Origin of the sequence: Streptomyces sp. NPDC005811 (assembly GCF_040630405.1) — a bacterium.
GTDB lineage: Bacteria > Actinomycetota > Actinomycetes > Streptomycetales > Streptomycetaceae > Streptomyces.
The window spans coordinates 1-54,995 of record NZ_JBEXXK010000060.1 but is presented as its reverse complement, the minus strand read 5'-3'; the positions used below and the strand labels follow the sequence as shown (position 1 = coordinate 54,995).

Annotated in this window: 53 protein-coding genes, 4 tRNA genes, 1 other RNA gene and 2 pseudogenes (1 of these 60 running past the window's edge); 29 read left to right on the top strand and 31 right to left on the bottom strand. The window is 72.2% G+C overall.

Annotated features, from left to right (window positions below; translation table 11 throughout):
* Together ABZ490_RS42925 and ABZ490_RS42920 are read right to left on the bottom strand one after the other, a co-directional pair.
* Positions 1–2,695, bottom strand: the 5' portion of a protein-coding gene (locus ABZ490_RS42925; RefSeq protein ID WP_359003207.1) for a PAS domain-containing protein. The gene continues 1,691 nt to the left of window position 1, outside the view; only the first 2,695 of its 4,386 coding nucleotides appear in the window; the start codon lies at positions 2,693–2,695; the stop codon falls past the left edge of the window.
* Between the two features lie 314 nt (positions 2,696–3,009).
* The gene (locus ABZ490_RS42920; RefSeq protein ID WP_359003205.1) at positions 3,010–3,528 is read right to left on the bottom strand and encodes an SSI family serine proteinase inhibitor; all 519 of its coding nucleotides are present in this window, start codon (positions 3,526–3,528) and stop codon (positions 3,010–3,012) included.
* A 157-nt stretch (positions 3,529–3,685) separates the two neighbouring features.
* Between ABZ490_RS42920 and ABZ490_RS42915 the strand changes: the two genes are divergently transcribed.
* Positions 3,686–3,779 (top strand) — tRNA-Ser (locus ABZ490_RS42915).
* Positions 3,780–3,985: 206 nt separating this feature from the next.
* Positions 3,986–4,058: transfer RNA gene (locus ABZ490_RS42910), tRNA-Arg, on the top strand.
* 76 nt (positions 4,059–4,134) lie between these two features.
* Here the strand turns inward: ABZ490_RS42910 and ABZ490_RS42905 are convergent.
* Positions 4,135–5,355, bottom strand: coding sequence for a helix-turn-helix transcriptional regulator (locus tag ABZ490_RS42905; protein ID WP_359003202.1), 1,221 nt, complete (start codon positions 5,353–5,355; stop codon positions 4,135–4,137).
* A 308-nt stretch (positions 5,356–5,663) separates the two neighbouring features.
* Between ABZ490_RS42905 and ABZ490_RS42900 the strand changes: the two genes are divergently transcribed.
* On the top strand, positions 5,664–6,188 hold the full coding sequence (locus ABZ490_RS42900; RefSeq protein ID WP_359003200.1) for a hypothetical protein: 525 nt from the start codon (positions 5,664–5,666) through the stop codon (positions 6,186–6,188).
* 36 nt (positions 6,189–6,224) lie between these two features.
* On the opposite strand, the gene ABZ490_RS42895 is transcribed toward ABZ490_RS42900, so the two are convergent.
* From ABZ490_RS42895 to ABZ490_RS42880, 4 genes are all read right to left on the bottom strand, one after another.
* On the bottom strand, positions 6,225–6,761 hold the full coding sequence (locus tag ABZ490_RS42895) for a hypothetical protein (protein WP_359003198.1): 537 nt from the start codon (positions 6,759–6,761) through the stop codon (positions 6,225–6,227).
* 153 nt (positions 6,762–6,914) lie between these two features.
* Positions 6,915–7,712 (bottom strand): hypothetical protein, encoded by a 798-nt coding sequence (locus tag ABZ490_RS42890; protein ID WP_359003196.1) that lies wholly within the window; start codon positions 7,710–7,712, stop codon positions 6,915–6,917.
* A 126-nt stretch (positions 7,713–7,838) separates the two neighbouring features.
* Entirely contained in the window at positions 7,839–8,129 is a 291-nt protein-coding gene (locus ABZ490_RS42885) for a hypothetical protein (protein ID WP_359003194.1), read from the bottom strand.
* A gap of 24 nt (positions 8,130–8,153) precedes the next feature.
* Positions 8,154–8,648 carry an N-acetyltransferase gene (locus ABZ490_RS42880; protein WP_359003192.1) on the bottom strand — a complete coding sequence of 165 codons (495 nt, stop codon included), beginning with the start codon at positions 8,646–8,648 and terminating at the stop codon, positions 8,154–8,156.
* A 169-nt stretch (positions 8,649–8,817) separates the two neighbouring features.
* Here ABZ490_RS42880 and ABZ490_RS42875 point away from each other — a divergent pair, with 169 nt between their 5' ends.
* The gene (locus ABZ490_RS42875) at positions 8,818–9,930 is read left to right on the top strand and encodes a hypothetical protein (RefSeq protein WP_359003190.1); all 1,113 of its coding nucleotides are present in this window, start codon (positions 8,818–8,820) and stop codon (positions 9,928–9,930) included.
* On the opposite strand, the gene ABZ490_RS42870 is transcribed toward ABZ490_RS42875, so the two are convergent.
* Complete coding sequence (locus tag ABZ490_RS42870) at positions 9,920–10,426, bottom strand: MarR family transcriptional regulator (RefSeq protein WP_359003188.1); 507 nt, start codon at positions 10,424–10,426, stop codon at positions 9,920–9,922. The two genes, ABZ490_RS42875 and ABZ490_RS42870, sit on opposite strands and share 11 nt — an antisense overlap.
* Positions 10,427–10,540: 114 nt before the next feature.
* On the opposite strand from ABZ490_RS42870, the gene ABZ490_RS42865 reads away from it, so the two are divergent.
* The 10 genes from ABZ490_RS42865 (at position 10,541) to ABZ490_RS42820 (ending at position 22,806) form a co-directional block, all read left to right on the top strand.
* Complete coding sequence (locus ABZ490_RS42865; protein ID WP_359003186.1) at positions 10,541–10,975, top strand: HGxxPAAW family protein; 435 nt, start codon at positions 10,541–10,543, stop codon at positions 10,973–10,975.
* Positions 10,932–11,813, top strand: coding sequence for a DUF2797 domain-containing protein (locus ABZ490_RS42860; RefSeq protein WP_359003184.1), 882 nt, complete (start codon positions 10,932–10,934; stop codon positions 11,811–11,813). The genes ABZ490_RS42865 and ABZ490_RS42860 overlap by 44 nt, the downstream gene beginning before the upstream one ends.
* 242 nt (positions 11,814–12,055) lie before the next feature.
* Complete coding sequence (locus tag ABZ490_RS42855) at positions 12,056–12,796, top strand: response regulator transcription factor (protein ID WP_062701118.1); 741 nt, start codon at positions 12,056–12,058, stop codon at positions 12,794–12,796.
* Positions 12,793–14,406, top strand: coding sequence for a HAMP domain-containing sensor histidine kinase (locus ABZ490_RS42850; RefSeq protein ID WP_359003181.1), 1,614 nt, complete (start codon positions 12,793–12,795; stop codon positions 14,404–14,406). Before ABZ490_RS42855 ends, ABZ490_RS42850 begins: the two co-directional genes overlap by 4 nt.
* 14 nt (positions 14,407–14,420) lie before the next feature.
* Positions 14,421–15,947 (top strand): bifunctional glycosyltransferase family 2/GtrA family protein, encoded by a 1,527-nt coding sequence (locus tag ABZ490_RS42845; protein WP_359003179.1) that lies wholly within the window; start codon positions 14,421–14,423, stop codon positions 15,945–15,947.
* A complete protein-coding gene (locus ABZ490_RS42840) occupies positions 15,944–18,196 on the top strand; it encodes a glycosyltransferase family 39 protein (protein WP_359003177.1) in 2,253 nt (750 codons plus the stop codon). Before ABZ490_RS42845 ends, ABZ490_RS42840 begins: the two co-directional genes overlap by 4 nt.
* 96 nt (positions 18,197–18,292) lie before the next feature.
* Positions 18,293–19,714, top strand: coding sequence for an MFS transporter (locus tag ABZ490_RS42835; RefSeq protein WP_359003175.1), 1,422 nt, complete (start codon positions 18,293–18,295; stop codon positions 19,712–19,714).
* Positions 19,715–19,790: 76 nt separating this feature from the next.
* Positions 19,791–21,023: an FAD-dependent oxidoreductase gene (locus ABZ490_RS42830; RefSeq protein WP_359003173.1), complete on the top strand. Its 1,233-nt coding sequence runs from the start codon at positions 19,791–19,793 to the stop codon at positions 21,021–21,023.
* Between the two features lie 29 nt (positions 21,024–21,052).
* The gene (locus ABZ490_RS42825; RefSeq protein WP_359003171.1) at positions 21,053–21,949 is read left to right on the top strand and encodes an RNA polymerase sigma-70 factor; all 897 of its coding nucleotides are present in this window, start codon (positions 21,053–21,055) and stop codon (positions 21,947–21,949) included.
* 86 nt (positions 21,950–22,035) lie between these two features.
* The gene (locus ABZ490_RS42820; protein ID WP_359003169.1) at positions 22,036–22,806 is read left to right on the top strand and encodes a TetR/AcrR family transcriptional regulator; all 771 of its coding nucleotides are present in this window, start codon (positions 22,036–22,038) and stop codon (positions 22,804–22,806) included.
* A gap of 18 nt (positions 22,807–22,824) precedes the next feature.
* Here the strand turns inward: ABZ490_RS42820 and ABZ490_RS42815 are convergent, their stop codons facing one another.
* The 4 genes from ABZ490_RS42815 to ABZ490_RS42800 all read right to left on the bottom strand — a co-directional run bounded on the left by ABZ490_RS42815 (position 22,825) and on the right by ABZ490_RS42800 (position 27,239).
* Positions 22,825–23,295, bottom strand: a complete 471-nt coding sequence (locus ABZ490_RS42815; RefSeq protein WP_359003167.1) for a PPOX class F420-dependent oxidoreductase — start codon at positions 23,293–23,295, stop codon at positions 22,825–22,827.
* A gap of 49 nt (positions 23,296–23,344) precedes the next feature.
* Positions 23,345–24,166 (bottom strand): YceI family protein, encoded by an 822-nt coding sequence (locus tag ABZ490_RS42810; protein ID WP_359003165.1) that lies wholly within the window; start codon positions 24,164–24,166, stop codon positions 23,345–23,347.
* 75 nt (positions 24,167–24,241) lie between these two features.
* Positions 24,242–26,716, bottom strand: a complete 2,475-nt coding sequence (locus tag ABZ490_RS42805; protein WP_359003163.1) for an MFS transporter — start codon at positions 26,714–26,716, stop codon at positions 24,242–24,244.
* Positions 26,717–26,729: 13 nt separating this feature from the next.
* A complete protein-coding gene (locus ABZ490_RS42800; RefSeq protein WP_359003161.1) occupies positions 26,730–27,239 on the bottom strand; it encodes a MarR family transcriptional regulator in 510 nt (169 codons plus the stop codon).
* A gap of 173 nt (positions 27,240–27,412) precedes the next feature.
* On the opposite strand from ABZ490_RS42800, the gene ABZ490_RS42795 reads away from it, so the two are divergent.
* Together ABZ490_RS42795 and ABZ490_RS42790 are read left to right on the top strand one after the other, a co-directional pair.
* Complete coding sequence (locus ABZ490_RS42795; protein ID WP_359003159.1) at positions 27,413–28,051, top strand: hypothetical protein; 639 nt, start codon at positions 27,413–27,415, stop codon at positions 28,049–28,051.
* Positions 28,052–28,169: 118 nt separating this feature from the next.
* Positions 28,170–28,370, top strand: coding sequence for a hypothetical protein (locus ABZ490_RS42790; protein WP_055637087.1), 201 nt, complete (start codon positions 28,170–28,172; stop codon positions 28,368–28,370).
* A gap of 27 nt (positions 28,371–28,397) precedes the next feature.
* On the opposite strand, the gene ABZ490_RS42785 is transcribed toward ABZ490_RS42790, so the two are convergent.
* The 5 genes from ABZ490_RS42785 to ABZ490_RS42765 form a co-directional block, all read right to left on the bottom strand.
* Positions 28,398–29,132: a hypothetical protein gene (locus tag ABZ490_RS42785; RefSeq protein WP_359003157.1), complete on the bottom strand. Its 735-nt coding sequence runs from the start codon at positions 29,130–29,132 to the stop codon at positions 28,398–28,400.
* 66 nt (positions 29,133–29,198) lie between these two features.
* On the bottom strand, positions 29,199–30,104 hold the full coding sequence (locus ABZ490_RS42780; protein WP_359003155.1) for an RNA polymerase sigma factor SigF: 906 nt from the start codon (positions 30,102–30,104) through the stop codon (positions 29,199–29,201).
* A 370-nt stretch (positions 30,105–30,474) separates the two neighbouring features.
* Positions 30,475–31,308, bottom strand: coding sequence for an RNA polymerase sigma factor SigF (locus tag ABZ490_RS42775; protein ID WP_055637089.1), 834 nt, complete (start codon positions 31,306–31,308; stop codon positions 30,475–30,477).
* A 181-nt stretch (positions 31,309–31,489) separates the two neighbouring features.
* A complete protein-coding gene (locus ABZ490_RS42770; RefSeq protein WP_359003153.1) occupies positions 31,490–31,783 on the bottom strand; it encodes a Dabb family protein in 294 nt (97 codons plus the stop codon).
* A gap of 35 nt (positions 31,784–31,818) precedes the next feature.
* Positions 31,819–31,995 carry a hypothetical protein gene (locus ABZ490_RS42765; RefSeq protein ID WP_099054080.1) on the bottom strand — a complete coding sequence of 59 codons (177 nt, stop codon included), beginning with the start codon at positions 31,993–31,995 and terminating at the stop codon, positions 31,819–31,821.
* A gap of 199 nt (positions 31,996–32,194) precedes the next feature.
* Between ABZ490_RS42765 and ABZ490_RS42760 the strand changes: the two genes are divergently transcribed.
* The gene (locus ABZ490_RS42760) at positions 32,195–32,413 is read left to right on the top strand and encodes a PLDc N-terminal domain-containing protein (RefSeq protein ID WP_359003151.1); all 219 of its coding nucleotides are present in this window, start codon (positions 32,195–32,197) and stop codon (positions 32,411–32,413) included.
* 161 nt (positions 32,414–32,574) lie between these two features.
* On the opposite strand, the gene ABZ490_RS42755 is transcribed toward ABZ490_RS42760, so the two are convergent.
* The 5 genes from ABZ490_RS42755 to ABZ490_RS42735 form a co-directional block, all read right to left on the bottom strand.
* Positions 32,575–33,144 (bottom strand): DUF4232 domain-containing protein, encoded by a 570-nt coding sequence (locus tag ABZ490_RS42755; protein ID WP_359003149.1) that lies wholly within the window; start codon positions 33,142–33,144, stop codon positions 32,575–32,577.
* A gap of 291 nt (positions 33,145–33,435) precedes the next feature.
* Positions 33,436–33,520, bottom strand: a tRNA-Ser gene (locus tag ABZ490_RS42750).
* Positions 33,521–33,588: 68 nt separating this feature from the next.
* Positions 33,589–34,020, bottom strand: a complete 432-nt coding sequence (gene tadA / locus ABZ490_RS42745; protein ID WP_359003240.1) for a tRNA adenosine(34) deaminase TadA — start codon at positions 34,018–34,020, stop codon at positions 33,589–33,591.
* Positions 34,021–34,070: 50 nt separating this feature from the next.
* Complete coding sequence (locus tag ABZ490_RS42740) at positions 34,071–34,604, bottom strand: hypothetical protein (protein ID WP_359003238.1); 534 nt, start codon at positions 34,602–34,604, stop codon at positions 34,071–34,073.
* Between the two features lie 333 nt (positions 34,605–34,937).
* Positions 34,938–35,144: a hypothetical protein gene (locus ABZ490_RS42735; RefSeq protein ID WP_359003147.1), complete on the bottom strand. Its 207-nt coding sequence runs from the start codon at positions 35,142–35,144 to the stop codon at positions 34,938–34,940.
* 130 nt (positions 35,145–35,274) lie between these two features.
* Here ABZ490_RS42735 and upp point away from each other — a divergent pair, with 130 nt between their 5' ends.
* Entirely contained in the window at positions 35,275–35,910 is a 636-nt protein-coding gene (gene upp, locus ABZ490_RS42730; RefSeq protein WP_359003145.1) for a uracil phosphoribosyltransferase, read from the top strand.
* A 144-nt stretch (positions 35,911–36,054) separates the two neighbouring features.
* Here upp and ABZ490_RS42725 read toward each other — a convergent pair whose 3' ends face one another.
* Together ABZ490_RS42725 and ABZ490_RS42720 are read right to left on the bottom strand one after the other, a co-directional pair.
* Entirely contained in the window at positions 36,055–36,705 is a 651-nt protein-coding gene (locus ABZ490_RS42725; protein WP_359003143.1) for a LytR C-terminal domain-containing protein, read from the bottom strand.
* A 122-nt stretch (positions 36,706–36,827) separates the two neighbouring features.
* Positions 36,828–37,124 (bottom strand): type II toxin-antitoxin system VapB family antitoxin, encoded by a 297-nt coding sequence (locus ABZ490_RS42720; RefSeq protein ID WP_004943146.1) that lies wholly within the window; start codon positions 37,122–37,124, stop codon positions 36,828–36,830.
* A gap of 71 nt (positions 37,125–37,195) precedes the next feature.
* Here ABZ490_RS42720 and ABZ490_RS42715 point away from each other — a divergent pair.
* Positions 37,196–38,772, top strand: a pseudogene (locus tag ABZ490_RS42715) (helicase HerA-like domain-containing protein).
* 45 nt (positions 38,773–38,817) lie between these two features.
* Here the strand turns inward: ABZ490_RS42715 and ABZ490_RS42710 are convergent.
* The 4 genes from ABZ490_RS42710 to ABZ490_RS42695 all read right to left on the bottom strand — a co-directional run bounded on the left by ABZ490_RS42710 (position 38,818) and on the right by ABZ490_RS42695 (position 41,034).
* Entirely contained in the window at positions 38,818–38,943 is a 126-nt protein-coding gene (locus tag ABZ490_RS42710; protein ID WP_359003141.1) for a hypothetical protein, read from the bottom strand.
* Positions 38,944–38,989: 46 nt separating this feature from the next.
* Positions 38,990–39,310, bottom strand: coding sequence for a hypothetical protein (locus tag ABZ490_RS42705; RefSeq protein WP_359003139.1), 321 nt, complete (start codon positions 39,308–39,310; stop codon positions 38,990–38,992).
* A gap of 109 nt (positions 39,311–39,419) precedes the next feature.
* Entirely contained in the window at positions 39,420–40,004 is a 585-nt protein-coding gene (locus ABZ490_RS42700) for an HhH-GPD-type base excision DNA repair protein (RefSeq protein ID WP_359003137.1), read from the bottom strand.
* A 310-nt stretch (positions 40,005–40,314) separates the two neighbouring features.
* Positions 40,315–41,034, bottom strand: coding sequence for a siderophore-interacting protein (locus ABZ490_RS42695; RefSeq protein WP_359003135.1), 720 nt, complete (start codon positions 41,032–41,034; stop codon positions 40,315–40,317).
* A gap of 106 nt (positions 41,035–41,140) precedes the next feature.
* Between ABZ490_RS42695 and ABZ490_RS42690 the strand changes: the two genes are divergently transcribed.
* From ABZ490_RS42690 to ABZ490_RS42660, 7 genes are all read left to right on the top strand, one after another.
* Positions 41,141–43,276 carry a penicillin acylase family protein gene (locus tag ABZ490_RS42690; RefSeq protein WP_359003133.1) on the top strand — a complete coding sequence of 712 codons (2,136 nt, stop codon included), beginning with the start codon at positions 41,141–41,143 and terminating at the stop codon, positions 43,274–43,276.
* A complete protein-coding gene (locus ABZ490_RS42685) occupies positions 43,269–43,865 on the top strand; it encodes a GNAT family N-acetyltransferase (protein WP_359003130.1) in 597 nt (198 codons plus the stop codon). The genes ABZ490_RS42690 and ABZ490_RS42685 overlap by 8 nt, the downstream gene beginning before the upstream one ends.
* Positions 43,866–43,904: 39 nt before the next feature.
* Entirely contained in the window at positions 43,905–44,372 is a 468-nt protein-coding gene (locus ABZ490_RS42680) for a cupin domain-containing protein (RefSeq protein WP_359003236.1), read from the top strand.
* Complete coding sequence (locus ABZ490_RS42675) at positions 44,369–45,133, top strand: SDR family NAD(P)-dependent oxidoreductase (protein ID WP_359003128.1); 765 nt, start codon at positions 44,369–44,371, stop codon at positions 45,131–45,133. The genes ABZ490_RS42680 and ABZ490_RS42675 overlap by 4 nt, the downstream gene beginning before the upstream one ends.
* A 160-nt stretch (positions 45,134–45,293) precedes the next feature.
* Positions 45,294–47,237 (top strand): copper resistance protein CopC, encoded by a 1,944-nt coding sequence (locus ABZ490_RS42670; protein WP_359003126.1) that lies wholly within the window; start codon positions 45,294–45,296, stop codon positions 47,235–47,237.
* A 245-nt stretch (positions 47,238–47,482) separates the two neighbouring features.
* Positions 47,483–48,457 (top strand): EamA family transporter, encoded by a 975-nt coding sequence (locus ABZ490_RS42665; RefSeq protein WP_359003124.1) that lies wholly within the window; start codon positions 47,483–47,485, stop codon positions 48,455–48,457.
* 177 nt (positions 48,458–48,634) lie between these two features.
* The gene (locus ABZ490_RS42660) at positions 48,635–49,414 is read left to right on the top strand and encodes a calcium-binding protein (RefSeq protein ID WP_359003122.1); all 780 of its coding nucleotides are present in this window, start codon (positions 48,635–48,637) and stop codon (positions 49,412–49,414) included.
* A 70-nt stretch (positions 49,415–49,484) separates the two neighbouring features.
* Here the strand turns inward: ABZ490_RS42660 and ABZ490_RS42655 are convergent, their stop codons facing one another.
* Entirely contained in the window at positions 49,485–50,906 is a 1,422-nt protein-coding gene (locus tag ABZ490_RS42655; protein ID WP_359003120.1) for a DUF234 domain-containing protein, read from the bottom strand.
* A 387-nt stretch (positions 50,907–51,293) separates the two neighbouring features.
* Here ABZ490_RS42655 and ABZ490_RS42650 point away from each other — a divergent pair.
* Positions 51,294–51,674 (top strand): annotated as a pseudogene (locus ABZ490_RS42650) (tyrosine-type recombinase/integrase); the annotation flags it as partial.
* 101 nt (positions 51,675–51,775) lie between these two features.
* Here the strand turns inward: ABZ490_RS42650 and ABZ490_RS42645 are convergent.
* Together ABZ490_RS42645 and ABZ490_RS42640 are read right to left on the bottom strand one after the other, a co-directional pair.
* Positions 51,776–51,955, bottom strand: a complete 180-nt coding sequence (locus tag ABZ490_RS42645) for a hypothetical protein (RefSeq protein ID WP_359003118.1) — start codon at positions 51,953–51,955, stop codon at positions 51,776–51,778.
* Between the two features lie 464 nt (positions 51,956–52,419).
* Positions 52,420–52,507, bottom strand: a tRNA-Ser gene (locus ABZ490_RS42640).
* Positions 52,508–52,579: 72 nt separating this feature from the next.
* On the opposite strand from ABZ490_RS42640, the gene ffs reads away from it, so the two are divergent.
* Both ffs and ABZ490_RS42630 read left to right on the top strand, forming a co-directional pair.
* An RNA gene (ffs, locus tag ABZ490_RS42635) (signal recognition particle sRNA small type) lies at positions 52,580–52,678 on the top strand.
* 54 nt (positions 52,679–52,732) lie between these two features.
* Positions 52,733–54,995 (top strand): DNA polymerase III subunit gamma and tau (locus ABZ490_RS42630; RefSeq protein WP_359003116.1); only part of this gene is annotated, 2,263 nt, incomplete at its 3' end.

The window sequence follows — 54,995 nt, the reverse complement described above, 5'->3', positions numbered from 1 at the left end:
GGGGCGGGACGGGGGCGGCCCCCAGCTCCGCGGGCTGGCCCACCGCGCGACGGCGGCGGCCGGTGGGCGCGTTCGTGGGGTGCGGCTGGGGCGGGGTGTGGTCGTCGACCTGGTCCTGCGCCACGGCGTCATGGCGACCGTGGTCGATCAGGGCGTCCTCGGACGAGCCCTGGGCGGGAATCTGGGCCACCGGAGCCTGACCGGGCACGGGAACCGGGACCGGCACCGGCACGGGAACCGGCCTGGCGTCCTGCGTCTGGCCGGGCACCTGACCAGGCATTTGGCCGGGCACCTGGCCAGGCACCTGGCTGGGCGGCTGACCGGGCACGCCCGGGCCGTCGTCCGTCCGGTCCGCCTCGGCGGGCGGCAGGGCGAACACCGTGCGCGGACCCGCCTCCTGCGCGGCGGCACGCTCGGACGCGGCGGCGAGGGCACGCCGCCGACGCCCGGTCGGCTCGCCGTCCTCGCCGGACCCGGCCGGTACGGCGGGCACAGCGGGCACGGGGGCACCGGCGACCGCGGGCAGGGCGGGAGGCAGGGCGTTCTGCGGTCCTTCGTCGGCGCGCCGGGCCCGTCGTCCGCCGGGCGGCGCGGGTACGCCCTGCGGCGGAACGGTGCCACCAAGGCCCGTACCCGCCGCGGCCGTACCGGCCGCGCTCTCGGCGGCGGTCACGACCGCGCCCTCGGCCACGCCCGCACCGGCGGGCTCGATCGCCGTGCCGTTCTCGGCGGGACGGGCGCGCCGCCGCCCGGAACCGCCGGAGGCCTCCTCGGCCCCCTCGGGCAGCTCGCCGGGCGTCTCGTCGGCGGCCGGGCCGCGGCGGCGCCGGCGCCCGGTGGGCGGAGCGTTCTCCGCCTCGGCGCCCTCGGCCGGGGCCGGAACCTCGCTCTCCAGGAAGGCGTCCACGGAGGACCGGCGGGCCCGGCGGCGGCCGGGAACCTGCTCGGCGGGCGGCTCGCCGTCGCCCGGGGCACTCTGCGCCGGGGGCAGGGCGGCGGGCAGCGCCGCGGGCGCCGGAGGGGCGACCGCGCCCGCTCCACCCCCGAGGGGGACTTCGAGGACGTACGCGCTGCCGCTCATGCCCGGCACCTCGTGCGTCTGGAGCACGCCCCCGTGGGCGCGCACGATCCCGCGCACGATCGGCTCGTGCACCGGGTCGCCCCCGCTGTACGGTCCGCGCACCTCGATCCGGACGACCTCGCCGCGCTGGGCGGCCGCGACGACGACCGTGTTGTCCATGTAACCGCCCGCCGAGACGGGCGCGTTGCCGGTGGCGTCGACCCCGGCGACGTCGGCGACGAGATGCGCGAGCGCGGTCGCGAGCAGCCGGGCGTCGACCTCGGCCTCGATGGGCGGCGCGTGCACGGCGAACTGCACCCGGCCGGGCCCGATGAGCTCGACGGCCCCGTCGACACCCGCGGCGACGACCGCGTCCAGCATCACGTTCGTACGGACGATCTCCGCGCCGCCCGCGTCGAGACGCTGGTAGCCGAGGACGTTGTCGATGAGGGTGGTGATCCTCGAATATCCGGCCGACAGGTGATGGAGCACCTGGTTGGCCTCGGGCCACAGCTGCCCGGCGTCGTCCGCGGCGAGCGCGGCCAGCTCGCGGCGCAGCTCGTCGAGGGGCCCGCGCAGGGAGGTCGCGAGGAGGGTGAGCAGCTGGTCGTAGCGCCCGGCGAGGGCGTCGTAGCGGTCCTTCTCCCGCTCGCCGAGGGCCGCGTAGCGCTCCTCGGCGGAGGCGACCTCCTCCGTGTGCTCCTCGCGCAGCTCCTCCAGCTCGGTGACGTGCTGCTGGCGGAGCGCGGTGAGGTCGGAGGCGTGCTCCTCGGAGAGCCGTTCCAACTCGTCCTCGTGCCGCTTCTCGACGTCTTCCTTCTCCGCGACGAGATCGTCGTACGACCGTCGGTCGGTGAACGTCATCACGGCGCCGACGAGCTGGTCCCCGTCGCGCACCGGGGCGGTGGTCAGGTCGACCGAGACCTTCTCGCCGCCCTTGGACCACAGCACCTGCCCGCGCACCCGGTGCTTGCGCCCGGAGCGCAGGGTGTCGGCGAGCGGCGACTCGTCGTACGGGAAGGGCGAGCCGTCGGCGCGCGAGTGCACGATGAGGGTGTGCAGCTCCTTGCCGCCGAGGTCGCTGGCCCGGTAGCCGAGGATCTGCGCGGCGGCCGGGTTGACGAGCACGATCCGCCCGTCGGTGTCGGTTCCGACGACACCTTCCGAGGCGGCGCGCAGGATCATCTCGGTCTGCCGCTGCGACCGGGCCAGCTCGGCCTCGGTGTCCACGGTCCCGGTCAGATCGCGTACGACGAGCATCAGCAGCTCGTCACCGCTGTAGCCGTAGCCGTCGTAGGCCTGCTGGCCGTTCTCCAGGTTGGCGCTGGTGACCTCGACGGGGAACTCGGAGCCGTCGGTGCGCCGGGCGACCATCCGGGTCGGCTTGGTCCGCCCGCGCGGGTCCATGTGGTCGGGCCGGCGCATGGAGCCGGGGATCAGCTTGGAGTCGAACTGCGGCAGCAGATCGAGCAGGCCCCGCCCCACCAGGGCGGTACCGGGCGTCTCGAAGGCCTCGAGCGCGATGGTGTTCGCGTTGACGACGGTCCCGTTGGCGTTGACCAGCAACAACGCATCGGGCAGCGCGTCGAGTATGGCTGCGAGGCGAGCAGCGCCTCGGGATGGCCTGCTGCTCACGAGTCGCTTCCTCCCTGTTACCGCACCTTGCCGACCGCTCGGGCCATCTTGCCAACCGGCCCGCAGCGTGTCACGCGAGGGAGTCTAAGGGCTGGGTTCCCGTCTCAGGCCCCGGATGAGAGGGAGCTCGCACGACGAAGTGACGCAGAACGTGTGACCGTCGTATGACCTTCGCGGGAGATTTACGGGACGGGTGAACACGCCGTGGGAACCCTGTGGGGGGTCTGCCGCCCCGGGGCGGCGGCCACAAAACGGAATCCGGGCTACCGCCCTCGGGGCGACTCTGGAGGCTCTGGCGGGTCTGGCGGGTCGGCTCAGGCCGGTGGGGCGGGTCGGCGGCCGGGCAGCGCGGGCAGCAGGGGCACCATCCGGTCCCACCGCTCGATCGCGCACCCGTCGCTGCGGTCGTACGTCGCGTCGACGGGCCGTCCGGCCCAGCGGCCGGTGACGTGGGCGGTGGCCGGTCCGCCGTACCGCATGGTGCACAGCGAACCGCTCGGCACCGGGGCGAAGGGGTCCCGCCCCCAGCGGGTGCCCCGGTCCACGGTCCGGCAGGCGCCCGACACGTCCGGGTGACGGCCGCCGGCGGGCCGGCACCACACCTCGAACACCCCGTCGATCCGCCCGCCCGCGTGCCGGACGGCGACGACGAGGTGATCCTGGTCCGCCCGGTCCTCCTCCCGGACGGGCGGGGGCGCGAGGACGGCGCCGGCGGAGGCGGGGGCGGGGAGGAGGGCGCCGAGGGCGAGGGCGCCGACGAGGGACAGGACGAGGGTGCTGCGGCGCCGCCGGGGCGGGCTGCTGCTGGGCGAGAGGGCGGTGACCTGCGACATGCCAGGACCAACGCGGCGCCACGCCGGACGTTGCGCACGGGGAAGCCCTTTGCCCTGTGACCCGACTGCCTAGTACCGTGGACGTCGATTGGTGACAGCACGCTCGACTGTGTCATCATCTGCACGCACCACTCGCACCCACGCGAGAGGTTGTGCTGGAGGCGTCGCCTAGTCCGGTCTATGGCGCCGCACTGCTAATGCGGTTTGGGCCTTAAAGCCCATCGAGGGTTCAAATCCCTCCGCCTCCGCCAGATCTTCCGAAGCCCCGGTCCGTTCACGGCCCGGGGCTTCGTCGTACCCCGGACCTCTCTTGATCGCCCCCTGAAGGCGTTTCCGCAGGTCACAAGGGGTACGGCAAACGGATTTCACATGTCGGCGGCAGTCATGTAATGTTCTTCCTGTCGCCGAGAGCGGCCCGGAAGGGCAAGGATCGAAGACAAGAAAAACCAAATAACAAGCACTCGTAGCTTAACGGATAGAGCATCTGACTACGGATCAGAAGGTTGCAGGTTCGAATCCTGCCGAGTGCACACAGGTGAGAGGCCCCGGAGTGATCCGGGGCCTCTTGCGTTTCAGGGGGTGTGCAGCTTCGAAGACCCCGAGGCCTCAGGAGTCGGTCGGTACCCACTGACGCGCGTTGTGGACGTTCGTGCCGTACCAGTAGTGGGGCAGGCCCTTGATGCCGCTGGTGCGGAACGGGCGGCCGTGGTCGTCGATACGGACCGTGCCGGTGCGGCCCTGGGAGGACCAGTCGAGTTCCAGGTACCAGGTGCAGTCGTAGGACTCGGTCGTCGCGGTGACCTCCACCACCTCCGGGTCCTCGGCGGAGACGCGGTAGGGGAACCGTACGGCGGGGAAGGGCTTCCCGCTGTCGTTGCCGGGGCGCGCGTGGGCGATCGGGCGGTCGACGTCCAGGTCCACGGAGAAGTGACGGGGCGGCAGATCGCTGCCGCAGCCCTGGCCCATGGCGTACGCGTTGCCGGTGACCGGGGCGCCGCGGCTGACGACGCGGACCCGGAGGGCCTCCAGGACCACGGCCGTGGACGACGTGCCCTGCACCGAGATCTGCACCGTCGTCTGCCGCCCGGGCACCGCCTGCTGCGTCGCCGCCCACACCTCGGCGTCCTGCTGTACCGGCGGCGGGGGCACCCGGGCCGGCTCCTTCGCGATGACGTAGTCGTGGCCGCAACCGCCGTCCCAGATCTGCGAGTCGGCCGTCCAGGCGAGCGGCACATCGGTGGGCACGGGGGAGGCGCTGTTCGTGTCCGACGACGTTGCCTCCTTCGGCTCGTGAGACCGGTCGGCCGACAGCGCCGACACACTGCCCAGCGTCGCCAGCAGCACGGTCGCGGCGGCGGCGCCGACGAGGGCGCGGCGACGGCGGTACCAGGGCCGTCCGGTCGAGCGGGCCGCATCCCCCGGGGCCGACGACTCGGGCCCGCCCGGTCCGGGCCCGCCCGGTCCGCGAGTGTCGCTGCGCGTGCCTTCATCCGCACGCCCCGCCGTCCGGCCGTCCGGCTCCGGCGCCCCCTCGGACGGTGTCGGTCCCGCCGCCTCCGCACCCGTCCTCGGCCGCTGTCGTGCCGTCATCGCGAGCAGCCACAGTCGGTGCAGATCGAGCCGCTCCTCGGGTGTCGCCCCGCAGAAGGCGGCCAGACGCTCCACCGGGGCGTAGTCCTGCGGGACCGCCTCGCCCGCGCAGTAGCGGTGCAGCGTGGACGTGTTCATGTGGAGACGGCGGGCCAGGGAGCCGTAGCTCCTGTCCGAGCGGTTCTTCAGCCGGCGCAGCAGCGCCGCGAACTGCTCGACGTCGTCCTCGGTCGACACCGTTCCCCGTCCTCTCCCGTGTCCCCGTATCCCAGGCAATCCATATACCTGCACGTCAGGTGGGCCGGGATGGTTCCACCCTCGCCGGACGGGCGTTCGGCGTTGTGCGGGGCCGTCATGACGGCTGATGCTCTTGGCGTCGCAAGAGCGCTGACCGGGGCCGCCCTCCGCCACGGGGGTGGGGAGGGCGGCCGACCGGCCGCCGACAGAGCCATGCGTGAGCGCCTTCGGCATCGCCGCACGACGGCCCCGCAGTGGAGACACCGGGCCGGGAGCAACCACCCACGGATCAGAAAAGGAAGACGCACATGAACAGGAAGTCCCCCACACACCGTCGTCCGGGCCGCCGCGCGGTCGTCGCCGCCGGCCTCGTCCTGGCTGTCGGACTCGGTGTCTCGACACAGGTGTCGGCACAGGCGTCCGTCCATGCCCCCGCACAGGTGTCCACCGCCGCAGCGCAGTCGGTCGGCGGCACGCACGGCCAAGCGCTGACCAGGGTCGCCGACTTCTACGGCGCGTACATCGACGCGAAGGGCGACTACGCGGATCCGGATGTCACGCTGGCCAAGGCACTCCGCAAGCACTACCTGACGCCCGACTTCGCCAGGCGGCTGGCGGTCTGGGAGAGGCGGAACGCGGCGGACGGCGTCCTGCGTGCCCAGAACGTCCCGGCGAAGTGGAAGGTGACCGACAACGGAGCCATCGGTCACGCCCACGAGGTCATCGTCACCCTGACCTTCGGCAGCGGAGAGACGACGCAGAAGATCAAGCTCTTCGTACTGGTGGAGCGGTACAACCGCATCTCCGACATCGCCACCACGAGCAGCCGCTGACGACGGGGCCGACCCCTCGCTGCCCGCCGTTCGGGGTCACTGCTGTTCCGACGGGGACCGGCAGTCGTTCCACAGGGCGGCGAGGCGGGCCGGGATCCGGGGGACGGCGGCGCAGCCCCGGGGATCGGCGGGGAAGCCGGCACTGGCCACGTAGCGCCAGCCGGTGCCGGGGCGATCGGTGAAGTACTTCATCGCGGCTCCGTCGTCCTGGAGCGCGACCTGCTCGGCCACCGTGCTGCCGGCGGTGGGCCGGAAGCGGGTTCCGGCGTAGCGGACGCCGTCGCAACTGCCGTAGTAGAAGGTGCCCTGGACGGGGGCGAGATGGCGGAGGGGCGGCTGGGCCTGGCTGCCGTAGGCCGCCGTGACGTCCGCCTTGACGGTGGGGGTGGCGAGCAGGGAGCGGCAGGTGCCGGTCCGGGGCGGGGAGCCGGCGGTCGTGTGTCCTGCCGATCCGCCCACCGCCGCCGCGGAGGCCGCGGGTGACGGCGTCCGGGTGGTGGGCGGGGGGCTGCTCCGGGCCGTGGCGCTGTTCGGCGTGCAGCTCGTCAGCAGGGCCACTGCCGCAGCGGTCATGCCGAGAGCGGCACGGCGGGACAGGGAACGGGTTCGGCGTGCCATTTCGAACCATCCTCTCCGGTACATCCAGGTAGGCCCGAGATGGCGTAACCCGGATATGTTCTCCCGATCTTGTCCCCTAGGACGCCACACCGGGCGCCACGGTTTCGCCTACCGTCCGCTCCCGAAGAAGCCGGACCTCAGGTCCGTGACGACCGCGTCGAGCGGATGCCCGCTGACCACGAACGGTCCGCTCCAGGACGCGCTGAGCGCGAACAGCAGGGCCAGGCTCAGCCCGACCACGCACGACACGCCCGCGACGAGCAGGGATGTGCGCAGGCCGGTGCGGAAGACCAGGGCGCCGGAGTTCACGATCAAGGCCAGTCCGCTGACCGCGAGCGTCACGACGTAGAGCACGGGAACGTCGCGCCCGGCGGCGGCGATGCGGGCGCGCCGCCCACTGGTGACGCCGTCGAGGGACACCACCAGCTCCGTGCCCGTCGTGGTGCCCACCTCGGGCCGGGCCGCCTCGGCGCGCACGCTCCGCTCCAGCCGTGCGATCGTGCGAGCGGTGGCCGGGTCGTCGCCGTTCGCCGCTGCCGCGCCCCTCCACTCCTTGGCGCGCGTGGTCCGCAGGTAGTCCAGCAGCGCCGTGTGGATCGGCTCCGAGTGGACCCGGGGGCTGGTCGCCGCCCATGCCAGGCGGGAGGCCGCGGCCGCCTCGTCGCTCACCAGCGCCTCCGCGGCGCGCACATAACCGGCCTCGCTGGCCAGGGAGAGCGCCGCGAAGATCGCGAAGGCGGCGCCCAGGGAGGACATGAGGGGCGTCGCGATCTTCGCCACCTGGTCCTGTTCCCCGGCCGGTACCAGCACGCGTACGCCGATCCGTGCCACGGCCGTGAGCAGGAGGGCGAGGAAGAGCCCGCCCACGACCAGCACCACCGCGGGCAGCGAGGTCAACCAGGTCATGACATCACCACGTCATCCACCTACAGCGCGTCAGTTCACCGGACGCCTCATGGTCACAGCTGGAGGACCGGCGACGGCGGAGACGCCCGGCACGGCAGCGCGCGGCGTGGGCCGAACAGGGGACCGTCAGACCCGGGGCTCCGGTGGGACGCGTACGAAGCCCTTCGGCCACTCGTCCTCGTCGAGGGTGTGCTCCTCCACGACGAAGCAGTCCGGTTCGGCGGAGAAGCCGGGCAGGGGGCGGGCCCGGTGGATGCGTTCCTCCGCCTTGTCGAGGGTGGAGTAGACGCCGAGCAGTTTGGGGTCGTCGCCGTCCTGTTCGTCGATGTACACCGTCTCGCCCTCACGGTGCACGGTGGTGCCGTCCGCACCGGCTTCGTTCTGGTGTCCCACGTGCCACAGCAGATAGACCGTCATGCGGCGGAGAGTACTGGCGTGCCCTCACCTGGGCGCGTAGATCACCTCGTCGAACGGCCAGTCGTCGCGGAGCCAGGCGGAGACGGTCCGGTGGAGTTCGGGGTCGAGCGGGGCGTGGTCCGCCCGGACCCAGGAGCGGACCTCGGGGAGGGGAGGGGCCTGGAGGGGCGGGTCCTGACGGGGCGGGTCCTGGCGGGACGGGTAGATGTAGACGCAGCCGATCACCTCCCCCTCCGGGACCGACAGGACCGTGTAGGTGAAGCCGGTGCGTTCGTCGAAGTCCTGTGCGTGGCGGCGCAGGTCCTCGAGGTTGGCCTCCGGGGACATGCCCGCGAGCGGTGGCCAGGCGCGGCCGGCGAAGCCGGGGGTGGCGCGGATGTGGGCGATGCTGGAGGTCCAGGCGGCGTGGTCGGCGGCGTTGTGCCGGGGGCCGAGGGGCTCCAGACGGAAGGCGGGCGTGGCGGGCGGGGGCGGGAGGACGAAGTCGGCGGCGACCAGGGGGACATCGGGGGACGGCATGGCCGGAGGGTATCCCCGAGGCGCCCCTTCGAGGAGTGCGCGGCGAAGCAATCCGGCGACAACAATCCTCGGGTCGGATGCGTTCGAACTCCGTTACGATCAGCGGCCCGTTGTCGCTCGTTGCCGCCCCACGCGTCCGGCGTGGCTCTCGTGGAAGGACGCCCCCACAGTGCAGGGTCCGCTGCCGCGCCGGTCCAAGGGACCGTCGGCGATCGCCGCGGCGTCCGCCCGGGGCGCCCGTGCCGAGGCCGGGGACGGTTCCGGGGAGGACTCCCGAGGTGCGGCGGAGGGTGAGCCGGAGGCCCCGCCCGCGGTGATGTCCTCGGCCGCCGAGTCGTTCGTCGCGGAACTCGGGGAACGGGAGGCGACGGCCCGTCCGGACGGTGACGGTGACGGACACGGCCGTACCGGTGTCCGCCGAAGTCCGCTGAGCGGCGGGGCGGGTGACGGGCGCACCGGCCCGGGCGCCGGCGGCCGGGCCGCGGAGCCGGCCGCGCGGCGGCGGCGGTTGCCGCGGGCCGTGTGGTGCGTCGGCGCCGGAGTCGTCGTCGCCGTGCTGATCGCCGGTGTCTTCGTCGGCCGCGACGGCGGTGACGGCCGGTCCTCGGCGGCCGTACCGGGTGCCGGGCCCGATCACACCCGGGGAGGCGGCACGTACGGCCCGCCGCCCAGCGTGCCCGGGTCGGCCTCGGCCTCGGCGTCCGCCTCGGTGTCCGCCTCGCCGTCGGCCGACCCTACGAGTGCCTCGCCGAAGGCGTCGTCGGTGACGGAATCCGCCACCACCGGTACGTCGTCCCGCGCGGACGCCCAGGACGGGCCGGCCGCCACCTCCGGGGCCGCCACCCAGCGGAGCGGCACCGCCTCGGGCGGCGGTGGCGGCGGCGGTTCCTGTGTCTCCGGCGCGGGCTCCGGCCCCATCACCGACTACTCCGTCTGCGTGTCCTCCGGAACCGTCACCTTCCGTGCGGCCTTCCACGCCTCGGACCGCTTCTACCACGTCTTCCTCGACACCGACGGCGACACCTCGACCGGCTACCAGCTCCCCTACCCGTCGCCCTCCGCCCTCGGCGCCGACTACATGATCGAGAACGGCGGCCTCTACCGGAGCCGTTCGACGGAGTGGAGCTGGAGCGAGCTGGGCACCAGCCCCTCGATGTCGGTGAGCGGCTCCACCCGGACCTGGACCCTGCCGCTGCGGGGCATCGGCTCGCCGAGCCGGGCCCAGCGGGTGGAGTTCCACGTCGGTTCCGACTACACCTCGGTCGTCTCGTTCACCCCGTGACGGGCTCCCCGCCCTCGTCGGCGCGGCGCTCCTCGCGGTACGCGTTCGCCAGGGCCGTCGCCCGGGTGAACCAGTCCGTCAGCACCGCGATCTCCGCCGGGGAGTAGTCCGCGAAGAGATCGTTCAGACGGTCGTAGTACGGCTGGTAGAGCGCGTACGCCCGGGCCACGGCGGAGGGTACGGCGGCCACCCGGACCCTGCGGCGGTCCTGGGGATCGGGGCGCCGGGTGACGTAACCGGCGCGTTCCAGCCGGTTCAGGATGCCGGTGACCGCGCCGGTGGTGACGTGCACGCGGGTCGCCAACTCGCCCGCCGTCAGCAGGTCCTCGCCCGCCTGGAGGACGTAGGCGAAGCAGGTCAGGTCGGTGACGTTCAGGCCGAGGCGCTGGGCCATCTCCTGCTGGCCGATCATGCTCGCCGCGATGAGGTCGTCCATGGCCGAGATCGCCTGGGCGGGGGTCGCCGGGGGGCGGGGGCGGGGTGGCTGGGCTGTCATCGCGGGCGGGGTTCCTCTCGGAGGGTTCGTGCTGGGTCCTTGTTATCTGCTTTCGGTTTCTCTTACCTTGTAAGAGGTTCAGTACATCAACTTCTTAGATTGTGAGGGAACGGTATGGCGGGTCATCAGTACGACGAGGGGCACACGGTCGCCGGCTGGACCGGCGTCGCGATCGCGACCGCCGGGACCGCGGTGACGGGGGCCGGGGTGTGCGCCGTCTCCCCCGCGCTGCTGGCCGGCGGGGGCGCCGTGGTGGTGCTGAGCGCGCTGGTCACCTGGGCGCTGCACCTGACCGGGTGGGGCAAGCCGCCGGGGGTGCGGCCCCGGGCGGAGTGGGGCATGCGGGTGCGGGACACCTCGGCCCTCGACGGTCATCCGGAGTGCGTCGGATGCCGGCTCGCCGGGCGGAAGGCCTCCGGGCGGAAAGTCTCCGAGCGGAACGTCACCGGGCGGAAAGCCGCAGGCCGGAGCGTGTTGTCAGAGGTGGGGGCTAGCGTGGTGGGCGATGGCACAGGCATGGAAGTGCGCGGGGCTGCGGTGGGCGACTGAGGGTCCCGTGCTGCTGTGGGACGGGGGCCGGCGCAGCCGGCTCACCCGAGGGAGGCGGGTGGCCTTCGCGGTCGCGGAAGGGGGTGTGCGGGAGTGTGCCGGGGCCCGGGGACATGCGTGCCCGGTGCGGGCGGTGGTGTCGGCGAGGAGTACGGGGGCGCGGTGCGAGGAGTGCGCGCGGCTGGACCGGGCGCATTCCGTCGCCGCGGACGGGATCGCCGACGATCCGCGGCCGTACCGGGTGTACCTGGCGTGGTTCGGGCCGGGGCTGGTCAAGGTCGGGATCACGGCGGTCGGGCGGGGGCCGGCGCGGCTGCTGGAGCAGGGGGCGATCTGTTTCAGCTGGCTGGGCAGCGGACCGCTGATGGCCGCCCGGCGGACCGAGGAGCTGCTGCGGGCCGCCCTGCGGGTCCCGGACCGGATTCCGTACGCCGAGAAGCGGGCGGTGCGGGCCGCGCTGCCGGGGGACGAGGAGGAGCGGGTCGGTGAGATCAGGGAGTTGCACGGGCGGGCCCTGGAACTGGCCGAGTGGCCGGAGTCATTGACCCGGGCGCCCTTCGAAGGCGTCGACCATCTGCGGGTGTTCGGCCTCGACACGGCACCCGCGGCCCGGGGCGAGGTGACGGAGCTGGCTGCGGGATGCGTGGTGAGCGGCGAGCTGGTGGCCGCGGCCGGTCCCGATCTTCATCTGGCGGGCGGGGAGGGGGTGATCGTGCTGGACACCCGGTTGATGAGGGGGTGGGAGCTGGTTCCGGCCGGTTCCGGGGACGGAGCACGCGTACGTCTTCCGTTGCGGGAGTTCAGGGAGGAAGGGCACGCACAGGACGGCCTTTTCTGAGAGAGGCGGCCGGAACCGATCGGTACGGCCTGCGCGTTGCCCAGGTGGAGCACAGCCACGGGTCCGGCCGGCCCGTACCCTGCTGATCGGGGAAGACGGCCGGTGAGCAGGGCCTGAGCCGCCCGAGATCAACTCGGCGTCAGGGGTTGCCAGGCATTGCCTGAGAGGCTCCTGTGAGTTTCTTAGGGAAATCACAGGTTCTGGAAAGAGTGTTCTCAGAGGACACCGACATGGTGTTCCCCATGACCACGACCTCGCCCCAGGGGCGCACCGAACTGCTGAGGCCGGACGGGAGCCCCGTCCGAGTGCTTGTGGTGGACGACGAGCTGTCGATCACCGAACTGCTGTCCATGGCCCTGCGCTACGAGGGATGGCAGATCCGGAGCGCGGGTGACGGCACCGGTGCCATCCAGACCGCCCGGGAGTTCCGTCCCGACGCCGTCGTCCTCGACATGATGCTGCCCGACATGGACGGGCTGACCGTCCTGGGCCGGCTGCGCCGTGAGCTGCCGGACGTCCCCGTCCTGTTCCTCACCGCCAAGGACGCCGTCGAGGACCGTATCGCCGGTCTGACCGCCGGTGGCGACGACTACGTCACCAAGCCGTTCAGCCTCGAAGAGGTCGTGGCCCGGCTGCGTGGTCTCATCCGCCGCTCCGGTGCCGCCGACCGGCGCTCCGACTCCGTGCTCGTCGTCGGTGACCTCACCCTCGACGAGGACAGCCACGAGGTCTCGCGGGCCGGGGAGAACATCCACCTCACCGCGACCGAGTTCGAGCTGCTGCGCTTCCTGATGCGCAACCCGCGGCGCGTGCTCAGCAAGGCGCAGATCCTGGACCGGGTGTGGTCGTACGACTTCGGCGGGCAGGCCAACGTGGTCGAGCTGTACATCTCCTACCTGCGCCGCAAGATAGACGCGGGCCGGGAGCCGATGATCCACACCCGGCGTGGGGCCGGTTACCTGATCAAGCCCGCCGCGTCATGAGCGGGCGACGACGGCCGCGTGCGCAGAAGAGACGAGCGGGAAAGCCGCGCACCCTGCGGACCCGGCTCGTCGTCGTGTCCGTGACCCTGATCGCGGTGGTGTGCGCGGTGATCGGGACGGTCACCACGCTGGTTCTCCGGGACCACTTGTACGGCCAGCTCAACGGCCGGGTGGGTGAGGTCGCAGCGCGCGTGGCTCCCCGTGAGGGTGGGCCGCCCAACCAGCCCAAGAACGGCTCCGCCGTGTCCGGCCTGCAGGGCAAGGCGAAGACCGCCTCCCTCGAGGAGTTCGTCAAGGGCCCGCAGTCGGACAGCACGGTCGTCGCCAAGGTCGTGAACAAGGTCATCACCGACTCCGAGCGAGGGGTGAAGACCAGCGACTTCTCGATGGACTCCACGGGGCTCACGGACGCCCAGATCAAGGCGCTCAACTCCGTTGCCCAGGACGGCAAGATGCACACCGTCGAGCTGCCCGGCCTGGGTTCGTACCGCGTCAAGTACGCGTGGAACGACGACGCCGCCTACTACGTCGGCATCCCCACGACGGACGTCGACAACACCATCAACACCCTCATCATCGTGGAGATCAGCCTCACCGTCGCCGGTCTCATCGCCGCAGGCCTCGCCGGGACCGTCATGGTCAACGTCGCGACCCGCCCCCTCCGCAAGGTCGCCTCCACCGCGACCCGGGTCTCCGAGCTGCCCCTGCACACCGGTGAGGTCAACCTCAGCGAGCGGGTGCCCGAGTCGGAGACGGACCCGCACACCGAGGTCGGCCAGGTCGGCGCCGCGCTGAACCGGATGCTGAACCACGTCCACGGCGCCCTGCACGCCCGCCAGGAGAGCGAGATGCGGGTCCGACAGTTCGTCGCGGACGCCAGCCACGAGCTGAGGACACCGCTCGCGTCCATCCGCGGGTACGCCGAGCTGACCCGCCGCGGACGCGAGGAGGTCGGCCCCGACACCAAGCACGCCCTCGGCCGCATCGAGTCCGAGGCCGGGCGGATGACCCTCCTCGTCGAGGACCTGCTGCTGCTCGCGCGGCTCGACGCCGGGCGCCCGCTCCAGTTCGAGCACACCGACCTCGTACCGCTGGTCATCGACACGATCAGCGACGCCCGCGCGGCCGGCCGCGACCACGTCTGGCGGCTCGAACTGCCCGACGAGCCCGCGCTGGTCTCCGCCGACTCGGCCCGCCTCCAGCAGGTGCTCGTGAACCTGCTGGCCAACGCCCGTACGCACACCCCGCCCGGGACGACCGTCACCGCACGGGTGCAGCGGCGCGGACCCTGGCTGTGCGTGGACGTCCAGGACAACGGTCAGGGCATCCCGCCGGACCTGCTGCCGCACGTCTTCGAGCGGTTCGCCCGAGGTGACTCGGCGCGCTCCCGCTCCACCGGCTCCACCGGCCTCGGTCTCGCCATCGTGCAGGCCGTGGCGACCGCGCACGGCGGTGCCGTGACGGTGGACAGCGTGCCCGGGCACACCGTCTTTACGGTGCATTTGCCCGCCCTTGCCCCCGCCGTTCCCCAGCCCGCTCCCGAAACGAACTGGCAACTGGACTCACAGGTCGAGCACAGTGCCACCACATGGGTGCAACAGGGCGCTTGACGAAAGTCGTTGGCATGCGAACCGACTCTTCTCCCGGCACCCTGCCGGCGCGGGAGCACCTCCCGGCCGCCACAGCCGGTACGCCTGTCCTGGACGTAGTGATCCCCGTCTACAACGAGGAGAAGGACCTCCAGCCGTGCGTCGAGAGACTGCACGACCACCTGACGCGTACGTTCCCGTACACGTTCCGCATCACGATCGCGGACAACGCGTCGACCGACACCACCCCCGAGGTGGCGCGCCGGCTGGAGACGCGGATCCCGGAGGTGAAGAACTTCCGGCTCGAGCAGAAGGGCCGCGGCCGTGCGCTGCGGACCGTCTGGTCGGCCTCGGACGCCCCGATCCTCGCCTACATGGACGTGGACCTGTCCACCGACCTCAACGCGCTGCTGCCGCTGGTGGCCCCGCTGATCTCCGGTCACTCCGACCTGGCGATCGGCTCCCGGCTCTCCCGCAGCTCGCGTGTGGTGCGCGGCCCGAAGAGGGAGTTCATCAGCCGCGCGTACAACCTGATCCTGCGCGGCTCGCTCCAGGCCCGCTTCTCGGACGCCCAGTGCGGCTTCAAGGCGATCCGCCGCGATGTCGCGCAGGTGCTGCTCCCGCTGGTGGAGGACACCGGCTGGTTCTTCGACACGGAGATGCTGGTCCTCGCCGAGCGCGCCGGCCTCAGGATCCACGAGGTGCCCGTCGACTGGGTCGACGACCCGGACTCCACGGTGCACATCGTGAAGACCGCCACCGACGACCTCAAGGGCGTGTGGCGCGTGGGCAAGGCCCTGGCCACCGGTTCCCTCTCGCTCGACCGGCTCGCCCGCCCCTTCGGCGACGACCCGCGCGACCGCGAGATCCAGGACGTGCCCAAGGGCCTGGCCCGCCAGCTCGTCGGCTTCTGTGTGGTGGGCGGTCTGTCCACCCTGTTCTACCTGCTCCTCTATAGCGTCTTCCGCCAGTTCGGCGGCTCGCAGGTCGCCAACGCGCTCGCCCTGCTGGTGTCCGCGATCGCCAACACCGCCGCCAACCGCCGGCTGACCTTCGGGGTCCGCGGCCGCGGCGGGGCCGTCAAGCACCAGGCACAGGGCCTGGTCGTCTTCGGCATCGGCCTGGCGCTGACCAGCGGGTCGCTCGTCGCCCTGAACGCGGCGACGAGCCGGCCGGCGCACTCCACCGAACTCGCGGTGCTCATCGCCGCCAACCTGGCGGCGACCGTCCTGCGCTTCCTGCTCTTCCGCGCGTGGGTGTTCTCGGACCGGCGGGACGACGACGAGGACGACAACCCGGCGTCGACCGTGGTCGCCTCCCACGTCCCGGACCGGCCGACGCCGTACGGGTCGCCGTACCCGGCCGCACCGGCGTACGGGCCGCAGCACCCGGCCCGTCCGTCCGCCCCGGCGTACGCCTCGCCGTACGGGAACACCACCACCGCCACCCAAGAGACCACCCAGTTCCGCGCCGGTGAAGCCGCGGACGGCACCTGGAGGGACGCCACCATGCGACTGCAGCCGGTGCGCCCTCACGACACCGACCCGGGGGACCCCCGATGACCACCCATCTCGACCAACCGACGGCCTGGGGCCCGCCCCCCACTGCCCCTCCGGCCACGGAGCCGCAGCAGCCGGCCGCACCGGCCCCCGAGTCGGGTGAGCCGAAGCAGCCCCTGCACCGCAGACTCTGGCGCGGCCGCCCCGAGGACCCCCGCTGGGTCCGCCCGGCCTTCCTCGGTCTGCTCCTCGCCACCCTCCTCCTCTACCTGTACAACCTGAGCGCCTCCGGGTACGCCAACTCCTTCTACTCGGCGGCCGTCCAGGCGGGCAGCCAGTCCTGGAAGGCGTTCTTCTTCGGCTCGCTGGACGCGGGCAACGCCATCACCGTCGACAAGCCCCCGGCCTCGCTGTGGCCGATGGCCCTGTCGGTCCGGATCTTCGGCCTGAACTCCTGGGCGATCCTCGCCCCCGAGGTGCTGATGGGTGTCGGCACGGTCGCCGTCGTCTACGCCTCGGTGCGCCGCCGGTTCAGCGCCGCGGCCGGCCTGATCGCGGGCGCCGTGCTCGCGCTCACCCCCGTCGCCGCGCTGATGTTCCGGTTCAACAACCCGGACGCGATGCTGGCCCTGCTGATGGCCGTTGCCTGCTACTTCACCGCCCGCGCGGTGGAGGACGGCCGGACGAAGTGGCTGGTGTGGGCCGGGGTCGCGATCGGCTTCGCGTTCCTCGCCAAGACGCTCCAGGCGTTCCTGATCCTCCCGCCGCTCGCGATCGTCTACGCGGTCTGCGCGCCGGTGAGCGTGAAGAAGCGGTTCGGCCAGCTGGCCCTGGCCACCGGTGCGCTGATCGCGTCCGGCGGCTGGTGGGTCGCGATCGTCGAGCTGTGGCCCGCGTCCTCCCGCCCGTACATCGGCGGCTCGCAGAACAACTCCTTCCTGGAGCTGACCTTCGGCTACAACGGTCTCGGCCGCCTCAACGGCGAGGAGACCGGCAGCGTCGGCGGCGGCGGTGGCGGCGGCAACACCGGCCAGTGGGGTGAGACCGGCTGGGACCGGATGTTCAACTCCGAGATCGGCGGCCAGATCTCCTGGCTGCTGCCGGCCGCGCTGATCCTGCTGGTCGCCGGTCTGGTGGCCACGCGCAAGCTGAAGCGCACCTCGGCCACCCGCGGTCTGTTCCTCGTCTGGGGCGGCTCGCTGCTGATCACCATGGTCGTCTTCAGCTACATGGCGGGCATCTTCCACCAGTACTACACGGTGGCCCTCGCCCCCTACATGGCGGCCGTGATCGGCATGGGCGCGGGTCTGCTGTGGGAGAAGCGGTCCGAGCTGTGGGCCTCGATCACCCTCGCGGCCTCGGTCGTGGCGGCGGCCTCCTGGTCGTACGTCCTGCTCAACCGCACCTCGGACTACCTGCCCTGGCTGAAGTGGCTGGTCCTGATCGGCGGTCTCGCCGCCGCGCTCGGCCTGGTCTTCGCGGGCCGGATCAACCGTCAGCTCGCCCTCGCGGCGGCCTCCGTCGGCCTGGTCGCGTCGCTGGCCGGTCCGACCGCGTACACGATCAGCACCCTCCAGACGGGCCACACCGGCTCCATCGTCACGGCGGGCCCCTCGGGCGCGTCCATGATGGGCGGCGGCATGGGCGGTGGCGGCGGCCGGGGCGGCTTCGGCGGCGGCAACGGCGGCGGCATGCCGGGCCAGAACCAGCAGAACGGCAACGGCAACACCCAGAACCAGCAGGGCAACGGCACCACCCAGAACGGCAACGGCTTCCCCGGCGGCGGCCAGATGGGCGGCGGCGGCTTCCCGGGCGGCGGCCAGAGCCAGCAGAACGGCAACGGCAGCACCCAGAACCAGGGTCAGGGCCAGACGCAGCAGGGCGGCCCCGGCGGTCAGACCGGCGAAGGCGGCGGCATGGGCGGCGGCGGTGGCGTCGGCGGCCTGCTGAACGGCGCGAGCGTCTCCGACGAGGCCAAGAAGCTGCTGGAGACCGACTCCGGCAAGTACACCTGGGTCGCGGCGGCGATCGGCGCCCAGAACGCGGCGAGCTACCAGCTCTCCACGGGCGACGCGGTCATGGCGATCGGCGGCTTCAACGGCACCGACCCGTCCCCGACGCTGGCGCAGTTCAAGCAGTACGTCACGGACGGAAAGATCCACTACTTCATCTCCAGCGGCTCCGGCGGCGGCATGGGCGGCAGCAGCAGCGGCACGTCCTCGCAGATCACCTCCTGGGTCGAGGCCAACTTCAAGAAGGTGACGGTGGGTTCGTCCACCTTCTACGACCTGACGCAGAAGGCGAGCAGCTGACGTAGCGGAAGCGGGTGAAGGGCGGTGGCGACAGGCCACCGCCCTTCTTCATAACTCCGTTGTACGACGTATGGGAATTCTTCTACGGTGTAAGGCATGTCTACGTCCCCCCAGGGCCAGGGCCACCCCCGACGCTGGCTGATCCTCGCCGTGATCTGTCTCGCGCAGCTCACCGTGCTGCTCGACAACACGATCCTGAACGTCGCCATCCCCTCCCTCACCCGGGAGCTGGACGCGAGCACCGCCGACATCCAGTGGATGATCAACGCCTACTCGCTCGTCCAGTCGGGTCTGCTGCTCACCGCGGGCAGCGCCGCCGACCGGTACGGCCGCAGGAAGATGCTGGCCGCGGGCCTCGTGCTGTTCGGCGTGGGCTCGGTGGTGGCCGGGTTCGCCGGCACCTCCGCCCAGCTGATCGCCGCCCGGGCCGGCATGGGCGTGGGCGGCGCGCTGCTGCTCACGACCACCCTCGCCGTGGCGATGCAGATCTTCGCCCCCGAGGAGCAGCCGAAGGCGATCGGCATCTGGGCCGCGGTCAACGCGCTCGGGTTCGCCACCGGCCCGCTCGTCGGCGGCCTCATGCTCGACCACTTCCGGTGGGGCGCGATCTTCCTGATCAACCTGCCGGTCGCGGTGCTCGCACTCGTCGCGGTCCTCGCCCTGGTCCCCGAATCCAAGAACCCCCGGGGCGACCGCCCCGACCTGCTCGGCGCGCTCCTCTCCACGATCGGCATGGCCTCGCTGGTCTTCGCGATCATCTCCGGCCCCGCCCACGGCTGGACCTCGGCCCGGGTGCTGGGCAGCGCGGCGGTCGCCGCCGTCGTCCTCACGCTGTTCGCCCGCTGGGAGAGCCGGATCCCGTTCCCCATGCTCGACCTGGAGTTCTTCCGCGACCGCCGGTTCACCGGCGCGGTCGGCGGGGCCGTCCTGATCACCTTCGGCATGGGCGGCGCGCTCTTCCTGCTCACCCAGCACCTCCAGTCCGTCCTCGGATACGGCCCCCTGGAGGCGGGCCTGCGCACCGCGCCGCTGGCGCTGACCGTCGTCGTCCTGAACTTCAGCGGGCTGGCGGCGAAGGCGACCGCCCGGTTCGGGACCCCGCTGTCGGTACTGGCCGGCATGGTGCTGATGGCGGGCGGACTCGTCTCGATCGCGTGCGGCGGCGCGGGATACGGCGGTGTCGCGGCCGGTCTGGTGCTGATCGGCGTCGGCTGCGCGGTCGCCAACCCGGCGATGGCCCACGCGGTGATGAGCGCGATACCCCCGGAGAAGGCGGGCGTGGGCGCGGGCGTCAACGGCACGCTGGCGGAGTTCGGCAACGGCCTCGGCGTCGCCGTCCTGGGCGCCGTGCTCAGCTCCTCCCTGACCTCGGGCAGGTCGCTGGCGGACGGCCTCGGCGCGGGCCTGCTGGTGGGGGCGGTAGCCGTCCTGGGCGGCGGACTGGTGGCGGCGGGACTGCTGCGCAGGGCGGACCGGGAGGAGGCGCCGACGGCCGCCGTATCCCGCTCCATGAAGTGATCCGGGTCACAAGCTGTCACACCCGACCGGCCCCCGGTGTCTTGTGGCCGAACCCCCTGGAACCGGAGGAGACACCGTGAGCGAGAACACCGAAGTCGTCGTGATCGGCGGGGGCTACGCCGGCGTCATGGCCGCCAACCGCCTGACGAGCCGCGACGACGTGAACGTCACACTGATCAACCCGCGCCCGTCCTTCGTCGAGCGGATCCGGCTGCACCAGTTCGTCGCCGGGACCCATGCCGCCGTCACCGACTACAAGGAGATCCTCGGCGAGCGCGTCCGGCTGGTCGTCGACACCGTGACCCGGATCGACGCGGCCGGCCGCGCCCTCGCGCTGGAGCACGGCGGCACCGTCCACTACGACCACCTGGTCTACGCGGTGGGCAGCGGCAGCGCCGACCCGCGCGTGCCCGGAGCGGCCGAGTTCGCCCACCCGATCGCCACCCTGGAGGACGCGCGGCGCCTGCGGCCGGTCGTCGGGGCCGCGTCCGCGCAGGCCCCGCTGACCGTCGTCGGAGGCGGTCCGACCGGGATCGAGACCGCCGCCGAGCTGGCCGAGCAGGGCCGCGCGGTGACCCTGGTGTGCGGCGGGGTCCTCGGCCCCTACCTCCACCCGCGGGGCCGGCGCTCGGTCGCCGGGCGGCTGGCCGCGCTCGGGGTGACCGTGCTGGACGGCCCCGGCACGAAGGTGACGGCCGTGACCCGCGACGCCGTCACGCTCGCCGACGGCCGGGAGCTGCCGAGCGAGGTGACCGTCTGGACCGCCGGCTTCGGGGTGCCCGACCTGGCCGTGCGCAGCGGCCTGAGCACCGACGCCCTCGGCCGGCTGCTCACCGACGAGACGCTGACCAGCGTCGACGACCCGCACATCGTCGCGGCCGGGGACTCGGCGGCGCCCTCCGGACTGCCGCTGCGGATGAGCTGCCAGGCGGCGGGCCCGCTGGGCGCCCACGCCGCCGACACGGTCCTCGGCCGGATCGCCGGCGAGCGCCCCGCGACCCTCACCATCGGGTTCGTCGGCCAGTGCATCAGCCTGGGCCGGCACTTCGGGATCTTCCAGTTCGCCGACAAGGAGGACGCCGCGAAGGGGATCCACCTCGGCGGCCGGACCGGCGCCAAGGTCAAGGAGCTCATCTGCAGGGGCACGGTCAAGCAGCTCGCGGACGAGGCCCGCAAGCCCGGCTCGTTCCGTATGCACACGATGTTCAAGGAAGGAAAGCGCCGCCAGGAGCAGCTGCGGCTCCGCGGCGAGCGGCCCGAGCCCCCGGCCAGCACCGGGACCCCGGCCACCACCGAACACGCGGTCTGAGCCGCACCCGGACGGGGGAGGACCCGGACATGGACGATCAGACCGCCGACCCGGCGACCGAGGCCTTCGTCGCCCACCGCAATCTGCTCTTCACCGTCGCCTACGAGATGCTCGGCTCGGCGGCCGACGCCGAGGACGTGTTGCAGGAGACCTGGCTGCGCTGGGTCGACACCGACCTGGACGAGGTGCGCGACCGGCGCGCGTACCTCGTCCGGATCACCACCCGGCAGGCCCTCAACCGGCTGCGCACCCTGGCCCGCCGCAAGGAGGCGTACGTCGGCCCCTGGCTGCCGGAGCCGCTGCTCACCACCCCCGACGTGGCCCAGGACGTCGAACTCGCCGAGAGCGTGTCGATGGCGCTGATGCTCGTCCTGGAGACGCTGTCTCCGACCGAACGGGCCGTCTTCGTGCTGCGCGAGGTCTTCGACGTCGGCTACGACGAGATCGCCGCCGCCGTCGACAAGAGCCCCGCCGCCGTCCGCCAGATCGCGCACCGGGCCCGTCGGCACGTCGACGCCCGTCGCCCCCGCGAGACGGTCTCCGAGCGCAGGACCCGGGCCGCCCTGGAGTCCTTCCAGCACGCGCTCAGCACCGGGGACCTCCAGGGCTTCCTCGATGTGCTCGCCCCCGAGGTCGTCATGCTCAGCGACGGCGGCGGGCTCCGGCAGGCCGCGCCCCGCCCGATCAGCGGCGCCGACAAGGTGGCCCGTTTCATCCTCGGCCACGCCAAGCGCCACGCGGCGACGCTCACCAGCGAGTTCACCATGGTCAACGGCGGCCCGGCGCTCGTCCTGCGCATGGACGGCGAGATCGACGGCGTCGTCGCCATCCGCTTCGAGGACGACCGCATCACCGGCCTCTACTACGTACGCAACCCGGAGAAACTGACCCGGGTCGACGCCGAGACCCCGCTCACCCTGCGCTGAACACCGGCCGCCCCGGGCAGGCCTAGCATCTTCCCCAGTACCGGAACACAGTTCCCCGTACCGGACGAAGAGGAAGGTGCCCTGCCATGGCCGAGACCGCCAAGGACGCCCCGCACCACAGCGTGTGGCTGGAGGGCAAGGCACGGCGGCGCGGCCGGGGCGGTGGCCAGCCCTCCGGGCTCGACCTGACGCGGATCACCGAGGTCACCGTACGGCTGCTGGACGCGGAGGGTCTCGCCAAGTTCTCCATGCGGCGGCTGGCGGCCGAGCTGAACGTGACGGCGATGTCCGTGTACTGGTACGTCGACACCAAGGACGACCTCCTCGAACTCGCCCTGGACGCGACCTTCGAGGGCATGGAGCTGCCCGACGCGGCGAACGAGGACGAGGACTGGCGCGACCAGCTGCGCGCCCTGGCCCGCTCCTACCGCGCCCTGCTGGTCCGCCACCCCTGGGTGTCACCGCTGGCGGGCACGTTCCTCAACATCGGCCCGAACAACCTCGCGTTCTCCCGCACCGTCCAGCAGATCGTCCGCCGCACCGGCCTGCCCACCCACGGGCTGGCGGCGGCGACCTCCTCCGTCTTCCAGTTCGTGTACGGCTTCGGCACGATCGAGGGCCACTTCATCGCCCGCTCCACGGCCGCCGGCCTGACCCCCGACGCCTACTTCCGCAAGGCCCTCACCACGGTCACCCAGGCCCCCCAGGCCGCCGACGTGGTCAAGGAGAGCGAGGACATCATGGCGGCCCGAGGCGGCGACACGGTCGAGGAGATGTGGGAACGGGACTTCGAATACGCCCTGGACCTCTTGATCGCGGGCATCGAAGCCATGGCAGCCAAGGCCGAGGAGAGCTAGGGCGCCCGCACCCGTACATCAATCCCCGGAGGCAAGCCGCGCCGGAAAGCCGCCGGTGGCAACCGGCCCCCACCGCACCGGAGTGATCCGGATGATCGACTTCCCCTGCCGCACCATCGCCGCCCGGTACTCCTCCCAGTCGGGATGCTCCCCCGCGATGTTCCGGAAGTACTCCACCAGCGGCTCGACGGACTCCGGCGCGTCCAGCACCTCGGCCGTCCCGTCGACCTGCACCCACGGCCCGTCCCAGTCGTCGCTCAGCACGAGCAGGCTCACCCGCTCGTCCCGCTTGGCGTTGCGCGTCTTGGCCCGCTCCGGGTAGGTGGAGACCACGATCCGCCCCGAGTCGTCGACGCCGCAGGTCAGCGGCGACCCCTGGGGCCCGCCGTCACCCCGCCGGGTCAGCAGGATCGCGCGGTGACGGGGTCGTACGAACTCCAGCAGCTCGTCGAGCGAGACGGCGGTGTTGGTCGCGATGTTCGGTGCCATGCCGTCAGCCTAGGCGGACGCGGCGCCTCCGTGGGTGACCCCGCCGGTCCTACGCTCCGGGCAGCGACGCGCCCTGCACCGCCTGGACCTCCAGCTCCACCCGCAGGGTCGTGCCGATCGCGGCGATGCCCGCCTGGACGACCTGGTTGTAGGTCATCGCGAAGTCCTCGCGGTGGAGTTCGGCCGTCGCGCGGAAGGCGGCGCGGGTGCCGCCCCAGGGGTCGGCGCCGGTGCCGAGGTGGGCGAGGTCCAGGTCGACGGGCCGTACGACACCGCGCAGGGAGAGATCGCCGTGGACCGTCCAGCGGTCGGGGCCGGCGACCGTCAGCCCGGTCGAGCGGTAGGTGATCTCCGGGTGCCGCACGGCGTCCAGGAAGTCCGCCGACCGCAGATGCGTGTCGCGGGTGCCGTTGCCGGTGTCGATGGAGTCCGCCCGGATCACCGCCTCCACCCGCGACCCGGTGACGTCGTCCGGGGCGATCTCGATCGCCGCCGAGAAGTCGGTGAACCGGCCCCGCACACTGGAGATGCCCAGGTGCCGGGCGACCGCGCCGACCGTGGAGTGCGCCGGGTCGACCGTCCACGGCCCGGGCGGCGGCAGCTCGGTCCCGCCCTGCCGGGCCAGCGTCACACCGCCCACGTCCACCCGTCCGCTCGCGGTGACGAGCGCGGTGGACGCCACGGGCCCGTACCCGACGGCCGTGACGATCACGGTGTACGGCCCCGGCGCGAACCCCGACGCGTCCCGTACGACACCCTCGTCGTCCGCCTCGGCCCGCAGCACCTGCGTACCGGTCATGTCGGTCACCGTGACGACCGCGTGCGACACGGCCCATCCGTCCCGCGTGCGGATCCTCGCGGTCAGTCCCATCTCACCTGCTCCTCGACTGGAACCGGCCCGGTGCGGGGGCGAACCCCGCACCGGGCCGGAGGGATTGCTGGTCGGTCACTCGCCGGGGTGGGCGAGCTCGATGTCATGGCCGTCCACGCCGGACCCAGTCACCGTCAGCGTGCCGGCCACCGGCGGATAGCCGGTCGCGATGACCGTGTACTCGCCGCCGTCCAGGTCCGCGAAGGCGTACGCCCCGTCCGCGCCGGTCGTGGCCGAGCCCAGGACGTTGCCCGCCGCGTCGACGAGCGTCACCCGCGCGTCGGCCAGCGGCCCGTGCGGTGCCCGCACGATTCCCTGGAGCAGGGCGCCCGCGTCCAGCCCGACCTCGACCCGGGTCACCCCGGTCGCGCCGATCTCGACGGGCAGGGCGCGCGGCCGGAACCCGGCGGCGTTCACCGCGACGGTCACCCCGCCCGGCACCAGCTCGGTGACGGCGAACTCGCCCTGGTCACCGGTGGCCGCGGTGGCCAGCAGCTCGCCGCGCACATCGGTGACGACGACCATCGCGTCCTTCACGCCCTCGCCCGACCCGGCGGCCCGGACGACCCCGGTGAGGCCGCTGGTCCCGCTGAGCAGGATGTCGTACGCGAGTGGCTCGCCGTTCACGACGATCGTGGACGCCTGCGGCTGGAACCCGTCCGCCGAGGCGATCAGGACGTACGACCCCGTCCCGGGCGCGTCCAGCGCGTACGCGCCGTCGGCCTGCGCGACCGACCGGCCCAGCTGGCGTCCGGCCAGGGAGATCAGCGTGACGGCGGCCTGCGGGACCGGCGCGCTCTCGGCGCCTCGGACGAATCCGCGGACCGGGACGGCCTTGGCGCCGGACTCCTGGGCGGGCGCGTCGGCGGCCGCCCGGCTGGGCGTGTGCTGCTCCACCTGCGCTGGAGCCGTGGCCTCCGCCGTCGCCCCCGCCGGGGTCTGCGCCTCGCCCTCCGCCTCCGCCGCGTGGGCCAGCGCGCCCTTGGTCCGCAGCGGGACCTCCTTGATGAACAGCGTGATCAGGAAGGCGAGCAGGGCCAGCCCGGAGGCGATCAGGAAGACGTCCGCGATGCCGTGGCCGTACGCGTCCTCCATGACCGTGCGCAGCGGCGCGGGCAGCTTGTCCATGTCCGGGATCGTGCCGGAGGAGTCGGAACCGGACGCGAGCGCGGCGTACTTCGGGCCGAGACCGGCGATGCCGTCCTTGGCGTAGTCGGTGATGCGGTTCGCCATCACGGCACCGAGCGCCGAGACGCCCATCGCACCGCCGAGGGAGCGGAAGAAGGTGACGGTCGAGCTGGCCGAGCCGAGGTCCTTCGGCTCCACCTGGTTCTGCGTGGACAGCACCAGGTTCTGCATCATCATGCCGACGCCGAGCCCCAGCAGCGCCATGAAGACCGCGGTCTTCCAGTAGTCCGTGTCGTAGCGGACGGTGCCCAGCAGACCGAGGCCCGCCGTGATGAGCACACCACCGCTGACCAGCCACGCCTTCCACTTGCCCGTGCGGGTGATGAACTGCCCGGAGACGGTGGAGGAGACGAACAGGCCGCCGATCATCGGGATGGTCAGCACCCCGGACATGGTCGGGGACTCGTCCCGCGCGAGCTGGAAGTACTGGGCGAAGAACACCGTGCCGGAGAACATCGCCACGCCCACGAACATCGAGGCGATGGAGGAGAGGGTGATGGTCCGGTTGCGGAACAGCCGCAGCGGGATGATCGGCTCGGCGGCCTTCGACTCGACGAGCACGAACACCGCGCCGAGCAGGACCGAACCCGCGACCATCGTGTACGTCTGCCAGGACAGCCAGTCGTACTTGTCACCCGCGAAGGTGACCCAGACGAGCAGCAGGGAGACGGCGGCGGAGATGAAGAACGCGCCGGCCCAGTCGACCTTCACGTCCCGCTTCACGACCGGCAGGTGCAGGGTCTTCTGGAGCACGATCAGCGCGATCACGGCGAAGGGGACGCCGACGTAGAAGCACCAGCGCCAGCCCAGCCAGGAGGTGTCGGTGATGACACCGCCGAGCAGCGGGCCGCCGACGGTGGCGACGGCGAAGGTGGCGCCGAGGTAGCCGGAGTAACGGCCGCGCTCCCGCGGCGAGATCATCGCGGCCATCACGATCTGCGCGAGGGCGGAGAGACCGCCGACGCCGACACCCTGCACGACTCGGCAGGCGATCAGCATGCCGGGGTTCTGCGAGAGCCCGGCCGCCGCCGATCCGAGGACGTAGATCACCAGCGCTATCTGGACGAGCGCCTTCTTGTCGTAGAGGTCGGCGAGCTTGCCCCAGAGCGGGGTGGTCGCGGTCATCGCCAGCAGGGTGGCGGTCACGACCCAGGTGTAGGCGGACTGGCCGCCGCCGAGGTCGCCGATGATCTCCGGGAGGGCGTTGGAGACGATCGTGGACGACAGGATCGCCACGAACATGCCGAGCAGAAGGCCGGAGAGGGCCTCCATGATCTGCCGGTGCGTCATCGGGGCGTGGGCGTCGTGCCCGCCCCCGTGCCTGCCGTGGGCCCGCACACCGGCCGGTGTGGTCGTTGCCATGGACTTCCTTCTCTTACGCGTGTGTACGGGTGGTCTCGTGCAACAGGGGAGGCGAGTCGGGCGCCTGACCCGCCGGCGGCCGGTGCGCGGTGCCCCGGCAGTCGCCGAAGTCGGCGCGCAGCCGGCTCATCAGCCGGATGAGCTGGCCGATCTCGTCGTCGGTCCAGTCGTTCAGGCGCTCCGCCAGGAGGCCGACGCTGCGCCGGTACAGCTCGGCGAGCACCGTGCGGCCCTCGGGCGTCAGCCGCAGGATGCGGGAGCGCTTGTCCGCCGGGTCCGGGGACCGGTCGATCCAGCCCCGCTCGGCGAGGTGCGCGACATGCCGGCTGGTCACCGACATGTCGACGGCGAGCAGCTCGGAGAGATTGCTCATGCGCATCTCGCCGTGGCGGCCGAGGAGGGTCAGCACGGCGGCGGAGCCGGGGGAGCAGTCGGCCGGCATGATCCGCCCGAGGTCCCGCTTCACGACTCCGAAGGCACTGAGCTGACGCGCCAGTTCCTCGTACTGCGCCTGCGCGGCCATCACCCCTCCTTGTTTGTTGCTTGGGGCAACCATAAGAGTGGTTGGTTGCCGCAGGCAAATAAAACGGCGGCGGGGTGCCGCAAAAACTTGGCAAAGGCAAGTATTGCTGGGGTAAATGTGCAGGTGGATGGGGTCGTGGCCGGATTGTCAGTGGTCCGCCCTAGGGTGGGCGCATGATCACGACCTCGTCGATCCTGGGGCAGTTCGACCGGCACGCGGGCAACGGGACGTTCCCCGACCTGAACAACGGCTACGTCTATCCCGCCGACGTCCGCCTCCACCTCTTCGGCGACACCGCGCGCTGGGCCATGGTCGTGGAGATCCTCGGCTACAACCCGCGCGAGGCCGGCCTGTCCTGCGTCCTCTACCGCTACGGCAACTGCCTCACCGGCTCCGGGCCCGGCTACGGCGCCTTCCTGGACCGGGTGGACAACATGGACGCGATCGACCCCGAGGACACCGAGCGGTACGTCGGCGGAGTCCCGCTCGTGGTGAACGGCACCCCGCTGACGGTGACCGCCGGGGCCGGGACACCGCTCCAGGACGTCTTCCGGGAGCTGGCCCCCGCCCACCGGGAGCTGCTGCTGGCCGACGGGACGGAGCTGCGCGAGGAGATACCCGCCGATCTGCCGCTGCTGCTGCGCCTGGAGGAGTGGAACCAGCCGGAGGACCTCTCGGACAGCGCCCCCGGCGATCACGAGACGTTCCGCCTGCTGGCGGAGGTGCTGGAGTCGGGGGACCCGGCCCGCTACCGCCCGACCCTGCCGCCGAACACCCACTGGTCGAACTGGCCGGAGGCAGGCACCTTGTAGAGCGCCGGAGGGCGTCGCGGAGGGTTTCGCGGAGGATGCCTCGGTGGACGTCTCGGCGGACGTCGTTGCGGGACCCCCGCTTGGGCCGTCGCCACGGTTTTCGCTAGGGTCTCTGGCCATGGCTAACACCCAGGGCCCGCAGGGCAACCACGACCCCGCCGGCAGCACCCAGATGTTCCGCGCGTTCGTCGACGAGGGCGGCCCCCAGGCCACCTCCCGTCAGGCGCCCGCGCCGGCCGGCCCCCGCATCGGCCTGATCATCGGCATCGTCGCCGCCGTGGCGATCGTGGCGGCGGTCGCCTGGCTGGCGCTGAAGTAACCGACGCCCCCGCCCCCGCCCCCACCGCTACTCCCACCGCACGGACACGTCCCGCGTCTCGACCCGCATCCCCAGCGGCACCCTCCAGGCCTCGACGCACACCGTCCAGGTCCGTTCCCTCCGTCCGCCGGGGGCGAGGGGCGCGGGGAGTTCCACCGTCGACTCGACGGTGGACCAGTCGATGCCGAGGGCGTCGATGACGTGCGTCCCGAAGGTGACCGTGCCCGAACGCACCGGCGTACCGCCCGTGTTGCGGAAGGTCAGCGTCACGTCCTCGCACCAGCGGTGGTCGGTGGGGGTGCGTACGGGGTCGCTCGTGAGGAGGGCGGCCGGGGCGGGCGTACCGGCCGTGCCCGTGGGTGTGGGCGAGGGGGACGGGGTCTGCGGCGACGGTCTGTCCGGGTCCGGGTCCGTGTCCGCGCCAGGGCCCGTGTTCCGTACCGGTGAGTTGGTCGCCGTCGCGGGCGGACTGGCCGCCGATGTCCCTGGGGCGTCCGGAGTGCCGGCCCCTTCCGACCGGGACGGGCCGCTGTCCGACGGCTCGTCGAGCGGCACCAGTCGTACGCCTCCCGTGGGCCCCGCCGACGGTGGTCTCCCGCCCGGGGCGCCGACCGCGACGTAGTCCCGTCCGTGCCCGTCACCGCCGTACGCCCCGAGGACGCCCGCCGCCCCCGCCGCCACGGCGACGGCCGCCGACAGGCCCCACAGGGCGCGCCGACGGCCGCGTGACCGTTCCGTCGTTCCTTCCGGTGTCGCGCGCATCGCGACAGTGTGGCTGACGGGACGTCAGCAAGGAACCCCCGGTGGGGAACCCCCGGTGAGGAACCCTCAGTCCGAGATCAGGCCCTCGCGGAGCTGGGCCAGGGTGCGGGTCAGCAGGCGGGAGACGTGCATCTGTGAGATGCCGACCTCCTCGCCGATCTGGGACTGCGTCATGTTGGCGAAGAAGCGCAGCATGATGATGCGGCGCTCGCGCGGCGGGAGCTTCGCCAGCAGGGGCTTGAGCGACTCCCGGTACTCCACGCCCTCCAGGGCCGTGTCCTCGTAGCCGAGGCGGTCGGCCAGGGAGCCCTCGCCGCCGTCGTCCTCGGGTGCCGGGGAGTCCAGCGAGGAGGCCGTGTACGCGTTGCCGACGGCGAGGCCGTCGACCACGTCCTCCTCGGAGACGCCGAGGACCGCGGCGAGTTCGGCGACCGTCGGCGAGCGGTCCAGCTTCTGGGAGAGCTCGTCGCTGGCCTTGGTGAGGGCCAGGCGCAGCTCCTGGAGCCGGCGCGGGACGCGGACCGACCACGAGGTGTCGCGGAAGAACCGCTTGATCTCGCCCACGACGGTCGGCATCGCGAACGTCGGGAACTCCACGCCGCGTTCGCAGTCGAAGCGGTCGATGGCCTTGATCAGGCCGATGGTGCCGACCTGGACGATGTCCTCCATCGGCTCGTTGCGCGAGCGGAATCGGGCGGCGGCGTAGCGGACGAGCGGGAGGTTGAGCTCGATGAGGGTGTCCCGGACGTAGACCCGTTCGGGGCTGTTCTCGTCGAGTGCGGCCAGTCGCAGGAACAGGGAGCGGGACAGGGTGCGGGTGTCGATGGCACCGGAGGACGGGAGGGCCGGAGCCGGCGCGGCGGCCTCGAGGGCCGTGACGTCGTCGAGGACATCGGTCTCGACGGGCGCGACGGGCTCGGTCTCGCTCTTCGTGAGCGTGAGCACCTTCGAGCTGCCCTGGTCTGCGGACATGCCACCCCCTTTGGGTCGCGGGACGGTCGCGGCGTTCGTTCCCCGCCAGTGGAGAACGTCAGCCTTCACCTGAATACCGGAGCCGAAGCCCCGGCAAACGCGCTTCCAGGAGAATGTCACATGTCGGCAACACGCTGTAGTGACATGTCGACACCACAGTGACGAATCAGCCCTGGAAACAGGGGGTGTGACGGTTTTTCAGCGCAGATATGTCGGGAAGTGCCCTGGTGAGGGATTCGCTCTCACCGGTGACTTCTCGCTCCTGCATGCGAACACCCATCGGATGACGTAACCAGAGCCGTGCGCCCTATGCGTGCGCCCCACCTGTGCGCCTGTGCATACGGCCGTGCTCCCACGTCCCCACGTTTCGCTAGGCCTCGATACGGTTCGCGGAACGCAGCCGCTGGAAGCTACGCGCGAGTAGCCGGGAAACGTGCATCTGTGAGACGCCGAGTTCCGCGCTGATCTGAGACTGCGTGAGATTGCTGTAATAGCGCAGCAGGAGGATTCTCTGTTCGCGTTCCGGGAGTTGGACGAGGAGATGGCGGACGAGGTCGCGGTGTTCGACGCCGTCCAGGGCCGGGTCCTCGTAACCGAGGCGGTCCAGCAGGCCCGGCAGTCCGTCGCCCTCCTGGGCGGCCTCCAGGGAGGTCGCGTGGTACGACCGCCCGGCCTCGATGCAGGACAGGACCTCGTCCTCGCCGATGCGCAGCCGCTCGGCGATCTCGGCGGTGGTCGGGGTGCGGCCGAAGGCGGTGGTCAGGTCCTCGGTCGCGCTGTTCACCTGCACCCACAGCTCGTGCAGCCGGCGCGGTACGTGGACCGTGCGGACGTTGTCCCGGAAGTAGCGCTTGATCTCGCCGACGACGGTCGGCATGGCGAAGGTCGGGAACTGCACGCCCCGCTCCGGGTCGAAGCGGTCGATGGCGTTGATCAGTCCGATGGTGCCGACCTGGACCACGTCCTCCATCGGCTCGTTGCGGGAGCGGAACCGTGCGGCCGCGTAGCGCACGAGCGGGAGGTTGGCCTCGATGAGCGCCCCGCGGACCCGGTTGTGTTCCGGGGTGCCCGGCTGGAGCTCCTTCAGCTCCGCGAAGAGCACCTGGGTGAGCGCCCGGGTGTCGGCGCCGCGGCGCCGCTCGGGGCCCGGGGCCGGGGCCTCTTCCTGAGGGGGCGCAGTACTGGCCGACACGGTCAACGCCACCTCTTTGTCAGGTCAACAACATCGGTCCACTCATCCGTCAAAAGCGGTCATAGCATCACAAGACATGTGCACTGTGTGCAAGCACCCCATAACACCGTGTTGAGGGAGAAGTTGGGGCAAACGAGGGCGTGCAAGAGCCCCCCGCCGTCCGGCGGGGGCTCTCCGGTTCCGCGGGCGGGGCTCAGAACGTGTAGTCGGCGACCACCCAGGTGGCGAACTCCCGCCACAGGGCGACGCCCGCCTGGTGCGCCGGGTGCTCGATGTACCGCTTCAGGGCGTCCGCGTCCTCGACCGCCGAGTTGATCGCGAAGTCGTGGGCGATGGGCCGGTCGCTGATGTTCCAGCCCAGTTCCCAGAAGGCCAGCTCCTCGATCTGTCCGCCGAGCGCCCGGAAGGCCGCCTCGCCCTCGACCACGCGGGGATCGTCGCGCTCGACACCCTCGTTCAGCTTGAACAGGACCAGATGGCGGATCATGGGCACTCCCCGATGCGTGCTGCTGGGCCCGGCGGCTAGTGAGCCCCGTTGGCGAGCCAGGTGAAGAAGTCGCCGATGGCCTTGGCGGCGTCCGATATGCCCTCGAAGCCTATCTGGACGTAGTCCGCCGCCCTGGACGGGTCCGTGATGATCACGTACAGCGCGAAGACCACGAGTATGTAGACGGCGATCTTCTTGGCGTTCACCGCCACCTGGCCTCCCCTGTCGTGGCCGCTGGGGCCCCTGTTGACGGCGGCGAGTGTAACCGTAAGTGCGATTTACACACCGCTTTTGAGCGGGTGCGGCGTGCCCGTGAATTTTCTTCGCGCATCCGTGAACCGATCGGGAGGCCTCGTCCGATGAGGGGGTGAAGGCGGCACCGAGCCACTGCCCCAGCAAGGGAGAAGACACATGCTGCAGTTGATGGACCTGCCGGTCCTCGTCCTGATCGTCCTGGTCGCCGCCATCACGGTGTGGGCGCTGATCGACTGCATCCGCACCCCCAGGGAGCACGTGCGTTTCCTGCCCAAGCTGCTGTGGCTGCTCATCCTCCTGCACGGCTCGGTCTGCGCCGCCCTGATCTGGACCTACTTCGGCAAGAAGCAGATAGCGAACGCGGCACAGGCCTAGAGGCCGTCCAGGAATTCCAGGACCGCCGACAGGACCCTGTTGCGGCGGCGATGTTCCTTGGGTGCCTCGCACCACCTGCACGGCAGCGTCCACCGTAGCGAGGAAAGCCGAAGAGGCGCCCGGTTCGATGAACCGGACGCCTCGAGGTCTGTTCGTGTTGGTCAGGAAGGCTTGACCGCCGAGACCGGGGTGACGGTCACCTTGTTGTCGCACTCGGCCCACACCCCGTCGTTCAGGGCGACCTGGTGCTTCCCGGAGTGCGGCACCCCGATGACCATCGTCGGATACGTCACCGGGTCCTTGCCCGACACGCAGTAGCCGTCGGCCTCCCCCTGGACCTGGACGAAGGTCAGCTTCACCCACGCCTTGCCGTGCGGCCGGACCGTCACGGTGGCCGCCCTGCCGGTGCGGGTGACCTTGAGCGGGGTGTTGTGGGAGGGGGAGCCGTTGCCGGCGCCCGCGACCGTCGGATGGCCCTTCAGGACGCACGTCCTCCGGGAGACGTTGGTGAACTGCACGACCGCCGCCCCGGTCCCCGTGCCGACGGGCCGGTGGACGGCCTGCCGGGCGCTGACCTGGAGGGCGGAGGCCGGGCAGGCGGGCGGCGGGGTGGAGGTGGTGGTGCTCGCCGCCATGGCGGTGCCGGGCAGGATGCCGGTCACCGCCGCCGCGAGGGCCGTGAACGCCGTCGTCGCCAGAGCCGCCCTGCGAATGCCGTTGCTGTGCCGCATGCTGTGGTCCCCCTGAGTCGTCTCGTCCGCGGGTTTCGGTCGTCGGTTGTTGCCCCGCGGTACGCGTGGTCGTGGTACGTGAGTGCAGATAGGGCGGTCGAGCGGCAGGGTTCCGTGCGACGACTGCTTGTGACGGAACGGTGACGACAGGCTGCACCCGTGCAGTTGGCCGTCAGGGCAGACAGAAGCGCCTCCAGCGCGCCACGGGTTACGACGCTTCCGTCCGGAGAGTCGCGAAGACGGAAGCCGAAGAGGCGCCCGGTTCGATGAACCGGGCGCCTCTTCTGTCAGCGGTAGCGGAGGGATTTGAACCCTCGGTGACTTGCGCCACACTCGCTTTCGAGGCGAGCTCCTTCGGCCGCTCGGACACGCTACCGAGGGAGACCCTACAGCACGCGGGGGCGTGGTTTGAAATCGGTATTCGAGGAGGTCGGCAGCGGCGCGTCAGCGGGTGCGGAAGAACTCCGTGAGGAGCCCCGCGCACTCGTCGGCGAGGACGCCCTCGACGACCTCGGGCCGGTGGTTGAGCCTGCGGTCGCGGACGACGTCCCACAGGGAACCGGCCGCGCCCGCCTTGTCGTCGCGGGCGCCGTAGACGACCCGGTCCACCCGGGACTGCACGAGCGCGCCCGCGCACATCGTGCAGGGCTCCAGCGTGACGACCAGCGTGCAGCCGGTCAGCCGCCACTCCCCGAGCCGCGCGGCCGCCCGCCGGATGGCGAGCACCTCCGCGTGGGCCGTGGGATCGCCGCCGGCCTCGCGTTCGTTGTGGCCGGCCGCGAGGACCGTCGTGCCGTCCGGAGCCAGCACCACGGCACCGACCGGGACGTCTCCGCCCCGGACGGCCAGCCGGGCCTCGTCCAGGGCGAGCCGCATGGCGGCCCGCCAGGGATCGCGTACCGGGTCCGGCGGCACCTCGGCTGCGGTCAGCGGACGGTCTCCAGGACCTCCGAGGCGCCCAGGGCGTCGGCGATCTCGCTGAGCGCGTCCTCGGACAGCGACTTCAGCTCCTTCTCGCTGACGCCGAGGTCGTCGAGGATCCCGGGGTCGCCGACCGGGCCGTGCGGCACGGCCTCGGCCGAACCGGAGGCGCCGTCGGCGCCGTCGGCATCGTCCTCGTCCTCTCCGTCCTCGGTGCCGTCGAGGTCGAGGGAGTCCAGGTCGTCGTCATCACCCGGATCCCTTCCGAGCAGTTCGTCGGTGAGCAGCAGCTCGCCGTACGAGCTGCGGGCGGCGGCAGCGGCGTCGGAGACGTAGATGCGAGGGTCTTCCTCGCCATCGATGCGGACGACACCGAACCACGAGTCCTCCTGCTCGATGAGCACGAGCACCGTGTCCTCGTCGGGAGTGGCTTCCCGGGCCAGGTCGGCGAGATCCGACAGGGTCTCCACATCGTCGAGCTCTGTGTCGCTCGCTTCCCACCCGTCTTCGGTGCGCGCGAGCAGTGCGGCGAAGTACACCGTGACTCTCCCACTGGTCATAGGCGTGCCGGTTGGGGGTCCCCCCGGCGGAGGTTACGGGCGGAGAGAGCTGTGCTCCGAGCCCCACCCACTCGGAATCGTGGCAGAAACAAGGCGTTCAGGGGACGTCTTCGGCTCCCTGTGTCCGGTGGTTTTGATCGCACGTCCATGACTACGTCCGCAGGCAACTCACCAGCACACTCGTTGCGGCCACTGCGGATCGTACGCGGCTTTCCCGTGCGCCCACGCACGCCCACCCCCGGTGCCACCCGTGACGGTGGCGATCTTCCCCGAACGTCCCAAGTGCCGTACGCGCAGGAGGGGATCGTTCGGCTACCAGCGGAATGTGCGCATGCGCATCGCATGACGCAGACGGGCGCTCCTGGCGCGTCGGGGCTGCACCCGGTCCCGCAGTTCCCGGGCTTCGGCCAGCTCGCGCAGGAAGCGGTCGCGGCGCCTGCGGCGCTCGGTGTCGGTCTCGCGAGGCACACCCGAGTGCTCGGTCGGCTCCGGCGCGTCGCGCTTCGGCAGGTCAGGCATCGGCTTCACCACCCCGGGTCCGTCTCCACCACATTCCCCCGCCCGGGCGGTTTGATGCAGGCGAACGGCCCAAGCCCGGTCACGGAGTGCGGGGGAGCCGGGCGAGTCCGGCCCGGTTACTGTTGTGGACATGCGTCTCCACGTCGTCGACCACCCCCTGGTCGCCCACAAGCTCACCACGCTGCGCGACCGGCGCACGGACTCCGCGACCTTCCGCCGCCTGGCCGACGAACTGGTCACCCTGCTCGCCTACGAGGCCACGCGTGACGTGCGCACCGAGCAGGTCGACATCGTCACGCCGGTCGCCGAGACCACCGGGGTGAAGCTCTCCTACCCGCGTCCGCTGGTCGTCCCGATCCTGCGCGCGGGCCTCGGCATGCTGGACGGCATGGTCCGCCTGCTGCCGACCGCCGAGGTGGGCTTCCTGGGCATGATCCGCAACGAGGAGACGCTGGAGGCGTCCACGTACGCCACGCGGATGCCGGAGGACCTCTCCGGCCGCCAGGTGTACGTCCTCGACCCGATGCTGGCCACCGGCGGCACCCTGGTCGCCGCGATCCGCGAGCTGATCAGGCGCGGCGCCGACGACGTGACCGCGGTGGTCCTGCTGGCCGCCCCCGAGGGCGTCGAACTCATGGAGCGCGAACTCGCGGGCACCCCGGTGACGGTCGTCACCGCGGCCGTCGACGACCACCTCAACGAACACGGCTACATCGTCCCGGGCCTGGGCGACGCGGGCGACCGCCTGTACGGCGCGGCGGAGTAGAAGCCGAGCGAGCGGTGGGGGCGTAGCAAGGCCGAAGGAGGCCTGCTACGCCAGCGGCGCGGGGCGGTGCTGACATGCGGCTCCGCCGCGTGTCAGCGACAAGCCCCCACCGGCCCGCACCCGAAAACCGGTGGACCCGAAGCGCTAGCAGGCCTTCTTCGTCGTCGCCGCAGGCTGCGGCGACACCAGCACGTTCAGCGCCTTCGCCGCCTCCGCCTCGGTGCTCAGCGTCTGGAACCTGTCGCCGATGATCAGATCGACCTCGGCCCCCTTGCGCCCCGCGTCGGCCCGCCGCTCGGCCCCGTCGACCTGCGTGGACAGCACGGACAGCGAGGTGTTCAGCGAGGCGGTCGGGCCGAGCAGCAGGGCCGCGCCGGCGACCTTCTTGTCGTACTCCTTGGGCGCGTTGCCGACCTCACCGATCTTGAAGCCGCGCTTCTCCAGCGCGTCGGCGGTGGTCTTGGCGAGCCCGCTGCGGGTGGTGGCGTTGAGGACGTTCACCGTGATCTGCGCGGGCCTGGGCAGCGCGGCCGGGGAGGCGGCGGCCGTCGGGCTCGCCTTGGCCGACTTCACCGTGCAGGAGGCCTTGGAACCGGCCGCGGAGGCCGTCCCTCCGCCCCCGGTGAAGACATCGATGAGCTGCAGGGTGCCCCAGCCGGCCACGCCCAGCGCGGCACCGCAGGCGACGACCACGACGACCAGCCTGCCGCGCCGCCGACGACGGCGCATGCGGGGGTACTTGTCCCCCGTGATCCGGTACTTGCCGCCCATGCCGGGGGGAGTCAGCATGCTCATGGGCGCAGCGTAGTGCGCGCGGGCGGCCGTGACTAATAAACGATCATCCGACATCGCTCAATGGCGGGGGAAAGAACCCGAAAGGGCCAACCCCGCTCACTGCGGGAGCGGCTCGGAGCGGCTCAGTCCAGTTCGAGGACGCGCGCGTGCAGCACCTGACGCTGCTGGAGCGCCGCCCGCACCGCGCGGTGCAGTCCGTCCTCCAGGTAGAGGTCGCCCTGCCACTTCACCACGTGCGCGAAGAGGTCGCCGTAGAAGGTCGAGTCCTCGGCGAGCAGGGTTTCCAGGTCGAGCTGCTGCTTGGTGGTCACCAGCTGATCGAGGCGGACCGGGCGCGGCGCGACGTCCGCCCACTGCCGGGTGCTTTCCCGGCCGTGGTCGGGGTACGGCCGGCCGTTTCCGATGCGCTTGAAGATCACACGGAAAGCCTACCGGCCCAGACCTTCCGGGCGCAGCCATGGCGGCCGAGTGCGACGCTGGAAAAGCTGTGATGAACAGGGGCAAAACGGGAGCGAGGGGTCTGCCGATGGAGGGTGCCGACGCGATCGCCGCCGGGTACGCGTTCACCGGTCCGGCCCTGGATCTTGGCACCCTGCTCTGGGACGGGCGCTGTCTGCCCGAGGCGCGGGTCCGGATTCCGCTGCCCATGCTCAACCGGCACGGCCTGGTCGCCGGCGCCACCGGGACCGGCAAGACCAAGACGCTCCAGCTGATCGCCGAGCAGCTCTCGGCGCAGGGCGTTCCGGTGTTCCTCGCCGATGTGAAGGGGGACCTGTCGGGCATCTCGGCGCCGGGCGAGCGGGTGCGGGGGCGGGCGGGCGAAGTCGGCCAGAAATGGACGGCGACCGGGTTCCCGGCGGAGTTCTACGCCCTCGGCGGCCTGGGCCCGGGCATCCCCCTGCGGGCCACGGTCACCAGCTTCGGACCGGTGCTGCTGTCCAAGGTGCTGCGGCTCAACCGAACCGCACCCAGAAGCAGTCCCTCGCCCTGATCTTCCACTACGCGGACCAGAAGGGCCTGGAGCTGGTCGACCTCAAGGATCTGCGGGCGGTCGTCGACTTCCTGACCTCGGACGAGGGCAGGGCGGAGCTGAAGAGCGTCGGCGGGCTGTCCACCGCCACGGCCGGCGTGATCCTGCGGTCCCTGACCGCCTTCGAGGCCCAGGGAGCGGCAGGCTTCTTCGGCGAGCCCGGAGTTCGACACCGGCGCGTTCCTGCGCAGGGCGGCCGACGGGCGGGGGATCGTCTCGGTCCTGGAACTGCCCGCCGTCCAGGACCGGCCGCAGCTCTTCTCCACCTTCCTGATGTGGCTGCTGGCCGACCTCTTCCACGACCTCCCGGAGATCGGCGACGCCGACCGGCCCGAGCTGGTCTTCTTCTTCGACGAGGCGCATCTGCTGTTCGACGACGCGTCCGAGGAGAGTCGATCACCCGGACCGTCCGGCTGATTCGCTCGAAAGGGGTCGGCGTGTTCTTCGTCACGCAGACCCCGAAGGACGTACCCGGCGAGGTCCTGGCCCAGCTCGGCAACCGGGTGCAGCACGCGCTGCGGGCGTTCACGCCCGACGACCAGAAGGCCCTGCGGGCCACCGTGAAGACCTTCCCGGACTCCGCCTACGACCTGGAGGAGCTGCTCACCGGCCTCGGCACCGGTGAGGCGGTGATCACGGTCCTCAGTGAGAACGGGGCGCCCACCCCGGTGGCCGCGACCCGGCTGCGGGCCCCCGAGTCGCCGATGGGGCCGGTGGACGGGACCGCCCTGGAGCGGACGGTGCGGGAGTCCCCGCCGCGCGAGCGCTATGCACAGGCTGTGGACAGAGAATCGGCATTCGAGAAGCTGACCGCCACGACGGCGACGACGGCCACGACTGCGACGACCGCCACGACGGCCGCCACGCCCTCGACGTCCGCCCAACAGGCGGAGGCGAAGCCCGACGACGCGTCGCCCTCCCTCGTCGAACAGGTCGTCACCAGCGGCGTGTTCACGTCCCTCGCCCGGTCCATCGGCACCCAGGTGGGACGCGAGATCACCCGCTCCCTCTTCGGCACGGCCCGGCGGAGGCGGTAGCCCGTCGGCCGGCTCGCGCCGCCGGGCCCCGCCCCCGCCTGCCGGTCAGCGGTCCCGTTCCACCACGGGAGGCTCCTGCTCGGCCTTCTTCACCTGCGGCTTCGGTGCGGTGCTGCGGGCGGCCTCCGCGCGCAGCAGGGCGCGCAGGACGGCGTAGGGGTCGGTGGGCATGGCTGTGCTCCTTGCGTCGTGCTGACGGACCTGGGGCGGGGGCCGGTCAGCAGCGCAGGACCACGGTGCGCAGGGTGTGGGGGGCGTACGGCGTCCCGGGCGGGGCGGGCCGCGGTCGCGGGGCCGGTGCGCCCGGCGCCGGGGCCGGACGGGGCGCGGGGCGCAGGGGGGCGGCGGCGCGCCGGTCGCCGGGGGAGGGCCGGACGGCGGTGTCCACGGCGTCGTACTCGACGGTCTCGCCGGCGACGACGGGCGAGGTGGCGACATCGGCGGGTACACCCGGGACGAGCAGGGCGAACAGCGCGAACAGCAGCACGAGCACCCGCAGCCGGGTGCGGCTGCGGGGGAGGCGTGCTGCGGTGCTCATGGAGGGTCATCTGCCCGCGACACGCCCGCGGTTCAGCACGGTGGAGGCCGGATGCACCCGTTCGGCGGACGGCGCCTTTCCGGCTCGGCGCGCCCCCGAGTGGCGCCCCCTACTTCTTCGCGGCCTTCGCCGCCGCCTTCATCTCCTGCTTGTGCGCCCGCACCTTCGTCAGCGACTCCGGGCCGGTGATGTCGGCGACGGACCGGAAGGACTTCGCCTCGCCGTAGGAGCCCGCGGCCTCCCGCCAGCCCTCCGGCCGGACGCCGAGCTGCTTGCCGAGCAGCGCCAGGAAGATCTGGGCCTTCTGCTTGCCGAAGCCGGGCAGCGCCTCCAGCCGCTTCAGCAGCTCCTTGCCGGTGCCGGCGTCCTTCCAGAGGGCCTCGGGGTCACCGTCGTAGTGCTCGACGAGGTACTGGCACAGCTGCTGGATGCGCTTGGCCATCGAACCCGGGTAGCGGTGCACGGCCGGCTTCTCGGAGAGCAGCGCGGCGAAGGCCTCCGGGTCCTGGGCGGCGATGTCGTGCGCGTCGAGGTCGTCGGCGCCGAGGCGGTCGGCGATCGTGCGGGGGCCCTTGAACGCCCACTCCATCGGGACCTGCTGGTCCAGCAGCATCCCGACCAGCGCGGCCAGCGGGGAACGGCCGAGCAGCTCGTCGGCCTCGGGGTCCTGGGCGAGGTGAAGGGTGACGTCCATGCGTCGATGATCCCCGACCGTCCCCCGCCCCGCGCGCCGGTACCCCACGGCCGACGTGCCCGCCGCCACCGCCCGGGCCGCCTGCCGCGCCGAACCCGGCCGCCTGCAAGCAAACCCCTCCCCGCTTGACCGCTGCCGCACCCCGACCGCTCCTACGCCCCGACCGCTGCCCGGCCGCCTGCCGCGCCGAACCCGGCCGCCGCTGCACGCGCCCTCACTCGTCCGGCCCCCTGCCGCTCCGAAGCCGGCCGCCGCCCGCAAACCCCTCCCCGCTCGGCCGCTCCCGTCCCGCGCCGTCGCCCCGTTCCGCTCAGTCCGTCCGCCAGTAGCCCAGCGCGTGTACCCGTTCCCTGGGGACGCCGAGGTCCTTGCGGACGTAGGACGAGAGGGTGCGGGTGGTGCGCGTGTCGCAGGCGATCCAGACGTACGGGTGCGCGGTGGCCGTGAGCAGGGCGGGCAGCTCGGCGCGGACCCGCTCGACCAGCTCCGCGCGCGGGACGTGCCGCAGTTCGTGCCGGGCGGGGTCGGTGCGGAAGGGGAGGCCGTCGCCCTCGCCGTCGGAGCCCTCGAACCAGACGGTCGCCGGGGCCGGGCCCAGCGCCGCCAGCAGGGAGTTGATCGCCGGCAGCGAGGCCGGGTCGCCGATCGCGAGGACGCGGCCCGGGGTGGGGGCGGGGGTGGCGAAGGCGCTGCCCTGGACGGTCGCCTCGACGGTGTCGCCGGGCCGTGCCGCCCGCGCCCAGTCGCTCGCCGCGCCCTCGTGCAGGGCGAACTCCAGCGAGAAGGTGCCGGCCGCCGGATCGGGGTCGACCAGGGTGTACGCCCGCTGGTGCGGCCTGCCCGCGTTGTCGAACCACAGCCGTACCCACATCGTCGGGTGCACCCCGGTCGCGGCGAGCAGCCCGCCGTCGGTCAGGTGCACCCGGCGGAAGCGCGGAGTGACGTCCTGCGCGCCCGTCACCGTCAGGGTGAAGTCCTTCGCCCGCATCAGCCGGAGGACCGCGCCCTCCCAGCCCCGCCCCTGCGTCATGGCCTCTACACCCCTCGCGTACGATTCCTGCACCGATTGATTAGGTAAGGCTAACCTAAAACATGTCCCGCGGTGGAAGGGACAGTAGGGACAGAAGGGCCACACGGTGACGACGACCGAGATCCACAGAGACGCGTGGGGCGTTCCGCATCTGCGCGCGCCGGACGCCCCCGCACTCGCCCGCGCCCAGGGCCTGGTCACGGCCCGCGACCGGGCCTGGCAGCTGGAGGTCGAACGGCACCGCGCCCAGGGCACCTCCGCCGCCTTCCTCGGCCCGGAGGCCGTGGCCTGGGACGTCCTCGTCCGCCGGGCCCGCCTCGCCGACACCGCCCGCCGCTGCTTCGACCGGCTGGAGCGCCGGGATCCGGAGACCGCCGCGTGGGTACGGGCGTACGTCGACGGCGTCAACGAAGGGCTCCACGTCACCCCCGAGTTCACCCGGGTCGGGCTCGCCCCCGGCCGCTGGGAGCCCTGGACCCCGCTCGCGGTCTGGCTCTCCGTCCACATCCTGTTCGCAGGGTTCCCCGCCAAGCTGTGGCGCGAGGAGGCCGTACGGCACCTCGGGCCCGAGGCGGTGGGCCTGTTCGCCACCGACGGCCCCGGCACCTCCGGCAGCAACGGCTGGCTGGTGAGCGGCGCCCGGACCGTCACCGGGCAGGCGGTCATCGCCGGCGATCCGCACCGGTTCATCGAGGATCCCGGCGTCTACCAGCAGATCCGGCTCGCCTGCGACGAGTTCGACGTCGTCGGCCTCGCCGTGCCCGGCATCCCCGGCATCGCCCACTTCGGCCACGCCGGCCCGGTCGCCTGGGCCATCACCAACGCCATGGCCGACTACCAGGACCTCTACCGCGAACGTCTGCGCCGCACCGGCGCCGGTGTCGAGGCCCTCGGCCCGGACGGCGTCTGGCGCCGCGCCGCCCGGCACACCGAGACCGTCGAGGTGGCCGGGGAGGAGCCCGTCGAGGTCGAGGTGATCGAGACGGACCGGGGGCCGGTGATCGCCGGCGGCCCGGAGGGCCTGGAGAGCGGGGTGGCGCACCCTGCGGAGGAAACCCTCACCCCTCCCGGCTCTCCCGACCCCGCACCGGCCGACCCCGCACCCGCCGTCCCCTTGGCCCTCGCCCTCCGCTACCCGCCCCGCGTCACCGAGGACCTCGGCTTCAGCGCCCTCCTCCCCCTGCTGAGGGCCCGCCGCGTCGCCGACGTGGACGCCGCCCTCGACCTCTGGGCCGAGCCGGTCAACGTCGTCCAGGCCGCCGACACCGAGGGCGGACTGCTGCACCGGGTCGCCGGCCGGGTCCCCGTGCGCGCCGAGGCCAACGGCATCCGGCTGGTCCCCGCCTGGGAGCCCGGCCACGAGTGGACCGGCTGGCACGAGACGCCCCGCGCCGGCCTCACCGACGGCGTCGCGGTCATGGCCAACCAGCGCGGCCCGGCCGCCCCGCTCGGCGTCGAGTTCGCCCCGCCGCACCGCGCCGACCGCATCCGCGCCCTGCTGGACGGCAAGGACACCTGGTCCGCCTCCGACATGCCCGCCGTCCACACGGACACCCACCTCGCCTCCGCCGGACCGCTCCTCGACCACCTCGCCGCCCTCGACGGCCTCACCGGCCCCGCCGCCGAGCTGCGCGCCCGCCTCCTGCGCTGGAACCGCCGTATGGACGCGGACAGCGAGGACGCGGCCCGGTACGCGGCCCTGCGCGGCGCCGTGGTCCGCCGGCTCGCCGCCCACCCGGCGTTCGCCGCCCTGACCACCCCGCCCGCCTACCCCGAGGCCCTCCTCCCCTGGCTGGCCCTGCTGCCCCGGATCGGCTTCGCCCTCGAACACCTCCTGCGCGCCGAGGAGCTGTACGGCGTGGACCGGCCCCGGCTGGTCCGCGAGGCCGTCGAGGAGATCGCCGTACAGCCGCCCGCACGCTGGGGCGACACCCACCGCCTCGCCCCCTGGCGGGCCCTGCCCGACCCGTCGTACGAGGCACCGGCCCTCTCGGGCGACCACGACTGCGTGCTGTGCACCACGGCCGTGCCCGGCTGGACCGACCTCGCCGCGCGCGGCCCGGCCGCCCGGTACGTCTGGGACCTGGCCCGCCGCGAGGACAGCCTGTGGGTGGTCCCGTTCGGCGCCTGCGGGCACCCCGACAGCCCCCACCACCACGACCAGCTGCCCCTGTGGCTCAGGGGCGAGCTGGCCCCGGTCGTCACCGACTGGGCACAGCTGACGAAGGAGAGCGATGTCTGACCAGCACGTCCACGTCCACACGGAGTACGCCGACGGCTTCGGCACCGTGGGCATCCGCCGGCTCGACGCCGCGGGCGACGCGGACGTCGTGCACGGCTGGGTGCGCGAGGAACGGGCCGCGTTCTGGGGCATGAACGGTCTGACCCGGGACCAGGTCGCCGAGATCTACGCCCACATGGCCGGCCTCGACACCCACCACGCCTTCCTCGTCGAACTCGACGGCACCCCGGTCGGCCTGCTCCAGACGTACGAGCCCACCGCGGACCGGGTCGGCGACGTCTACGCGGTGGAGCCCGGCGACATCGGCGTCCATGTACTCCTCGCGCCCGCCGGCGCGCGGGGCGCGCGCTCCGGCTGGTCGGCGGCGCTGATGCGGGCGTTCGCCGCGTATGTGCTGCTCGGCCTCGGCCGGCGGCGGGTCGTGGTGGACCCGGACGTCCGCAACGAGAAGGCCATCGCCCGCTTCCTGCGGCAGGGCTTCGAGGCCGGACCGCCGGTCACCCTGCCCGAGATCGACCTGCCGGACGTGTACCTGCCGGAGAAGAAGGCCCAACTGGCGTTCCTGCGCCGCGAGGTGCTGTTCCCGTAGCGCCGCCCCCGGCCATAGCCTTCCGGCGTGAGAGCCCCGCTGACCCCGGAAGACCTCGTCGCCCACTACCGACTCGAACCGATCCCCCGCGAGGGGGGCCTGTTCCGCCGTACCTGGGCGGGGCCCGAGGCGCCCGACGGACGCCCGGCCGGTTCCGCGATCGTCGCCCTGCTCACCGCGGGCGACTTCTCGGCCCTGCACCGCCTGCCCACCGACGAGGTCTGGCACCACTACCTCGGCGACCCGCTGGAGCTGCTGCTCCTCGCCCCCGACGGCAGCTCCCGTACGGCGGTCCTCGGGCCGGACGTGCTCGGCGGGCAGCACCTCCAGCTCACGGTCCCCGCCCGCACCTGGATGGGGGCGCGGACCGGGGGCGCCTGGACCTTCTTCGGCTGCACCATGGCCCCCGGCTTCACCTACGAGGACTACGAGCACGGGGACGCGGCCGACCTGACGGCGCGCCATCCGGACCGGGCCGTGCTGATCGCGGGACTGTGCCGTCCATGACGTTGCTGACGGGCCGCGTGGCCCTGATCACGGGGGCGGGCGGCGGGATCGGCGCCGGCATCGCGCGCCGGTTCGCGCAGGAGGGCGCCGAGGTGGCCCTGCACTGCCGGACGAGCACCGCGGCGGCCCGCGCGCTCGCCGAGGAGATCCAGGAGAGCGGCGAGCGGGCCGTCGTGCTGCCCGGCGCCGACCTCACCGTCGAGGAGGAGTGCCGCGAGCTGGTGGCACAGGCCGCCGCGTGGGGCGGGGGACGGCTCGACGCGCTGGTCAACAACGCGGGCGTCCAGCCGGTGCGGGCGCTGCCCGGGATGGCGGCGGCGGACTGGCGGGCGGTCGTCGACACCAATCTGACCAGCGTCTTCGCCGTCACCCAGGCGGCGGCCGAGGTCATGCGCGAGCGGGGCGGCGGCAGCGTCACGCACATCGCCTCGGTGGAGGCCCGGCTGCCCGCCGCAGGCCACGCCCACTATGCCGCCGCCAAGGCCGCCGTCGTGATGCACGCGCGCGCCGCGGCCCTGGAGTACGGCCCCCACGGCATCCGCGTCAACACGGTCTCGCCCGGCCTGATCGACCGTGAGGGGCTCGCCGAGGCCTGGCCGGAGGGGGTCCGGCGGTGGCGGGAGGCGGTCGCGATCGGCCGGCTGGGCCGCCCGGAGGACGTCGGCGACGCCTGTGTTTTCCTTGCCTCACGGCTGGCGGCCTGGATCACCGGCCACGACCTGGTGGTGGACGGCGGGGTGACGGCCCGGCCGACCTGGTAGGGGGCCGAGCGGGTGAGAAGGATGGCGTGTCCATCCGTACGTACCCCCGAGCACACGAGACTCGAGTCCCGGGCAGTCCCGGGCGGTTCGGAGCGGTGACGTGAGCGAAGGGCGCGATGGCGGACGACGCGGCAGTGGACGAAGGCGACTTCAAGGGCTGGTGCTGCTGGGCACCGTGCTGGTCCTGCTCCTCCTCGGCGGCGGACCGGCCTCGGCGCACGCGGCCCTCCGCTCCACCGACCCCGTCGACGGAAGCGTCGTCAAGAAGAGCCCCCGAAGCATCACCCTGACCTTCACCGAGTCGGTCGGCCTCCTCGACGACTCCTTCCGCGTCCTCGACCCCGGGAACCAGCGGGTGAAGCTGGGCGGGGCGGGGCATGTGGAGGGCCGCTCGGACAGCGTGCGGGTGAAGCTGCCGAAGAAGCTCGGCACCGGCACCTTCACGGTGGCCTGGCGGGTGGTCTCGGCCGACAGCCACCCGGTGTCGGGCGCGTTCACCTTCTCCGTGGGCAAGGCCTCCCCGACCCTGGCCGTCCTGCCGTCCGACGCCACCGAGGACCCGGCGACCGACGGCCTCTACAACGTCGGCCGCTACCTCGCGTACATCGCGGCGGCCCTCCTCGTCGGCACGGCGACCTTCGTCGCCGTCTGCCGCCCACCGGACACCCGCCCGCTGCGCCGGCCGCTGCTGATCGGCGGCTGGACCCTGGCCGGTTCGACGGTGTTCCTGTTCTTCCTCCGCGCCCCCTACGAGGCCGGCACCGGTCCGGCGGGCGCGCTCGACCCCTCCGGACTGCTCCGCACCCTGGAGGGCCGCCCCGGCCTGGCCCTGCTGGCCCGCCTGCTGCTGCTCGCGGCGGCGGTGGCCCTGCTCCTACGGCAGCGCGGCCGACCCGAGCCGTCGAAGGCGGCCCTCGTCCTCGGCTCGCTTCTCGCGGTGGGCCTCGCGCTGACCTGGGCGGGCGCCGAACACGCCTCGGCCGGCATCCAGGTCCCGCTGGCGATGACCTCCTCGGTGCTGCACGTGCTCGCCATGGCGGTCTGGCTCGGCGGCCTCGTCGCCCTGCTCACCCTGCTGCCCCGCGCCTCCGTCCCCTCGCGCGTGGTCACCCGCTTCTCCCGGCTGGCCGGGATCTCGGTGACCGTGCTCGTGGTGACGGGCGTCTACCAGTCCTGGCGGGGCCTCGGCTCGCTGTCGGCGCTGACGGACACGACGTACGGCAGGGTCCTCCTCGCCAAACTGGTCGCGGTCTCGGTGCTGCTGGCGGCCGGGGCCTGGTCGCGGGCGACGGTGACCAGCCAGGCGAACGTGACGAGAGGCAGGAAGGACAGGGCGAACGCGCAGGCGGAGAAGACGGCCGAGAAGACGACGGAGAAGACGACGGAGAAGGCAGTGACGGTGGAGAAGCCCGTGACGGTGGAGGCCAAGGTGCTGGAGAAGGCGACCGTGGGCGGGACGTCCGTACACGAGAGGGTCGCCGACGTCGCCGACGCGCCGGCGGGGGAGCAGCCCCCGAAGGCCGCCGCCCCCGCTGCCGACATGGCCGCCGACGGCACGCCGGCTCCCTCGGCCCGTTCGTCGTCCACCGGGCCGCGTCTCACCCCGGCCGAGTCCGCGCACAGCCGCGCGCTGCGCCGGTCGGTCCTGCTGGAGGTCGCCGTCTCCGTCGTCGTCCTCGTCCTGACGACGATCCTGACCGGCACCCTGCCGGGCCGGGCGGCCGCCGAGGCGGCGACGACCCAGCAGTCCGCCGGACTGCCGGTCGCCTCCGTGACGATCGTCCCCTTCGACCTCGGCAAGCCCGGACTGCGCGGCAAGGTGCAGGTCACCCTCGACCCCGGCACGGTCGGCGACAACACCCTCCAGGCCGTGGTCTACGGCCCCGACGGCGGTTTCGTCACCGTCCCCGAGCTGCGGATCTCCTTCACCCTGCCCAGCCAGGACATCGGCCCGCTCGACGCCAAGCTGGTCGACAAGGGCGGCTACTGGGCCTCCAGCAAGGTCAGTCTGCCCATCGAGGGCACCTGGGAGATGAAGACGACGATCCGGGCCACGGACATCGACCAGGTGAGCGTGGTGAAGGACGTGCAGATCGTCCGCTGAGGCGATCGCGGCCGGCGTGGGCGAGGTACGCCACGCCCCGGCCGCCCGCCGGGTGTCCCGGGTACCATCGGCCGCGTGAACACCTACTGGCACGTCGTTCTGCCGCCCCTCTGCGCCTGACGGGCGCGGACCAGCAGCGGACATCTCCCGCCCACCCCACCGAGCCGGGCTCGGTCAGGGGTGGTCGTCGTGCGCCCGACGCGAATTCCAGTCTCTGACGCATTCGACGACGGAAGTTCACGACTGTGCCGAACCGCACCACCCCCCTGACCCCCGCGCGCCCGTCCGACGCCGGTCCGCGCCCCTCTCGTACCGCCCTCCTCGGCGGCCCCGCACCCATCCTGCTCGCGGCCGTGCTGTGGGGCACGACCGGAACCGCCGCCTCCCTGGCACCCGCCGGCGCGCCCGCGGCGGCCATCGGCTCCGCAGGCCTCGCCCTCGGCGGCATCCTGCTGTTCCTGCTCTCCCGGGGCGCCCGTGCCCTGCCCGCCGCCTGCACCCGGGGCGAGCGGTGGCTGCTCGTCCTGGGCGCCCTGGCGGTGGCCGGATACCCGGTCACCTTCTACCCGGCGGTGGCACGGACCGGGGTGGCGGTCGCCACCGTGATCGCCCTCGGCAGCGCGCCGGTCTTCACCGGGCTGCTGGCCTGGCTCACCGGCCGGTCCCGCCCGACCGCGCGCTGGACCGCCGCCACCGCGGCCGCCGTGCTCGGCTGCGCCCTGCTGGTGCTCGGTCCCGGACTCACCGGCGCCGGCACGCCGATGGACCTGACCGGCGTGGCCCTCGCCGCCTGCGGCGGACTGTCGTACGCCGTCTACTCGCTGATCGGCGGCGCGCTGATCACCCGCGGGCACTCCTCCGACGCGGTGATGGGCGTGCTGTTCGGCGCGGCGGGGCTGCTGGTCCTGCCGTTCCTGGCGTCCGTGGACCTGCGGTGGATCACCACGGTGCGCGGCGCGGCGGTGGCGGGCTACCTGGCGCTGTTCACGGTCTGCCTGGCCTACCGCCTCTTCGGCCACGGACTGCGCCGTACGTCCGCCTCGGCGGCGACGTCGCTGACGCTGGCCGAGCCCGCGGTGGCCGCCGTCCTGGGCGTCACGGTCCTCGACGAACGACTGCCGGCCGCCTCCTGGGCGGGCCTGGCGGTCCTCGCCCTGTCCCTGACCCTGCTGGCCTTCCCTGCGGGCGGCCGGGCCGCCGCCAGGAAGAACCCCCAGTGAGGAGTTCGGCCACGAGCCCGGCGTGGAGGGCGCCGTTCTCCAGCGTGCAGACGACGTAGGCGTCGCATCCCCAAGTGGCATACAGGACAGGGCTGTTGAAGTAAAAACCGCGTGCTGAACCGCCGTCCCACGCCGTACGCTCCCCCTGATCAACTACGAAATCCGGGGGGAATGTTGATGCGCGCAAGCATGCGCCTGGCTCTGTTCGGCACCGGCGCGGCGCTGGTCGCCACCGCGATCGGCGGCACCGCCGCTCAGGCGGCGGACGGCGGCGCGGGGAACATCACGATCGACAAGGTCGTCGTCAACGGCGGCAAGCCGGTCGTGGTCGGCGCCACCAAGGCCGTGTCCTTCAAGGTCTCCGTGACCGCGTCGGACGACTCGGGCATCGCCGAGACCTCGTACATCAGCGCCTGGGGTCCGCATCCGAACTACGCGCAGATCTGGGACGACGAGATCACGTGCGTCACGGTGAGCGCCAGGACGTCGACCTGCACGGGCACGCTGACGTTCGACCCGCAGGCGTCGACCGGCTTCGTCGGCAACAGCGCGACGGGGACCTGGCGGCTCGCCACGCTGGTCTCGGCCCACGACTACGACTACATCCACCGCGACGCGGCCACCACGTTCAAGGTCCAGCGCGAGGCGCGGCTCACCGCGAACGCCTCGCCCGAGCCCGTCCGGAAGGGCAGGACGCTCACGGTCACCGGCAAGCTGTCCCGGGCCGACTGGGACACCAACACGTACCGCGGCTACGCCCGCCAGAAGGTCGTCCTTCAGTACCGCAAGAAGAATGCCGCCACCTACACCGACGTGAAGACGGTCACCGCGTCCTCGACGGGTTCCCTGAAGACCACGGTCACCGCGTCTGCGGACGGCTACTACCGCTACAGGTTCGCCGGCACAGCGACCACCGCGACGGTGACGTCCACCGGAGATTTCGTGGACGTCCGCTGACGACGCACCGACCGCGCCCACACCGACCGCCGGGCCAGGTGGCGGACGCAGCCAGGGGTTCGGTTCCCGCTCATGCCCTGCGCCAAGCGTTGAGCAGTTCTTCGGGGCCGTACCCCGCCTGGAGGCCGGAACAACCGATCCCACTGCGGGAAACCGCCACGAGCGGTACGGGCTCGTCGGTGATCGCCGCACGGTGCTTCTGCAGCGCTGCCAGGTCGTGGCTGTCGAACGGGGCGTTCTCCAGCCACTTGACCGAGCCGAGGAAGAGCAGCCGCTTGGCCACCGGCTCCCGGTCGGCGCCGACCAGGTCGATTTCGACATCGTTGCTGCGGGTCCAGTACCCCCCGATCGCCGGGGCGGCGGGCAGGACCCCGTCCGGCAGCAGGCGGGCGAGGGATTCCCGGACGAGGGGCTCGATCGCACGCCCCCGCCAACTCGTCCACTGCTCCTTGATCCGGCTCAGCGTGAGATCTCCTCGCATACGTTCGATCTCCGCCATGTGCGGATCCAGAAACGCGAGCCAGAACCGCAGGTAGGGGTCGGCGACCCGGTAGCGGCGTTCCTTCGACGGCCTCGGTGAGAGCGGCAGCTCGGCGGCCACGACCCGTTTCTCGGTCAGGACGTCAGTGGCTCGTGTGAGAGTGGTGTGGGCGATGCCGCCGGCCGCGCGGGCGATGTTGGTGAAGGTCCGCTCCCCGGAGCCGATGGCACGCAGGACTTCCCTGCTCATCGCCTGCGGTGGGAACTCTGCGGCCAGTGAGCGCTCGGCGGAGACCAGCAGAGCCGAGATCGGGTTGTCCAGCGAGTCGCGGAGGAACTCCCAGAGATCCGCTCCGGCCCGCCACTCGGCGCAGATCAGAGGCAGACCTCCTGTGATCAGGGCGGCGTCGAAGGCGACCGCCGGAGACACGCCGAGCATTTCGCCGATGTCGGCCGGGTTCAGGGGCCCCACGACCATTTCCCGGCCCCGCTGGTGGAAGGGGCGGTCGTAGCTGTCCAGCGCCTCCATCATCGACAGATCGGACCCGACCAGGAGGAGAAGCACCGGCTTGCGGCTGAGCAGCCGGTCCCATGCCCGCTGAAGCATGCCCTCGAAGGCGTCGATACGGTCCATGAGATACGGAACCTCGTCGATGACGACGACGCTGGGAGTGTCGTCGGGCAGGATCTCCGCGAGGAGTCTGAGCGCCGAGTTCCAGTGCTCCGGGGTCTCCTCCGAGAACAGTTCCCGCTCCGGCAGGGTGGATCTGGCGACGGCGTCCAGCAGCTCCGTCAGCTCGTCCTCTGCGGTGCCGCCCGCCGCGGTGAAGAAGAGGTACGGCGTCTCGCTCCGCCGGATGAGCTCCTCGACGAGGCTGGACTTGCCGACCCTGCGCCGTCCCCGCATGAGGATGCACTGCCCCGGTCTCGCCGACCCGACGGCACCGCGAACCGCCCGCAAGGCGTTGCCGAGCACGGTCAGCTCGCGTTCCCGTCCGATGAAACGACGCATTTGAGCCTCCCGATGGCGATAGTATCCCTAGCGATACTATCGCCGTCGATACCATCTTCCTTTCGCTGGGGCGCTGCTGAACGGGTCGGGTTCCGGCATGGTCGGCCGTGGCCTTGAGCAGCAGGTCGGCCAGCACGCGGAGGTCGGCGTCGGCGGACTCGCCCGCGGCGCGGTGGTGACGGTGCTTCGCGGCTGCGGCGCCCGACCTTCCTTCGTTCCTCGGTGTCCCGGCTGAGGGGGCCGTAGCACGCGGCGCTCAGTGAGGCGAGCGCCACTGTGAGTGGACTTCCGCTGATCAGGGCCGTCGGGGCGAGCTGTCGCAGGACGAGCTCGGACAGGCAGCGGGGACGGTCGGTTCGGCTGGGAGCGCGGGGTGGTGGCGGTCATCTGATCAAGATCTTCCGTCAGCACCAGGAAGCCCAGGAGCGGGAGCGGATCGTGGCCGGTGCCGACTGGGAGGGGAAGGGGTACTTCTTTGCCTCGCCGGTCGGCGGGCCGCTGAGCCCCAACACCGACTTCCGTGTCTGGAAGCGGCTTCTCCGGGACGCGGGCGTCCGTGACGGCCGTCTTCATGACGCTCGCCACACTGCCGCGACCGTGCTCCTGATCCTCGGTGTCCCTGACGTCGTGATCGACTCGATCATGGGATGGGAGCCTGGGGGAGCGGCTCGGATGCGCGCTCGGTACAAGCACCTCACCGGGCCGATGCTTTGGAAGGTCGCACAACAAGTCGGCGGAGTTCTTTGGAATCAGCCCACGGGTGACTGAGACGGGCGAAGCCGAAAGCCCCGACTCGCCATGGGTCGGGGCTTTCGACTGGCTAAGGGACAGACGGAGGGCTCGCAGGGTCGATATGCGCCCTGCGACTGTCAGCGGGTGACGGCCACGAGGACGGCCATCAGTGCCACCATCGTCGCAACGCCAGTCATCGCTACCTGGATCGGCGCCATCAGCGCGGGGCGGAAGCGCACCAGCGCAGCGAGCGCCGACGCAAGAACCAGCGTCAGAACGACGACCACCATCGCGAGCACGAGCATGATCAGGATCATCAAGAACAACCTTCGAGTAGGCGTGCGACCCGCACGTGAGAGGTGAAGCGCGCGCGCTCCATCCCTTCCGTGGGCTGCGGGGTCCCCGACAGCACGGTGAGAATCAGCGATGCGGGGGTTAGCGCCGCAACCCCTGCCTGAGCTGCGTCTTTGCCACTTCGGTCGTATTGATCCGTTGGGCCCTACACCCTCAGACAGTTAGGTGCGCAACTCCTGAGACGGTGTGCTCCCACACTCGAACGCAGCGCATCGGCGCATCGGCCGACCGTGCCCCAGCCGTGGTTGGTAGCCGGCGGTGCCATGGACCCTAGGTGCAGTGGATGAGCGACCAGCAAGCACGGGGAGCCCCTGGCCACGAGCCGGGTACGTGTTCCGGATGCAACCGAGACGGAAAGTGGGACGGGCAACGTCGAAGGGCCCCACCCTGAGGTGGGGCCCTTCGACGTATTGCCCGGTGAGAGCAATGGCGGAGGATACGAGATTCGAACTCGTGAGGGGTTGCCCCCAACACGCTTTCCAAGCGTGCGCCCTAGGCCTCTAGGCGAATCCTCCGCTCGGAACATTACATGACCGAGAGAGGTGCTCGCGAACTCGTTCCCGGCCGTCGGCATCGGGTACTGTTTGGGCAGCCCCTCACGCGGCGCTATCTGACTGAACTCCCCCAGGGCCGGAAGGCAGCAAGGGTAGGTCGGCTCTGGCGGGTGCGTGGGGGGCGCTTGCGTTGTGCGGGGCGGCATCCGGGGCCGGTTGTCGGTGGGCGCCTATAACCTCGTAGGCGTGTCGTCTCTCGCGCTGTACCGCCGCTATCGCCCGGAGTCGTTCGCCGAGGTCATCGGGCAGGAGCATGTCACCGACCCGCTGCAGCAGGCGCTGCGGAACAACCGGGTCAATCACGCGTACCTGTTCAGCGGTCCGCGCGGCTGCGGGAAGACGACCAGCGCGCGCATCCTGGCCCGCTGCCTGAACTGCGAGAAGGGCCCCACGCCGACCCCGTGCGGGGAGTGCGACTCCTGCCGCGACCTGGCGCGCAACGGCCCGGGCTCGATCGACGTCATCGAGATCGACGCCGCTTCGCACGGTGGTGTGGACGACGCCCGCGACCTGCGCGAGAAGGCCTTCTTCGGGCCCGCCCGCAGCCGCTACAAGATCTACATCATCGACGAGGCCCACATGGTCACGTCGGCCGGTTTCAACGCGCTCCTCAAGGTCGTCGAGGAGCCCCCGGAGCATCTGAAGTTCATCTTCGCCACCACCGAGCCCGAGAAGGTCATCGGGACCATCCGGTCGCGGACGCACCACTACCCCTTCCGGCTCGTGCCGCCCGGGACACTGCGGGACTACCTCGGCCAGGTGTGTCAGAAGGAGGCCATCCCCGTCGAGGACGGTGTGCTGCCGCTCGTCGTGCGCGCGGGCGCCGGTTCCGTGCGTGACTCGATGTCCGTCATGGACCAGCTGCTCGCGGGCGCGACCGAGGTCGGTGTGACGTACGCCATGGCCACCTCCCTCCTGGGTTATACGGACGGCTCCCTGCTTGACTCCGTCGTCGAGGCCTTCGCCACCGGTGACGGCGCCGCCGCCTTCGAGGTGGTGGACCGGATCATCGAGGGGGGCAACGACCCGCGGCGGTTCGTCGCCGACCTGCTGGAGCGGCTGCGCGACCTCGTCATCCTCGCCGCCGTCCCGGACGCCGCCGAGAAGGGGCTCTTCGACGCCCCCGCCGATGTCATCGAGCGGATGCAGGCCCAGGCCGGCGTATTCGGCGCCGCCGAGCTGAGCCGCGCCGCCGACCTCGTCAACGAGGGCCTCACGGAGATGCGCGGCGCGACCTCGCCCCGCCTCCAGCTCGAGCTGATCTGCGCCCGCGTCCTGCTTCCCGCCGCCTACGGCGACGAGCGTTCGGTCATGGCCCGCCTCGACCGCATCGAGCGCGGCGTGAACTTCGCCGCCGGCGGCGGCGTCCAGGGCATGCCCGCCATGGGGTACGTCCCCGGGCCCGAGGCCCATGCCGGCCCGGCCGAGACCGGCGGCGCCCCCATCGCCCCGGGAGGCGGAGCGGCCGCCGCGCGGGCGGCGGTGCGGGGTGGCGCCGGAGGGGCGGTGGGTGCCGGTGCCGGTGCGGGTGGGGCGGCTGCCGCGGCCCCTTACGCCGGGCAGCCTCAGCCTCAGGCTCAGCCTCAGGCGCCGTTCCAGGGCCAGCCGCCTGCTCAGCCCCCGGCCCCGCCTTCCCCCGTGCCTCCGGCCGCCGCCTCCGCTCCGGCCCCGGCCGCAGCACCGCCCTCGGCGCCCCCCTCGCAGGCCCCCGCCGCCGAGGCCCCTCCCGCCCAGCCCCCCGCCGCTCCCGCCCCTGGTGCCTGGCCCACCGCCACCGCCGCCGGCAGTGGACGCCGTCCGGGCGGCTGGCCCACGGCCGCCCCCGCGGGCGGTGGAGCGGTCCGTCCCCCGGCGGCGTCCGCCCCTGCCGCGGCCCAGGCTCCCGTGGCCCCGGCCGGCTCCGGGGCCGCCCCGGCGGCGTACACACCCCCCGCCGGCGGTCTCGACCCCCGCACGCTCTGGCCCAACATCCTGGAGGCGGTCAAGAACCGCCGCCGCTTCACTTGGATCCTCCTCAGCCAGAACGCGCACATCGCCGGCTTCGACGGCACCACCCTCCAGCTCGGCTTCGTCAACGCCGGGGCCCGGGACAACTTCGCGAGCAGCGGCAGCGAGGAGGTGCTGCGCCAGGCGCTCGGCGAGCAGTTCAACGTCCAGTGGAAGATCGAGGCGGTCATCGACCCGTCCGGCGGGTCGGCCCCCGCGCCGACCGGCGGTTACGGCGGTGGCGGCACCGGCGGCGCGGGCGCACCCGGCGGGTACGGCAGCCCGGGCGGCTACGGCAGTCCCGGCGGCGGTTACGGCGGCGCCCCGTCCGCCCCCTCTCCGTCCCCGGCCGGACCGAGCCCCCAGGCCCCGTCCCCCTCGCCGTACCCGTCCCAGCCCGGCATTACGGTGGAGGTGGTGCAGCGCCGCGACGGAGGGTTCCGCTCGACCTGGGTGAAGGTGG

Coding starts and splice junctions, on each gene's coding strand:
- ABZ490_RS42810 (WP_359003165.1), bottom strand. CDS start 24,166: ATGGGACTGACCGCGAGGATCCGCACGCGGGACGGATGGGCCGTGTCG.
- ABZ490_RS42700 (WP_359003137.1), bottom strand. CDS start 40,004: ATGGACGTCACCCTTCACCTCGCCCAGGACCCCGAGGCCGACGAGCTG.
- ABZ490_RS42920 (WP_359003205.1), bottom strand. CDS start 3,528: ATGTCGCAGGTCACCGCCCTCTCGCCCAGCAGCAGCCCGCCCCGGCGG.
- ABZ490_RS42880 (WP_359003192.1), bottom strand. CDS start 8,648: ATGCCGTCCCCCGATGTCCCCCTGGTCGCCGCCGACTTCGTCCTCCCG.
- ABZ490_RS42685 (WP_359003130.1), top strand. CDS start 43,269: ATGTCTGACCAGCACGTCCACGTCCACACGGAGTACGCCGACGGCTTC.
- ABZ490_RS42785 (WP_359003157.1), bottom strand. CDS start 29,132: ATGCGCGCGACACCGGAAGGAACGACGGAACGGTCACGCGGCCGTCGG.
- ABZ490_RS42900 (WP_359003200.1), top strand. CDS start 5,664: ATGAACAGGAAGTCCCCCACACACCGTCGTCCGGGCCGCCGCGCGGTC.
- ABZ490_RS42890 (WP_359003196.1), bottom strand. CDS start 7,712: ATGACCTGGTTGACCTCGCTGCCCGCGGTGGTGCTGGTCGTGGGCGGG.
- ABZ490_RS42845 (WP_359003179.1), top strand. CDS start 14,421: ATGCGAACCGACTCTTCTCCCGGCACCCTGCCGGCGCGGGAGCACCTC.
- ABZ490_RS42760 (WP_359003151.1), top strand. CDS start 32,195: ATGCTGCAGTTGATGGACCTGCCGGTCCTCGTCCTGATCGTCCTGGTC.
- ABZ490_RS42825 (WP_359003171.1), top strand. CDS start 21,053: ATGGACGATCAGACCGCCGACCCGGCGACCGAGGCCTTCGTCGCCCAC.
- ABZ490_RS42860 (WP_359003184.1), top strand. CDS start 10,932: ATGGCACAGGCATGGAAGTGCGCGGGGCTGCGGTGGGCGACTGAGGGT.
- ABZ490_RS42840 (WP_359003177.1), top strand. CDS start 15,944: ATGACCACCCATCTCGACCAACCGACGGCCTGGGGCCCGCCCCCCACT.
- ABZ490_RS42795 (WP_359003159.1), top strand. CDS start 27,413: ATGATCACGACCTCGTCGATCCTGGGGCAGTTCGACCGGCACGCGGGC.
- ABZ490_RS42710 (WP_359003141.1), bottom strand. CDS start 38,943: ATGCCCACCGACCCCTACGCCGTCCTGCGCGCCCTGCTGCGCGCGGAG.
- ABZ490_RS42885 (WP_359003194.1), bottom strand. CDS start 8,129: ATGACGGTCTATCTGCTGTGGCACGTGGGACACCAGAACGAAGCCGGT.
- ABZ490_RS42675 (WP_359003128.1), top strand. CDS start 44,369: ATGACGTTGCTGACGGGCCGCGTGGCCCTGATCACGGGGGCGGGCGGC.
- ABZ490_RS42780 (WP_359003155.1), bottom strand. CDS start 30,104: ATGTCCGCAGACCAGGGCAGCTCGAAGGTGCTCACGCTCACGAAGAGC.
- ABZ490_RS42800 (WP_359003161.1), bottom strand. CDS start 27,239: ATGGCCGCGCAGGCGCAGTACGAGGAACTGGCGCGTCAGCTCAGTGCC.
- ABZ490_RS42895 (WP_359003198.1), bottom strand. CDS start 6,761: ATGACCGCTGCGGCAGTGGCCCTGCTGACGAGCTGCACGCCGAACAGC.
- ABZ490_RS42865 (WP_359003186.1), top strand. CDS start 10,541: ATGGCGGGTCATCAGTACGACGAGGGGCACACGGTCGCCGGCTGGACC.
- ABZ490_RS42835 (WP_359003175.1), top strand. CDS start 18,293: ATGTCTACGTCCCCCCAGGGCCAGGGCCACCCCCGACGCTGGCTGATC.
- ABZ490_RS42735 (WP_359003147.1), bottom strand. CDS start 35,144: ATGCCTGACCTGCCGAAGCGCGACGCGCCGGAGCCGACCGAGCACTCG.
- ABZ490_RS42755 (WP_359003149.1), bottom strand. CDS start 33,144: ATGCGGCACAGCAACGGCATTCGCAGGGCGGCTCTGGCGACGACGGCG.
- ABZ490_RS42705 (WP_359003139.1), bottom strand. CDS start 39,310: ATGAGCACCGCAGCACGCCTCCCCCGCAGCCGCACCCGGCTGCGGGTG.
- ABZ490_RS42695 (WP_359003135.1), bottom strand. CDS start 41,034: ATGACGCAGGGGCGGGGCTGGGAGGGCGCGGTCCTCCGGCTGATGCGG.
- ABZ490_RS42805 (WP_359003163.1), bottom strand. CDS start 26,716: ATGGCAACGACCACACCGGCCGGTGTGCGGGCCCACGGCAGGCACGGG.
- ABZ490_RS42850 (WP_359003181.1), top strand. CDS start 12,793: ATGAGCGGGCGACGACGGCCGCGTGCGCAGAAGAGACGAGCGGGAAAG.
- tadA (WP_359003240.1), bottom strand. CDS start 34,020: ATGCGGCTCGCCCTGGACGAGGCCCGGCTGGCCGTCCGGGGCGGAGAC.
- ABZ490_RS42645 (WP_359003118.1), bottom strand. CDS start 51,955: ATGATCCTGATCATGCTCGTGCTCGCGATGGTGGTCGTCGTTCTGACG.
- ABZ490_RS42725 (WP_359003143.1), bottom strand. CDS start 36,705: ATGAGCATGCTGACTCCCCCCGGCATGGGCGGCAAGTACCGGATCACG.
- ABZ490_RS42870 (WP_359003188.1), bottom strand. CDS start 10,426: ATGACAGCCCAGCCACCCCGCCCCCGCCCCCCGGCGACCCCCGCCCAG.
- ABZ490_RS42660 (WP_359003122.1), top strand. CDS start 48,635: ATGCGCGCAAGCATGCGCCTGGCTCTGTTCGGCACCGGCGCGGCGCTG.
- ABZ490_RS42815 (WP_359003167.1), bottom strand. CDS start 23,295: ATGGCACCGAACATCGCGACCAACACCGCCGTCTCGCTCGACGAGCTG.
- ABZ490_RS42855 (WP_062701118.1), top strand. CDS start 12,056: ATGACCACGACCTCGCCCCAGGGGCGCACCGAACTGCTGAGGCCGGAC.
- ABZ490_RS42790 (WP_055637087.1), top strand. CDS start 28,170: ATGGCTAACACCCAGGGCCCGCAGGGCAACCACGACCCCGCCGGCAGC.
- upp (WP_359003145.1), top strand. CDS start 35,275: ATGCGTCTCCACGTCGTCGACCACCCCCTGGTCGCCCACAAGCTCACC.
- ABZ490_RS42770 (WP_359003153.1), bottom strand. CDS start 31,783: ATGATCCGCCATCTGGTCCTGTTCAAGCTGAACGAGGGTGTCGAGCGC.
- ABZ490_RS42655 (WP_359003120.1), bottom strand. CDS start 50,906: ATGCGTCGTTTCATCGGACGGGAACGCGAGCTGACCGTGCTCGGCAAC.
- ABZ490_RS42820 (WP_359003169.1), top strand. CDS start 22,036: ATGGCCGAGACCGCCAAGGACGCCCCGCACCACAGCGTGTGGCTGGAG.